This is a genomic window from Persicimonas caeni (genome assembly GCF_006517175.1).
GTDB lineage: Bacteria > Myxococcota_A > Bradymonadia > Bradymonadales > Bradymonadaceae > Persicimonas > Persicimonas caeni.
Window position 1 is genome coordinate 6912584 of the sequence record NZ_CP041186.1, and the last position, 57671, is coordinate 6970254.

Below are 57671 nucleotides of genomic sequence, written 5' to 3' on the forward strand. Positions count from 1 at the left end.
TCGAGATTGTCTCGGCCTCGGGGTGCCCAGTGACTCCCGCAGACTGCTGGAGGTCAAGCTCGACGCGCTGTCGCGTGCTCCCGAAAGCGGGCGCGAGCAGGCTTTCGAATACCTGCTCGGCGAGGCGTCGAACGGGGTGTCGCTGTACTATCCCATGCACTGGCACCACCAACACGATGACGACGCTCTGGCCGCGTACTTGGTGGGGCGGCGTCTGTGGGCCGAGCAATTGTGGGAGCGCGCCATTCCGTACTTGGAGCAGGCCAACGCGGGGCTTACGGACGGGATACTCTCCCAAGAGGCGCTTCGTATGCTCGGGGCGACGGCCTATTTTCTGGACCGACTCGATCAAGCCGAGCAGACCTTCGAGAAACTCCGCGCCAGCGAGCGCCCCGCCTATCGCGCCTCGGCGCGAGAGTGGCTTGCTCGGATTGCATGGAAGCGGGGGAATAGGATAGGAACGCAGTAGTGTTATCAGCCCACGCGTCCAACAGTGGGAACTTCAAGGATTACCCGATGCGAGATGCTTTGCGAATGGAGAGTGGCTCAATGGCTTTGATGCGACGATTTGTGGTGGTGTTCCTGGTCAGCCTGACCGCGCTGTCGAGCGTGGCCTGCGGCAGCGACTATATCCGCTCCGAGGAACTGTACGCCGACAATCCCGGCTTCAATATCGACGAAGAAGCCGAGATCGCCGACACGACCACCAATCGGCAGGTCATCGACGTGCTGGTTCACTACCGCCAGGCGGTCGTCAACAAAGACTTCGGAGCGCTCAAGCGTCTCATCTCCGAGGACTACTACGACAACGCGGGCACCACCGACACGACCACCGACGACTATAGCGCCGAGCATCTCGGCGAGGTCTTCGAGATGATGGCCCAGCATGCCCAGGACATTAAGTACAACGTGCTGGTCCAAGGGGTCGAAGTGTCCAAAGATCGAGCCTTTATCGATTACAAGTACGACTACGCCTACCAGTACAAGGTGGGCGAAGACGTCGCCTGGGACGCCGGCGTCGATGTCAACCGCCTCGAGTTGATCCAAGAGGGCGGCAAGTGGAGAATCGTCTCCGGCCTGTGAGGCCCAGGGTAGTGTAGTTCCTGAGTCCAGGCAGCCGCTCGAATCCGCACCCCGGCCCGTAGCGACAAATGCCAAATTCGACACGCCTGTCTCTCTCGCTGACCCCTGTCTCACTGACGGCTTCGGCGGCGCTATTGCTGACCCTTCTGGTGGCGCCGTCGGCCGGGGCGCAGACTCCCTCCGACAACGCAAAAGCTGACGCCGCCGGGCCAAGCCCGGTGGAAGCAGCCTTCGCCAAAGGGGACTACGAGCGCGCCGAGGAACTCTCCCTTCGCCACGACGATACCGCCTCGCTGCTGGTGCGTGCGCGCCTGGCCGAGTACGACGACAACCTCGATCTGGCGGCGCGGTTTGCCAAGTCGGCGTTCGAGCGAGGCGTCGAGCTCGAGGACAAGGCTCGCGCCAAGGCCGCCGTTGGGCGACTCCTCAAGGCGTCCGGCGAGTGGGACAAGGCGGAAACGGAGCTTCGCACCTACCTCAAAGAGCATCCCAAGGCGCATCCGGTGCGCCTCGAGCTCGGTCGACTTCTGCTCGATCGCGGCAAGAAGGCCGAGGGCAAAGCCGTCCTCGACCAGTTCTCACGATTTTTCAACAACGGTCTCTTGGACACGCCCTTCGAGCTTCGGCTGCTCGGCGAGGCGATGTGGGAGCTCGACAGCTTCGACGACGCGCATTACGCCTTCGAGAAGATGTACGAGAAGGACGCCAAGTACGTCGACGGACTGGTCGCTTGGAGCGAGCTGCTGCTGTCGAAGTACAATATGGCCGACGCTCATCGCACCCTCAAGGAGGCGTTGGAGGTCAACGATAAGCATCCCGGCGCGCTCGTGGCGATGGCGCGCTTGGAGATGCAGTCGAAGAATTATTTCGATGACGCGCGCGCCTATCTCGACCGCGCCGAAGAGGTCGCTCCGGGCGACCCGCGCATGCTGACGACGCGCGCCGAGCTGTCGATCTTCGACTCCGATTGCCCCGAGGCGACTCAGATCGCCGACGGCATTCTCCAGAAACGCCCCAAGTACCTCGACGCCTATGTCATCAAGGCCGCCTGCCGCTATCTCGACGATGACGAGGAAGGCTTCGAGAAGGTGAAAAAGCAGGCGCTGGCCATCAAGCCCGATTTCGCCGAGCTCTACACGTCGACGGCCGATTACGCCAAGCTGGTGCACCGCTACGTCGAGGTTGTCGAGCTCAATCGCCAGGCGCTCTCGTTGGAGACCGGCTACGCCCCGGCGCTCTTGGGCTTGGGGATCGGCTTGACGCGCATCGGCGAGGAGAACGAGGGCGCGCGCTATCTTCAAAGGGCATTCAACGCCGACCCGTACAACTACCGCGCCTACAACATGGTCGAGTTGTACGAAAAGACGATGCCCAAGTACGACTTCACCGCCTACGGGAAGTTCAAGCTGCGCACCCATCGCAAGCAGACCGATCCCCTCAACGTCATGGTCCCGCCGCTGGTCGAAGAGGCGATGGCGACCTTCGAGAAGAAGTACGACTTCAAGGCCAAAGAGGGCTTGGCCGTCGAGATCTATCCCAACCCGGCCACCTTCGGCATCCGAAGCGTCGGTCTGCCGCATATCAGCCCGCATGGCATCTGCTTTGGACGAGTGGTCATCATGCGAAGCCCCAGCGACGGCAACTTCAACTGGCGCCAGGTCATGTGGCACGAGATGGCTCACGTCTACCACATCCAGAAGGCCCAGTACCGCGTGCCGCGTTGGTTCACCGAGGGGTTGGCCGAGTACGAGACCAACATCAAAGATCCTTCGTGGATCCGTCACCACGACCGCGAGATCGTGCTGATGATGGACGAAAAGGACTTGCCCAGCGTGGTCGAGCTCGACAAGCGCTTCACCCAGGCGCGCTCCTACAAAGGGATCTTGCGTGCCTATCACCTGTCGAGCCTGGTCATCCACTTCGTCGTCGAGGAGTACGGTTTCGAGGCGATCAACAAGATGCTCGACGAGTTCCCTCAAAAGCGTGACACCGGCAAGGTGATCAAAGCTGCGCTGGGCGTCGACGTGGCGACCTTCGACAAGAATCTCGAGGCGTGGCTTCGCAAGCGCTATTCGAATTTCAAGAACCAGTTCGTCGTCAGCATCGAGGCGATCCCGGCGGTGCGTAAGCTCGAGAAGAAGTTGTCCGCCGAGCCCAAAAACGCCGCGCTCCGCGCCAAGTTGGCCGTGGCGTTGATGCGCGAGGGGAAGATGGACGATGCCAAGAGCTCCATCGACCACGCGCTGCGTCTCGACAAAGACGACGCTACGGTGCGTTATCTGGCTGCTGTGCTCGCGCTCAACGAGGGCAAGGCCCGAGACGCCTACAAGCACGGCGAGGCGATTCTCGACTCGTTCAAGGACGGCTACGAGCTTCGCGTGGCGTTGGGTCACACGGCGATGATGCTCGAGAAGCCCGAAGACGCTCGGGTTCATCTGGAGGCGGCGACGCAGCTATACGAGGATGGCACCGAGGCGTGGATGAACTTGCTCAAGCTCGCCGAGAGTCAGTCGGACGCCAAACTCGCCGAAAAGGCCGAGCGGCGCCTCTTCGAGCTCGACCAAAACAACCCGCTGGTCGCCCGGCAGCGCATGAAGCGCATGAGCGACCAGGAGAAGTACGTGGCGGCCATGGAGGCTGCGGAGCGCTGGGTGGCGATTCAGCCGCTCGAGGCGCGCGCGCAGCGGGCCGTCGCCGAGTTGAGCCTCGAGCTCGATAATCCTGCGCGCGCGGTCGAAGCTTATGAAGTACTCGTACGCGCGCTCCCCGAGGAGAAGAAGGCAGTGTTGCTCGAAGCCGCCGAGGCGCTCGAGGCTGCTGGATTTGCTGACCAAGCCAAGAAGTTTTCTGAGCGTGCGGCCCAAGACGGGGTCGACAAGGCCGCGGTCGACGATACGCTCGCGAACTAGACTCGAGCACCCCGAAGTTTCCATTGACATCAGACAGGGCGGTGGGGACATTCGGGGTGTTCTGCGGACCCCCGGATACTCAGCCCAAATGAGCACTGACCGAGACCTTTCGACTGACGAGCTCGATGCTGCCACCGACGAAGAGCTCGTCGAGTGGGCGCAACAGGGCGAGTACGCCGCCTACGAGGAGATCGTGCGGCGCTACCAGGACAAGGCCTTTCGTCTGGCCTTCAGCCTGATGAAGAACGAGACCGACGCACAGGACGTGGTTCAAGAGGCCTTCTTGAACATGTACCGCAAGCTCGACACCTTCAAAGGCCAGTCGGCCTTCGGCAGTTGGATGTACCGGGTCGTGGTCAACGCCGCGCTGATGCGACTGCGCAAAAAGAAGCGTCGCAGCGAAGTGCCTGTGAGCGACGAGGAGACCGAGTTTCGCGAAGACGACTACTACGTCGCGTCGGTCCCCGAATGGCGTGTGCGAGCCGATGAGGCTGCCGAGAACCGTGAACTTCGCCAGAAGATCATCGAGGCCGTCGACGAACTCCCACCCAAATATCAGACGGTCTTTTTGCTCAAAGAGGTCGAGGGGCTTCCACTCAAAGAGATCGCGGACGTGCTCGACTTGTCGGTCGGGGGCGTCAAGAGTCGGCTGCACCGTGCCAGGCTGCACTTGCGCGCAACACTCGAGCCCTATTTGGCGTGAGAAAGGTCTGGCGTGAGGGAAAGACGGGCGTGAGAAGCGGTGCGTGGGTCAGCCCGTTTTTTCGGAAACCTCTTCCAGCTCGGCTTTGTCCTCACCGAGCTCAATCCCTGAAAGACGCGCGTACTCCTCGAGGAGGCGTCGCTGCTCGTCGCTCAAATCCGTGGGGGTCGCAAGACGTGCGTGAACCAACAGGTTACCGCGTCTGGACGAGCCGAGTTGTTGAATCCCCTCGTCTCGCAAAACCTTGGTGTCGCCGTACTGGGTACCCGGCTCGAACGTGACGCGCTTGGGCTCGCCCAGGGTGGGGACTTCGACTTCGCAACCGAGGGCGGCTTGAATGAAGGAGAGTTCGGCGGTGTAGTGCAGGTCGGCGCCATCGCGCTCGAAGACCTCGCTGGGCTCGACGTGCAGGAAGACGTACAGGTCGCCGCGTTCACCGCCGGCGCGGCCCGTCTCGCCCTCACCACGCAGCCGCAGACGCGTACCGCTACCGACCCCGGCGGGCACCTTGACGCTGACCTCGCGTTCCTCTTCGACCACTCCCGTGCCCGAGCAGTCCTGGCACTCTTCTTCGATGAGCTCACCGGCGCCGTTGCACTGCGGGCAGGTCGACGACAGGGTGAAGAACCCCTGGGTGTGCTGGACCTGGCCCTGTCCGCCGCATGTCTCACAAGAGAGCGGCTCGGTGCCGGGCTCGGCGCCCGAACCCTCGCAGTGCGCGCACTCGCTGTGGCGAGGGATGACGATCGTCTTGGTGGTGCCGAAGGCGGCTTCCTCGAAGCTCAGTTCGAGGTCGTAGCGCAGGTCGGCGCCGCGACTCTGGCCGCCGCGGCCCGAGGTGCCCGAGCCAAAGCCGAACATGTCACCGAAGATGTCACCAAACTCGGCGAAGATGTCGTTGATATCGTGGAAGCCCGGTCCTCCGGGGCCGCCACCTTGGCCCGACAGGCCTTCGTGTCCGAAGCGGTCATAGATCTGGCGCTGCTCGGCGTCCGCCAACACCTCGTAGGCCTCGGCGGCCTCTTTGAAGTTGGCCTCGGCGTCGGGATCGTCGGGGTTGCGATCCGGGTGGAACTTCATCGCGAGCTTGCGGTACGCTCGCTTGATTTCCGACTCGGATGCGTCTCGGGACACCCCGAGCACCTGATAGTAGTCGCGCTTCGTCATGACAACCTGTCTCTAGAAACTCCTCATGCCGGCTCAACGCCCTGGAAGTCGCGAATCGTGCTGAAAGTCTAGGCACGCCGACATTCAGGTCAATGAGGGCCGCTCGAACAGCAGCAGCGGCCCGTCGAGCCGTACCTGGCGAGATCGCGGCGGTGTTGGCGGTGGCTGACTCTTGCCCCGAAAGGGCAGAGGGCAGACAAGGATAGTGTAGCCACCTGTGTGAGCCCGTAAAGGCCTGTGATGACGCGGTCTTAGGGCTCGAGCTCCATGCCGGGCTTCCAGTTGTCGACCACGACGATCTGGGAACGATCGCCGAGCACCGAGCAGGTGCCTGCGAACAGTTGGCCGGCCAGGTACTGCGTGAAAGGTGGGTCTTGGGCGCGTTTGGCGCGCAGCTGCGCGTTGGCTACCTCGCCATGGCGAGTCTTGGCCGCGTCCGGGCTCTCCAGGTCCATCACAAAGCGCTCGACCTCCTCACCGCGATATCCGAGCAGGGTGATGCGTCCGCCGTCGCCGTGTGCCTCGACGATCGCGGCGTGGGTGTACCAATCGTTGTTGCGCCCGTCGTCGTTGTGGTCGCCGGTATTGTGGAAGAAGACGATGTCCCCGATGGCGGGGCGACTCGAGTGATAGATCTTGCCGCGGTCCTTGCACTCGCGAAACAGCTTCGGAAGCGAGCGGCGCGCCGCGCTGGAGAAGGTGACCCCATTGAGCTTGTAGACGCTCCAGACGTAGTCGGCCGCCAGGGCAGGGCCGCTGTCGTCCACCGGAGCCTCCGTCGTCTCCACGTCGCTGGACGCGCCCGAGTCGGTCTCGTCGCTCGCGGGCGCTCCCTTGTGCGCCTGGGTCGGGGCCTGCCTGCGCGTCGACAGAGCAGGGGGCTTGGGCGACGCGGTCGACTCGGACGGAGCAGCCTGTGCGATCTCCCTTGACTCTCCGCCCGCAGGCTCCGTCGAGCCTCCTTGGTTGGCCGCGCTCTCCTTGGCCGGACCCTGGGCGGGCCCGCCGCCCTGCGAGTCGTTTGCTGCGTAGTACGTCTTCGGTTCCGTGTGATCACCCAGCCCCAGATCGTAGGTCCGCGAGCGCGGGTAGCGCGACTCGACCCGGCCTTCGAGCAGCGGCGAGTCGTACATGTGGTAGGGGGCACCGGAGTTGCTCGAACAGCCTTGTCCAAGCACCGCAGATGCAGCGATTCCAAGGGCGGGGATGAGCAGTCGGAAACAATTCCTGAAATTCATGGCCTACCTCCGGCGCTCGTTGGCGAGCCCCTCGTGGCCCATCCTGGGCGGGTGACTCGACCGGGTGCGTGATTCCTTCCGTGGGCGCGGTTATCTGTGTGCTCGGATGTAGGATAACCGCGTCGCGCAGTTGCTAGTGTACGTAGGATCGCGCCGGTGCCAAATTTTTTTGTGGAAGTGCTTGAGCGAGCGCTCAATCACTCGATGTCTGCAGTACCCAGCCGTTAAAGCAGAAGAAACGGTCGAAGATCGACTCGGCCCACACCTCGACGGTGACGTCGGCCGTCTGGCCGGCCATCTCGGAGGTATCGAAGTCGATGGGCTCCCAACTCGTCTCTCGAGCCGGAATCGTCTTTTGCTGCGACCACTTCTCACCCACGCTGACGCGGTAGTGCAGGTCGGTCGCCCGTTTGCTCCGTGCGCCACGCTGGTTCAGCCCGGCGCGCAGCCGGAAGGTCTCTTGGAGGGGGACGTCGGGGAAGACGACGCGTACCTTTTTTTGGTCCGGGGGAGGGTGGGCCCAAATACACTGGTGCGGGTCCCCGCCCAGGTCGACGAACTCCCGGCCCACGTAGACCCACCTGTCGGGGCGCCCGCAGTACCAGGCTTCGTTGCGCTTGTTCCAGTTGGTGCAACGCTCGACGACCTTGTCACCCTTGGTGCGGGTGACCTTGGCTCCGTCGAGGTTCGGCAGCAGCTCGTAGGTGACCGGCGGATTCTCGGGGACGTCGATGCGCACGACGCTCACGTCGCCGAATGACTTGGTCTCAGCGGCTTCGAAGGGCATGAGTTCGAGCGCTTCGTCGATACGTTCGGTCTCGACGAGCAGCCAGATACGCTCGCGGCTCCAGGTGTCTTCGGCGAGCGGTTTGTCTTGGCGGGCGATCCGGTCGCCAACTTCGGTCAGGTAGGGATAGGGGTCGTCGGTCCAGTTGGGCTGGACGTTGATCACATCGTTGGGGCCGATGTGCTCGAGGACGTACTCGGCGGGGGCCTTCCAGTCGGAGGCCTCGACGTCGCCGGGGAGGATGGCAATCTGGGCGACAAAACTAACAATCCCGGCCACGACAAGAAGCGCAGCCGGGAACAGCCAGAGTTTCGCGTTCCCATTCACGTGCGCTCGCCACCCTGTTTGGCCATCGAAAGACCGCCGAGCTCCATGAGCAGGTCGCGCTCGTAGAACGCTTCTTTACGGTCGGTGAACGGGTGGATGTGCACACCGGAGTCCATGCGGATGGCGTCACAGGGGCACGCCTCGACGCACAGGCCGCACACGATGCAGCGAAGCTCGTCGATGACGAACACCTTGGGATACTTCTCGATGCCCGGATCGTCGTGCTCACCGGCCTCGATGTGGATGCAGTCGGCCGGGCAAATCGTCGAGCAGCACATGCACGCAACGCACCGCACGTTGCCATCGTCGCGCACCATCAGACGGTGCATGCCGCGGTAGCGCTCCGGGTAATAGTCGGCCGGCTCGAACGGGTAGTCGCGGGTGAAGGTGAGCCGCTTTTCTTTGTTCGGGTTCAGGTTCGTGAAGAAGTGCTTCATCGTCACGCCCAGACCGCGCGCGATCTCGGGGATATAGCTCTTCTCCCAGAGCGAGGTCTTGATGCGGTCGACTTTTTTAACTCGAACGTTGTTCGACATGGCTTTGAACTCCGTATGTGCCAGCAGAGGAGCGAAGAGTGAAAAGCAGTTCTGCCTTTTTCTCCTTCGCTCTTTTGCTTTTTATCTTTTTCGCTGCCTTAAAAGATCGCCACGATCAGCGCCGTGATGAGCAAATTGGCGAGGCTGAGCGGCAGCAGAATCTTCCAGCCAAGCACCATGACCTGGTCGTAGCGGAAGCGCGGCAGCGTCCAGCGCATCATGAACTGCAGCCAGACCAGGACGATGACCTTCAGGCACATCGCGAGGATGCGCAGGATGATAACCAACCAGTAGGGCACCGGAATGTGCAGCGACGGGTCGGCGATGCCGCCGAAGTAGAAGCCGTCGGCGTACAAAAACGGTACCTGCCAGCCGCCCAGGAACATGACCGCGATGAGCGCGGCGATGAAGACGGTGGCGGCGTACTCAGCCAGCTGCATGGCGCCGAACTTCATCGAGCTGTACTCGGTGATATATCCGGCGACGATTTCCGACTCGCCCTCGGGCAAGTCGAAGGGGGCGCGCTTGGTCTCGGCCATACCCGCCAAAAAGAACAGGAAGAAGGCGACCGGCTGGACCACGATACCCCAAAGCGGCAACCATCCACCGAGCATCTGGCCCTGCTGGATGACCATCTGGTTGAGGTCGAGGGTGCCGTAAATCATCAAGATGCCGGCCAGGCTCAGGCCCATGGAGACCTCGTACGAGATCATCTGCGCCGAGGAGCGAAGGCCGCCCAGAAGGCTGAACTTGTTGTTCGACGCCCAACCGGCAATCGCCGCGCCGTATACCGAGATACCGGCGATGGCGAAGGCGTAGAGCAGCCCGGCGTTGAAGTCCATGATCTGGAAGTAGTTCTTCCACTCGCCGTGACAGACCTCCTGGTAGTTGGCGAGCACTTCGATCTCGCCGGCGCAATAGTGGTCCATGAACGGCACCGCCGCCCAGCCGAGCAGGGCGGGCACGAACACCAACGAGGGGGCCAACGTGTGCAAAAACTTGTTGGCACCATCGGGGATGGTGTTCTCCTTGAGGATCATCTTGATCCCGTCGGCCAAAAAGTGGGGCAGGCCGAACAAGCTTTGGCCAAAGAACTGCGCCTGCATCGGGCCGACGCGGTTCTGGATTTTGGCCGACTGCTTACGGTCACCCAGCAGCGTCATCAGGCTCGCCAGTCCCATCACGAAGACGAAGACGATGGCGACGATCTTGATGATTGTGATCAGTACTTCCGGCATGAGCCTTCCTCACTATCGAGCAGACAAAAATGGGTCTGCCATCGAAACGTTCATCAAATCAATCAGCACTCGGAGCCGAGTCCTTGGGCGTCGTCGGCGCTTCTTCCTCTTTGGCCGCCGGCGCCGGCTCGACATTGTCGGCATCTTGGGCTGCGTTGGCCTCGGCGGCCTGCTTGCCCTCTTCGGTGTCCTCGGGCACGCCGGCAGGCACGCCTTCCTGGGCGCCCGGGGCTGCTTCTTGCTTGGCCTCTTCGGCTGCCTTCTCGGACGCCTGGAACATCTCCTCGCGGATCTGGTCGAGGAAGGTGTAGCCGAAGGGGCTTCCCATGGCTCGAGCCAGTCGCATGAAGATCTGCCAATCGGGCATCGAGTCGCCGTGCGGGGCGAACGCCTTGTAGGCCGGCTGAGCGATGCCGTCGTAGTTGACGTAGGTGCCTTCCTTTTCGGCGTGGCTACACGCCGGCAGCGCGATGTGGGCCTTGTCGTAAAGACCGGCGCGGTGCATCGCCTGCAGGACGAACAAGTCGAGCTTGTCGACCAGCTTGTGGAAGCGTTTTTGGGTCGCCTCGTCGGTCGGGATGTGCGTGCCCATCATGTAGAGGGCTTTGACCTTGCCGGTCTCCATGTCCTCGACGAGCTGGTCGAACGAGTCGATGTTGCCCAGGCCGCCCCATACGGCTTCGACGCCGCGGGTGTTCGGGTTCTTGTCGGCCTTGATGAGCAGGTCGTCGGCAAAGCCGTCGGGCTTGCCGCCGATGTAGAGCTTGTCGGTGCCCAGGTGCTCTTCGGCAAAACGCTTGGCCAGGTACAGGTCCTCGCAGGACGCCTGCGGCGAGACCACCAAGCCGATATTGTCCGTGCCTTTGACCTTGTCGGCCAGGGCTTCGCCCACCGCGTGCCACGACACCTCGGCGCCGTTGGTCATCGGGTGGAGCAGACGATCGGTGTGGACCTCCTTGTAGGAGAGCCGGCCGGCGTCACACATCCAGTAGTCGTTGACCTCTGGGTTGTATCGCGGGCGGTAGCGCTGGATCTCGTTGCGGAAGTGCTCGAGGTGGATGTTGCAGCCGTTGGAGCAGCCGGTGCAGACACTGTCCGTGGAGGTCAGCAGCCAGACGCGACACTTGAATCGGAAGTCACGGCTGGTCAGCGCGCCCACCGGACAGATGTCGACGGTGCACATCGAGTAGTTGTTGTCGAGCTCGCGGCCCGGGAAGGTGCGAATCTCGGAGGTGTCACCACGCGAGGTCGTCGTCAGCTCGCCGGTGCCCGTGATCTCTTGGCAGAAGCGCACGCAGCGGGTGCACAGGATGCAACGCTCGCCGTCGTAGACCACCTCGGGCCCGATCGGATAGACCTTGACCTTTTGGACCTTTTCGGTGCGCAGGCGAGACTCCTGCGCGTCGTAGTCCATGTAGTAGTCTTGAAGTTTGCACTCGCCGGCCTGGTCGCAGATCGGGCAGTCGACCGGGTGGTTGACGAGGATGAATTCCAGAACCGCTTTGCGTGCGCGGATGACCCGCTCACTCTCGGTGTGCACGACCATGCCGTCGCTGACCTGGGTGTAGCAACCCGGCTGCAGCTTGGGCATATCCTCGACCTCCACCAGGCACATCCGGCAGTTGGCCGGGATGGACAATGCCGGGTGGTAGCAGAAGTGCGGGACCTCGTAGCCGGCCTGCGCGGCCGCCTGGAGGATGGTCGTACCCTTGTCGACCTCGATTTCGGTTCCGTTGATGGTGACTTTAGCCATGTTCGCAATACTCCGGAGCGAATCCGTCTCGGATTACTTGTCGCACTCGCCGCCAATCATGTTAATCGTGTCGAAGGTCGGGATGATGTCGGCCAGAAGCCCGCCCTCGAAGAGGCGGTGGATACCACCCATCATGACCAGGCTGGGCGAGCGCACCCCCATCTTCCACGGCTTTCCGGTGCCGTTGGAGACGATGAAGAAGCCGAGCTCACCGTTGCCGGCCTCGCTGTACGAGTAGACCTCGCCTGCAGGGACTTGGATGCCCTCGAAGACGAGCTTGAAGTGGTTAATCATGCCCTCGATGCTGTTGTAGACCTTGTCCTTTTCAGGAAGGACTACGCGCGGGTCGTCGGCATTGACGGGCCCGGGCTGCATCTTTTCGAGGCACTGGTCGATGATACGCACCGACTGCAGAATCTCTTCCATGCGCACGAGGTAGCGGTCGTAGTTGTCGCCGTTCTCGCCGATGGGCACGTCGAAGTCGACTTCGTCGTACTTGAAGTAGGGGTGATCCTTACGCACATCGTACTCGAAGCCGGCCGAGCGGCCGACCGGGCCGGTGTAGCCGTAGTTGATCGCCTCTTCGCGCGTCAGGATGCCAGTGCCCTGCATGCGGTCGAGGAAGACGCGGTTACGGGTCAGCAGCTTGTGGGTGGTCTTGTGCGTCTCCATGATGCGCTCGCGCACATACTGCCAACGCTCGGCGAAGTCGGCCGGCAGGTCTTCTTTGACCCCGCCGATCCGACCGTAGCTGACGGTCAGGCGAGCGCCGGTCACCTCTTCGATAAGGTCCCAGATAAGCTCGCGTGCCTCGATGGCGTACAAAAAGGCACTCATGGCGCCCAATTCGAGCGCGCCTGCGCCCGTGGCCGTCCAGTGGTCGCTCAGGCGGCTGACCTCACCCATGAGGGTGCGGATCCACAGCGCGCGCTCGGGCACCTCGCAGTCGAGGAGCTTCTCGACGGCCTGGGCGTAGCCGAAGTTGTTGAGCAGCGGGCTGACGTAGTTGAGACGGTCGGTGTACGGAAAGACCTGAGTCCAGGTCGAGTGCTCCGACTCTTTCTCGAAACCGCGGTGCAGGTAGCCCACTTCGGTGTCGCACTTGACGACCGTCTCGCCGTCGAGCGTCAGGGTGAAGCGCACCGTGCCGTGTGTGGCCGGGTGGCTCGGACCCATCTGCAGGATCATCGGCTCGGTATGGATATCCTGGTCGATCGTTTCGACTTGTTCGCCAGGCGTCTGGTAGATGTCTTCAGCCATGTCTATTCCTTAAGGGCGACTAAAGGGAACTAAGTCGCTCGCTCGTTACTAAGGGCGACTAAAGGGAACTAAGTCGCTCGCTACGCTCGCTCGTTACTAAGGGCGACTAAAGGGACCACTTTCGACCGCAGTTCTCAGCGACTCTGAGTAGCCCTTAGTTACTCTAAGTAACCCTTAGTAACCCTTAGTTGCTCTAAGTAACCCTTAGTTACCCTAAGTAACCCTTAGTAACCCTTCTCTAAATGTCTCGCGAGCCCGCCGAGGGCTTCTTCTTGACAAACTGCTCGAACTCCTCGACCGAGTCGCGCTCGCGATCGAGCAACTCGATGCGGGGCTGACCTTTCTGCTTGGGGTAGTCCTTGCGCAGCGGGTGGCCCTCGAACTCTTCGTAATTGAGCACGCGACGAAGGTCGGGGTGGCCGTCGAACTGGATGCCGTAAAAGTCCCAGACCTCGCGCTCGAACCAGCCGGCGCAGCCGTACAATTCGTGGATGCTCGGCACGCTGCAATCGTCCTCGTCGACAGGCACGCGCACCGTCAGCATGTGCTTCTTGCTGGTGCTGTACATCACGTACACCACCTCGAAGCGCGGCTGGCGGCGCAGGTAGTCGACGCAGGTAACCAGGCGCAGAAAGTCCATCTGCGTGCTGTCGTCATCGCGCAGGTACTTCACAATCTCGGGCAGCCGCTCACGCTTGACGGTGACGGTGTCCTGGCCGCGCTCGGAGTGCGAGTCGAGCACCTCATCAGCAAATTCGCGCTCGACGATGTCAATTAACTTCTTAGCCATGGGGGCTCACTTCGTTCGCTTGAAAGAGCGAAAAAGCAAAAGAGCGACATGAGACGTCGTCGTGGCTCTTTGGCTCTTTTGCTTGCTCGCTACTTTGCTTGGCGTATCTACTCTGCGGGTTCGAAAACCGGACGCGGCTCGCCGATGCCTTCATCTTCGCGCTCGCGCACCTTTTCTTCGTACGCGTACTTCTTCCAGGGCTCGTCCTGGATCTTCTCCTGCAGTTTCATCAAACCGTCGATGACCTGCTCGGGGCGCGGCGGACAACCCGGAATATACACGTCGACCGGGATGATTTTGTCGATGCCCTGGACGGTGGCGTAGTTGTCGTAGAAGCCACCGGTCGAAGCGCACACGCCGAAGGCCATGACCCACTTGGGCTCGGCCATCTGCTCGTAGATGCGTCGCAGGTGCGGGGCGAGCTTGTGGTTGACCGTGCCGACGACCCACAACAGGTCGGCCTGGCGCGGGGAGAACCGCGGAATCTCGGCACCGAAGCGTGCGATATCGTAGCGCGCGGCGGCCGTGGCCATGTACTCCATGCCGCAGCAGGCCGTGACGAAGGGATACTGGAAGAGCGAATACTTTCGGGCCCAGTTGACCGCGCTTTCAAGGCGGGTGGTCAGGACCTCAGGCAGTTGGTGTTCTAGTCCCATTCGAGACCTCCTTGCTTCCATTCGTAGACCAAGCCGATGGTCAGGATGGCTACGAAAATGAACATGACTCCGAACGAGTAGAGTCCGTACCCGAGCGCTTCGCTCTGGCGCCACGAGATGGCCCAGGGAACCACGAAGACCGTCTCGAGGTCGAAAAGAATGAAGCTGATGGCGACCATGTAGAACTTGACGCTGAAGCGCGTTTCGCGCGGGCTTCCGATCGGATCGGAGCCCGACTCGTACGGCATGCGCTTTTCGCGCGTCGGGTTCTTGGGACCGAAAAATTGTCCCAGGGCGGTGACGGCCGCGCCGGCACCACCTGCCAGCAGCAACAAAATCAGAATTCCAAGGTAATCTGCGACTTCCATGACACCATGTCCTGCGTCGTGTGGGTACCCTCCTACGGAGGCGCGCATTCACCTATCACGGCGCTTCGACGAGTGTCAAACTGGCCCGCGTGATTTCTGCGGGTGCGCCAGCGCTCGCGCTGCCCGGGCGTCGATCTTCAAGCCAATCGGGTACGGATCCTCGAGGCCCGGGTACATCTTAGATACATCTACTCGCAAGAAAGAACGAAAGGCCCGCCGCGAGATTCCCGGCGAGCCCTCGATTTTCGACGTGCAGAAGCGGATTAAAGCTTGCGGAACACGCCTACGACTTTGCCCAAGATGCCCGTGTCGCGGCCTTCGTCGGCGCGCACATAAATCGGCTCCATCGTGGAGTTGGCCGGCTGCAAGCGAATGCGACTGCCTTCTTTATAGAAGCGCTTGACGGTCGCCTCGCCGTCGACCATCGCCGCGACGATTTCTCCGTTGCGCGCGGTCTGCTTGCGCTCCACGAAGATGTAGTCGCCGTCGTGGATGCCGTCCTCGATCATCGACTCGCCGGTAACCCGCAGCCCGAAGATGTCGCCGCCGCGACCCAGGAGGCTCTCGCCGACGGCCAGAAACTCCTCGGTGTTCTCGATCGCTTGGGCTGGCATGCCCGCGGCGATGCGCCCGACGACGGGCACGTTGCGCACCTGCTGGTCGTACACGGACGTATCGTCGGTGCTCGAGACCGCCTCGCGCCCGTAGGCCGAGCCATCCGGGTTGAACAGGGGCTTGAGCGCGCGCGATTTGCCGTCTTCCCGCTCCAGATACCCCTTGCGCTCGATAGCTTTGAGGTGGTCGTTGACCCCATTGGTCGATTTGATCCCGAGGTGATCGCCGATCTCGCGAATCGTGGGCGGATACCCCTCGGTGTCGATGCAGTCGATGATGAAATCGAGCACCGCGGTCTGCCGCTTGGTCAGTTTGTCGAGTTCTTCTGCCATAAAATCTTGTCCGTTCAGTGAGATGTTCGGTGTCTGAACATTCGTCACGTTACTGAACGGGTGTTTGGGTGTCAATGGCGGAGCTGGTCAGCGGTCGATCTGGCGTTCGAGGGCGCGAGCCCTCTAGAAAAGCTCGAGCTTTCCTTGGGCGAGCAGGCTGAACACGTCCATCGACACCGCCACGCTCACGTGGATGGCTACGCCGAGCCAGATGCTGCGGGTGAACAGAGACAGTACGCCCAGCGCGATGCCGGCAAAGATGGCCCCGAGGGTCTCGGGCATCGGCTTGCCGAAGTGGATCATGCAGTAGGGGACCGTCGACAGGAGCACCGAGTAGACGCCGAAGCGATGCTTGAGGCCGTGGACCAGAAAGCCGCGAAAGAAAAACTCGAGGCTCAAAAACTGCAGGGTGTAGGTGAGCTCCCACAGCAGAAAGTCGAGCCAGCTGCGGTCGGCTTGCTCGTAGAAGGGATAGGTATTCTGAAAGCTCTCGGTGAACGAGACGGCGAAGACCGCCGGGATCACCGCCACGAACAACGCCACATAGATCCAGCTATGCTCGAGCGCACCGCGAAGCCCGAGTCCGAAGTCGCGCAGGCGCTCGCGCATCACGAACTTCACGTACAACAGCGGGATGAGCATGTAGCCCACGAAGGTGCAGCTCGACCAGTACATCAGCCGGGCCAGGCGGGCGTACTCACTCTGGCGGAACGTGTAGGTGAGGCGCTCCTTGGCGTCGTCGAAAAAGAGGGACAGCGGGCCTTCGAGCAGCCAGAAGTCCGACGAGCCGCCAAAATACTCCAGAAAGCTGAGCACGAAGCAGCCGACGATCACCAGCCCCACCAGTCGCCAGTCGATCCGGCGGCGGTTGGCCTCGGTCCATCGGTTGCTCTCGGTCTCGACGCGTTCGAAGGCGTCGAGAAACTGGGTGCTCCACCTATTGATTACTTCGCGCATACGACGGCGGGGACAGCTTGGACGTGGTCGGGAGGCCAAAAAGGGTCAAAGTCGGCACACGATCTACGCTCCCGACCGCTTTGTAAACCCCGAGGCCGCAGATTTGTTTCCGCGGCGTTTGCTGCAGGGGCGGCCTTCCGGGCTTTTGCCCCCCATAGCTCAATCTCAAACTATCTGCATGTAGGATTGAGCAGCTTCTGTCGCCGGCCCTACCCGCTTTAAGTGACACTTTAGGTTGCGCCCGCAAGGTGTGTTTTGTGTGGGGAAAAGAGGTTGTTTAACAGGGGGTTGCGGGTTTGTGTGGGGTGCCGAAGATCGGCTTTGTACCTGTTCAGAGCGGTAAAAATGATTCGCGTGTAAGAAGTCGGGCCGAGGCTCGGCGGCGAAGAGAGCGGCAAAATCAGCCGGCGATGCCGACGGGAGACTTTTTACACACGAATCAAAAGGGGCGGGCAATGAAAACGTAATCGCGCCGGAGTGCGTGGCGTGCCCGGTCGTTTCGATGTGGGGCGCTACGCGGCAACGCAGCAGCTGTAGGTGGTTCCTGCGGGCTGCGCTACACGGAACCTAGACTACTGGGGGGAGTTATGTGTCACCCACCGCGGCTAGGAAGTGTCCAAGATGTTCGAGGGTTCGGGATTCGGTGTCTCTTGCTGGGCCTACTTGTCGCCTTCGGGGTCGGCGGTTGTGGTTTGTCGGACTCCGATGATCCGCGGCCTTACCGTTCGGCGGCCGAGCGAGGCCCGGGCGCAGACAAAGGCGAAGAAGAAGAGAGTGAAACCGAAGACGACGAGTGTCCGTCTCCGAGAGCCTGCCCTCACGGCGACCAGATCGACTGGGAGCGCTCGCTGATCATCCGTGACTCCGAACTGCTCGAGGGGTTTTCCTTCAAGCGCGTCATGGATCAGATCGTCGCGACCAGCGGTGAGCCGAACATGACGTCGCTCGAGTTGTACCAGCGTTGGTGGGATACGATGAACGCCGAGAACGAGCGCCAGCCGCTGGTCAGCTCGCCCGACGACGGCGAGCTCGCGCGCTTCGACCAGCCCTGCGATGCCGACGTGCTCGACGGGCAGACCTTCTTTAACGACTATCCCATCGAGTGTCCCCGTATCGAGGGCATCCTCGCCTACACCAACCCATTCGAAGAGACGATCGAGGTCGACGGCCAAGAGGTCGACAACCTCGATGCCTACATCCCTCTCGGGTTGTTCAACCGCATGGACCTGGCGCCCTCGGACGGCTCACACTGCGGCGAGATGCGCATCGTCTTCGCCAAAAACTCGGGGACGCTTCCCCGCAACCAGTTTTCGCCTCCCCCGGGCGGCAACCGAAACCTGCTCATCTTCGAGGCGGTCATCCCCAACCCCAACCCCGAGTGCGGCATCAACGGCTGTCTGCCGCTGGCCCAGGAGTGGTACAAGCTGTCGAAGATCCGCAACCAGAGAGCCCTGCGCGCCCAACTGGAGAAGCTGTACTTCGAGGGCTTCGATAATTTCCCCGCGGCGATCCGCGCCGATCACCTGGGACCCAAAGGCGGCCACGTGCGCACCAACCAGTTTATGTCGGCGGTCTCGGTCGACCGCTCCACGCCTCCGCAAAGCGGCCCGCGCGGCTTCGCATTGTGGCAGTTGCGCGACTTCAAGCTCACCAAGAATTGCAGTGGCGGCTCGTGCGAGCTCGGGATCAAGCAGCTGCCGATCGATGACAACCCGTTCGGAAACCTCTTTTCTTCGGAGTCGAATTATCCGCAGGCCGATGGCTTCAAGAAGCAATTCCTCGAAGAGATCCCTAACTTGGCCATCCCAGGGCTGAAGACGATCTCGATGGACCTGGACGCCAAGTATCTCGCCGGCGAGAGTAACGCGCCGCCTGCTTGCCTGCCGCCCGGCACGCCCGGGGCTCCCCCGGGCGCGCAGATCCCCGACGACGCTTGCTACGACAAGCACTTCGACCCCGACTCGCAGTTCGCCCAGGACATCCAGCGCGAGCTCGACCAGCTGGGATCGAGCGTCACGCCCACCCAGATCGTCCAACGTGCCGACACCTTGTCGTGCGGCGGCTGCCACCAGAACGTCGAGAACGCCGACGTAGGTAACGGCGAATTCCAGTCCGAAAAGCCGATGGACTTCGTCCACATCAGTGAGGAAAACCCGATCGATGGCCGCTACCACAGGCTGTCGACGATGATGCACGAGATGGATATCCCCCACCGACTCGAGGTGATGCGCGAGTTTATGTGCAAGGGCGAGCACCTGCACGAAGATGAGAAGAAGAAGCTCGAAGGGCGACCCGGCGTCGACCAAGAGTTTTTGGAGCGCCGCTTCGAGACCCTCGGCGGACCCGACCGCGTTCACTGACCGAGGGCGTGGGTCGGGGGGCCTGTGGCCCGGTCTCAGGTCGCAAGCCCTTATCCACGTTTGACACGGCCCCCCCAGTGCGCTTGACTGACGCGTGTCGAAATGAGTGATGGATGGGCCGATGTGGTGTGGGACGATGCGCGCGAAAAAAGAGAACGTTCGGGGGGCCCGATTCCAGTCTTATCTGCTGAGCTTGTTGGTCGGCTTCGCGGCGACGGTCGCGTTGTCGGCCTGCAGCTTCGAGACGCGCAGCTCGCAAGTGACGAGTTGCTCGGAGGACTACGGGTGTCCCATCGGTGAGGTGTGCGTGGACGGCTATTGCACGTCCACCGAGGGGGCCGACGTAGTCGACGATGCACAACTCGCCGATGTGTCGGTGGATGCTAGCGACGGCGATGCCGCCGTCGACGCCGAGGTGACGGACGTGGTCGAGGATGCGGGCGACGCCGACGTGGCGCGCGACGCGACGGATGCTGCCGACGTATCTGATGCCGCAGATGTCAGCGATACGGGCGATACGGGCGATACGACGGACGCCGACACCGGAGACGATGCGGGCGTCGACGCCGACACCGGAAACGACGCGGACACGGGAGCAGACGCCTCCGCCTGTCCCGACGGTGGGACGCCGCAGCCCGAAATCTGCGACGGAATCGACAACGACTGCGACGGCCAGATCGACAACGACCCGGAGAGCGTCGGCGAGACGTGCGATACGGGCGATGTGGGCGTCTGCGGCGTGGGTGAGCGAGTCTGCAATAACGGTCAGCTCGAGTGCCAGGCCACGACGACCGGCTCGGCGGAGGTGTGTAACGGCCTCGATGACGACTGCGACGGTCAGGTCGACGAAGAGGCCGCCGAGGTCGGTGACGCCTGCCAGACCGGCCGGCCGGGCATCTGCGCCGACGGCGAGAAGCGATGCCAGTTCGGCCAGCTCGTCTGCAAGCCCATTATCGGGCCCCTCACCGAAGTGTGCGACGGCGAAGACGACGACTGCGACGGCGAGGTCGACGAGACGTTCGCCGAGCAGGGCGATGCGTGTCAGACCGGCCAGATCGGCCAGTGCGCCGACGGCGGCAAGCAGTGCGTCGGCGGCCAGGTCGTGTGCGAGCCGGTCAACCCCGCCTCCCCGGAGGCGTGCGACGGGATCGACAACGATTGCGACGGCTTGGCCGACGAGGACGACAGCGGCATGGTGCTCACTGCAGCCTGCGGTGCGGCGACTTGTCCCGGAAGCGGCGTGAAGTTGTGCATCGGTGCGCAGTGGACCGCCTGCCGCGAAGACGTCCAAGAGATCTGCGACGGCGCCGACAACAACTGCGACTCACAGGTCGACAATCAGACGCCGTGCTACCAGGTCTGCCCGGGCGGCGACATCGCCGTGGGCACGCTCGACTGCTCGACCTCCACGGGTACCTGCGAGCTCCCCCAGGAGATCTGCAACGACGGCACCGACAACGACTGCGACGGCCAGGTCGACGAGAACTGCTCGGGTGGCAACGTGCGCGACGGCATGGTCTTCGTGCCCGGCGGCCCGTTTTGGATGGGCTCGCAGACCACCGATTGGGGCTACCAGCAAGACGAGACGCCCCAACACCTCGTCGAGCTCGACCCCTTCTACATCGACCAGGCCGAGATCACGCGTCGGCTGTATCGCGCCTGCTGGAGCGATGGGAGCTGCTCGCTGCCCGATTGGGGCTGCCCGTACCAGGGCGCTGGAAGCACCAGCGACCACCTCGACAAGCCCATCGGTTGTGTGAGCTACGCCCAGGCCGCCGATTATTGCCAGTGGGCCGGAAAGCGCCTGCCGACGGCCGCCGAGTGGGAGAAAGCCGCTCGCGGGCCGTATCCGCGCCAAAACCTGTTCCCGTGGGGCGACACCCAGGACACATCGCTCGCAGTCGTCGATTGCTCGAACGGGCTCAACGGCTGCGTGGCCAAGTCGGTGTCGTATCCTGCAGGCGCGAGCTACTACGGCGCGCTGCACATGGCCGGCAACGTCGCCGAGTGGGTCACCGACTACTACGACCCGAACTTCTACACCTCGACCTACACGGTCGCGCCCGAGCAGACGACCGACGGGGGCGACGGCCACGAGGTGCGCGGCGGCAGCTACGACCAGACGCTGCGCTATGCGCGGGTGTCGAACCGCGCCGCGCTTACGTTCCCGACCGTCGAGGACGATGCGGTGGGCTTCCGGTGTGTGTTGGACGCGCCCTGAGAAGTGCGGGCGCCTCGATTTCTGAAGGCCTTCTACATAAGCAATTAAGGACATAAGGGTTGCGAACTGGCGCATGAGGGCGATACGCAACCCCTATGTCCTTAATTGCCTATGTAGAGGGCGTCTCAATCACTGAAGGCTGGCCTCTTAGGTAATCCTCAGCTATGACTAAGCCCGGAACACCCAACGCCGAGAAGTCCACGTGTCTTCTCGGCTTTTTCACTCGCCGCGATGAACGATCGAGCGAACCATGCGCGACAAAGACACCATGCGCGACCTGAGCAAACTCATCCGCAATCCAGCCCGGGACCACGCCGCCGACAGCCCGCGCACCGTCGCGGTGCTGCCGCCCGAGCTCGCCAACCAGATCGCCGCCGGCGAGGTGGTCGAGCGGCCGGCGTCGGTGGTCAAAGAGCTCGTCGAGAATAGCCTCGACGCCGGGGCGCGGCGCGTCGAGGTGACCATCCGCGAGGGTGGGCGCGAGCTGATTCGCATCGAGGACGACGGCTGCGGCATGCACCGCGAGGACGTGCTTCGCGCCGTCGAGCGCCACGCCACGAGCAAAATCTCGCGCATCGATGACCTGCACACCATCGGCACGCTCGGGTTTCGCGGCGAGGCGCTGCCGTCGATCGGCTCGGTGTCGCGCACGGAGATTCGCACCAAGCCCCACGGCGAGGTCGAGGGCACCCGCGTACTCATCGAGGGCGGCCAGATCAAAGAGGTCGACGCCACCGGCATGGCCGCTGGCACGCTCATCACCGTCGAGGACCTCTTCTTCAACACCCCGGCGCGCCTCAAGTTTTTGAAGACCCCGGCCACCGAGAGCCGCCACATCACCGAGATGCTCGTGCGCATGGGCCTGAGCCGGCCGGACGTGCGCATCCTGCTCAAAAAGGACGGCAAAGTACGCCTCGACTTGCCCGCGGTCGAAGACCTCAAAGACCGCGTGCTCGAGATCATGGGCCGCGAGGTCTACGACGACCTCTACCCGACCTACGAGTACCCCGCCATCAACGGCGTGGTCGCCCGCGGCTACTTCTCGAAGCCGGGCCACTCGCAGCGCACCTCCAAGAATATCTACACCTTCGTCAACGGGCGCTACGTCAGCGACAGCACCATCCGCGCGGCGATCAAGGGCGCCTACGGCACGATGCTCGACAAGCGGCGCTACCCGTCGGTGGTGCTCTTCGTCGAGGTGCCCTTCGAGTTGGTCGACGTCAACGTGCACCCCGCCAAGACCGAGGTGCGCTTCCACGACACCCAGCCCATCTACCGCGCGGTCTACCACGCGATCGCCGACGAGCTCGCCGAGGCGCCCTGGCTCGACCGCGAGGGGAAGAAGGTCTACTCGCTGGGCGACGGCGACAAACGCACTTGGAAGGGCAGGGGCGGCTCGGAGGGCGAGCAGAACGCAGCCGACGGCGGCGAGCGTATGGTCAAGCCGGGCATGGCGAGCTTCGAGCCGCTCAACGCGCGGCACCGACGCATGTCGCAATTGCAGGGCCGCGGCTTTACGCCCACCGGACGCGGCGAGGTCGCCTCGCCGTTCTTCTCGAGCGACGACGACGAGAACCGCGCCCAGCAGGGCTTCTCGGCGCGCGGCGCGTCGCCGCTTCGCGAGCCGCCGCGCGTGGGCATCGGCGACACCGGCCTCGCGCCGCCCGATCAAGCGGGTGGCGACGCCGGCGCCGACAACTACTTCTCGTCGCTCAAGGTGCTCGGCCAGTTCAAGCGCGCTTATATCTTGTGCGAGGACGCCTCCGGCCTGGTCATCATCGACCAGCACGCCGCCCACGAGCGCATCGGCTTCGAGCGGCTGCGCCACCTGTACAGCCGCGAGCACAAGGAGACCCAGCCGCTGCTGTTCCCGCTGCGCCTCGAGTTCGACACGCTGCGCGCCGATACCCTCGAAGACAGCCTCGACTTCTTCGAGCAGGCCGGCTTCGAGATCGAGCACTTCGGCGGCCAGTCCTACGCCCTCAAAGCCGTGCCCGCCGTGTTACAGAAGGCCAACCACGAGCGTCTCATCAAAGACGCCATCGACGACATGGCCGAGCTGGGCCGCTCCGACCGCGTCGAAGAAGAGATGGAGGCGATCCTGAGCCGCATGGCCTGCCACTCGGTCGTCCGCGGCCCAACCCCGCTGACCACCGAGGAGTGCGAATCGCTCCTGGAGCAGATGGACGAGATCGACTTCAAGGCCAACTGCCCCCACGGACGCCCCGTCTACTACCGCATCCCGCTGCTCGAACTCGAAGAGTGTTTCGACCGGCGATAGAGAGAGATTCACCACGGGGAGCACGGGGACACGGGGGAGAGGCACTTTTGTTTTTCCCCGTGTCCCCGTGTCCCCCGTGGTGAACCCAAATTACGTATGGACATTGCAGACATTTCGACATCCGGACTTCCCAAGATCCTCGTCATCGCCGGGCCCACGGCCGTCGGCAAGACGAGCCTCGCGCTCGAGGTGGCCGAGAGGTTGGACGGGGAGATCGTCAACTACGACAGCGTGCAGCTGTATCGGATGCTCGACATCGGTACGGCCAAGCCCAGCGAGGCCGAGCGTGCGCGGGTGCCGCATCACCTGTTCGACGTGCTCGACCCCGACGAGGAGAGCAACGTCGCCGACTATATCGCGATGGCCGAGGAGGCGATCGCCGATATTGTGCGTCGTGGGAAGATTCCGATTCTGGTCGGCGGGACAGGGATGTACGTGCGTATCTTGGTGCACGGCATCTTCGAGGCGCCGCCGCCCGACGAGGAGATTCGCGCGCGACACCGCGCGCTCGCCGAGGAGAAGGGGCGCCCGTTCCTGCACGCCAAGCTCGCCGAGGTCGACCCCGACCTGGCCGAGCGCATCCATCCGAACGACCTGGTGCGGGTGAGCCGGGGCCTGGAGATCTACGAGCAGACGGGCAAGCCGCTGAGCGTGCACCAGCGCGAGCATCGCTTCCAGAAGCCCAACTACGACGCGCTCAAGATCGCGCTGTTGCGCCCGCGCGACGAGCTCTACGAGCGCATCAACCGCCGCGCCGAGCTGATGCTGGAGCGCGGGCTCGTCGAGGAGTACGAGGCGGTGATCGCGGCCGGCTATGATCGGCAGTTGAAACCCCTGCAGTCTCTGGGGTATCGGCAGATGGGTGAGCACATCTTCGACGATGTTCCGCTCGACGAAGCCGTCGAGGATATCAAGGGCCAGACTCGCCGGTATGCCAAGCAGCAGATCAGCTGGTTTCGCAACGAACCCCATATTCACTGGGCGCTGGCCCCGCTGGAGCGTGACGGCGAGCTGCCGGCGCAGGTGCTCGGCGATATCGAGACGTTCTTCGAGGGCGGCGAGCCCGACCTGGAGTGGGCGCAACTCGACCCGTACGACGTGTCGCGGCCAGACTAAGACGCGAGTTCAGAAATCGGTACGCCCGCTATTGGGGGCGAGGGCAAAAGACGCCCTCGCAAAACGTCGATTAGAGTGTTCTTTCAATGCAGCTATTGTGGTTGTCAGGGCTACACTCAAATTGTAGTTCGCGCGCAGTTCAGCGCCCCTAATAAATAGCAGGCGCAACAATTATCGAGGCCTACAAAAATGAAACCGTTAGTCCAACCCTTCGTAAACGACGTCAAACCCTACGTGCCCGGCAAGCCCGTCGAGGAGCTGCAGCGCGAGTTGGGCATCACCGACATCATCAAGCTGGCCAGCAACGAGAACCCGCTGGGCACCAGCGAGAAGGTGCGCCAGGTCGTGCGCGAGGCCGCCGAGCGGCTGCACATCTACCCCGATGGCGCGGCGTATAACCTCAAGCAGGCCATCTGCGAGTTTCACGACGTCGACATGCAGGAGGTCGCCACCGGCGCCGGCTCCGACGAGCTGTTGATGCTCTCCATCGACACGTTCATCACCCCCGGCGAAAACGGCGTCGTCAGCCAATACGGCTTCGGCTCCTACCCGATCTCGCTGGTCGGCCACGGCGCCGAGGTGCGCACGGTGCCGGTGCTCGACGGCTTCACGCCCGACGTACAGGGCATGATCGACGCGTGCGACGACGACACCAAGATGTTGTTCCTGGCCAACCCGAACAACCCGACCGGCACCTACGTGCCCGAAGGCGAGCTCCGCAAGCTTCTGACCGAGGTGCCCGAGCACGTCGTGGTCGTCATCGACGAGGCCTACAACGAGTATATCCAGGCCGACGACTACGCCTCGGCGCTCGACCTGCGCGACTTGCGCGACCGGTTGATGATCACGCGCACCTTCAGCAAGTGCTACGGCCTGGCCGGCCTGCGCGTGGGCTACGCCATCAGCACGCCCGAGATCATCGGGCTGATCAACCGCATCCGAAAGCCCTTCAACGTCAACCTCGTCGCCCAAGAGGCCGCCATCGCCGCGCTCGCCGACCGCGAGTTCGTCGCGCGCTCGGTCGAGGTCAACGAGGCGGGCAGGGCGCAGCTCGAAGCTGGCTTCGAGACGTTTGCCGCGTTCGGGGTTGACTGGGTGCCGAGCCAGACAAACTTCTTGTTGGTAGAGATGCCCGTCGACGGGCGCACGATCTACGACGTGATGCTTCGCCGCGGCGTCATCCTGCGCCCGATGGCCGGCTACGGATTGCCCAACTACTTGCGTATCTCCATCGGCACCGAGGCGGAGAACGCCCGTTGCCTCACCGAACTCGCCGACGTCCTCGAAGAAGTCACCAGCCAGGAGGCCCCCGCATGATTGTCGCCATTGACGGACCCGCAGGCGCAGGAAAGTCGACGATTGCCCACCGCGTGGCCGAAGAACTCGACTTCCAGCTCATCGACACCGGCGCGATCTACCGCACGGTCGCCTACCGTGCGCTCGAAGACGGCAAAGACCTCGACTCCCCCGAGGAGGTCGCCACCCTGGCCGCCTCGTTGCACCTCGACTTCGAGCGCAACGACGACGGCGAGAACGTCTTGTATTGCGACGGCGAGCCGATGGGCAACGAGATTCGCACCCCGCACGTCACCCGCGCCTCGAGCCAGATCTCGAGCATCCCCGCGGTACGCCAAGCCCTGCTCGGCATCCAACGCGAGCTGGGCAAGCGCGAGTCGAGCGTACTCGAGGGCCGTGACATCGGCACGGTCGTCTTCCCCGACGCCGAGGCCAAGATCTTTCTGACCGCCTCCCGCGAAGTGCGCGCCCACCGCCGCCTCGACCAGATGAAAGAGCGCGGCATGGACGGCGACCTCGACGAGGTCCTGGCCGAGATCGTCGACCGCGACCGCCGCGACATGGAGCGCGACATCGCTCCGTTGAAGAAGGCCGACGATGCGGTCGAGATCGACACGTCGGAGCTTGAGATCGAGGATGTCGTGCAGCGGATTTTGGAGGTGGTCGAGGAGAAGAAGTAGCTGTACTTACTGGTGGCATTGCAGGAGTGTAGCGATGCCCCCGGCCGGCCTACGCCGGCCGCCCCCCGCGCGGAGCGGCGGGGGGCTCTATGGTCGACCTGGCGGAGGTGGTTCAGAAGCGAACCTTCGAGAATCGACCACTCCTAATAGGCCGACCATAAAGGCCCCCGTTGCTTCGCACGGGGGCCGGGGTGCGGAGGCACCCGGGAGCATTGCTGCGCATCGGCAATGCCTCCAAATCGCAACGTCCCAACAATCGACCAGTCCGAATAGGCCGACCATAAAGGCCCCGTAGCTTCGCACGGGGACCGGGGTGCGGAGGCGCCCCGGGGGCATCGCCGCGAACCGGCAATGCCTCCATCTCACTCCTCCTCGACCTCCTCCGCCTCCTCCGCCTCCTCACAAGCCTCACGTATCTGCTCCAATACCGCGTCGATCTCCGAGTAGATTTCAACGACGTCAAAGCGAAGCACACGCACGCCGTGCTTTTCTGCGAGTAGTTCGTCGCGACGCTCGTCACGCCGCGCCTGCTCCTCATTGTGGTGCCCGGGGCCGTCGACCTCGACTGCGATCCGGCACGAGGTGCAGTAAAAGTCGACGATGAACGGTTCGAGAATGTATTGGCGCCTGAATTTCCTGCCATCGAGCTGCTTCTTGCGCAGCTTCGACCATAAGCGGCGTTCAGGTTTCGTTTGGTTCTTTCGCAATGTCTTTGCGCGCTCTGCGAGTGCTTTTCGGTGGGTGTATTGGTGTCGCATGAATCGCTCCGTTTTGCCTGTGTGATGTGAAACCTCATATAGGTTTTCGGCAAAATGGGTGGGATCGTTGCGTGCAGTTCGGCGAGATCGGGGCGTGGTGGCGGTTCGGGTGGGTTTTTTCTAGGGGGTCTCTGTTTGGGGCGGTCGACGGGTGGAGGCATTGCGGATTCGCAACGATGCCCCCGGCCGGCCTTACGCCGGCCGCCCCCCGCGCGGAGCGGCGGGGGGCTATATGGTCGACTTGGCGGAGGTGGTTCAGAGGCGAACCTGCGAGAATCGACCACTCCTAATAGGCCGACCATAAAGGCCCCCGTTGCTTCGCCCACTCGATCCGAATCAGCGAGGAGGCGTGGGGGGCGACCGATCGGGAGGATCGTCAAGAAAACAAAAAGGATGTAATGATTTTGTTCGACCAAAAACAAACCGGGCACAAAGCCTGGAAATCATTACATCCGGAGACGATCATGCCAGACACTCGCCTCAATGTCAGCCTCCAAAATCACGAGCGTTCCGAGCCGCAGCGAGCAGTGCCCGCTCACTTCAACGAGTATATCGTAGCCTGCGAGCATCTGCGCGGTGAGGGCATTTTCGACGAGATCGAGCAGCAGTTTCGGCTCGACCGAAGCGGCTACCAGTTTATCGACGCGGTGCTGGCGGGGCTGGCCTTTTTTAGCGCCCAGCCCACGTACTCGGGGCTTCGTGGGATGCTCGACGAAGTCAATGGCCGAGGGTGGTCGCAGGCCCTGGCAGCGGCAGGGGGGCGAGACAGGCTTTGCAGCCAGGCATCGATGTCGCGCGTTTTGGGCGACATTCCCGAGGAGATGGCGTGTCGATTCAAAGAGCAGTTGCTCGGAGCATGGACCCCGGCGGCGCCTTTTTCGGCCTACGAGGCTGTGCTGTGGCGCGATTGCACCGGGCAGTCCTGGCACGGCTTCGCCATCGATGGGCGCGTGCAGCCTTTTCGACGCCGGGCGCTGTGCGAGGGCGAGGAGTACCCGCCCGCCCGCCGTCGGGTCGACAGCTTGGGCGCCAAACCGGGCTATTCGGGCCGAAAGCGCGCCGACGTCCAGATGGAGACGTCGATCTTGGAGCATCTGGGAAGCGGGCTTTATCTGGCGATGAATTATGCGGCCGGAAACGGCCAGCTCAGCGATGACTTTGCGCAGGGCCTGGCACTGATAGAGCGATGGGCCAACGCCCGCGGGCTCGAGCCCGGCCGGTGTTTTCTGGCCATCGACGGCCACCAGGGAGGGTTTGCCCAGCTGCGCGCGGCGCTTCGCTCGCCGGTGCACTTTTTGACCCGGCTTCGTTACTACGAGCCGCTCAAAGATCCTGCGGTGCGCGCTCAGCTGGCCCAGCAGACATGGCAGAAGGTCGACGATTCCCGAAGCGGCCCCCAGCGCTGGGCGACCGAAATGGGCGACTACTGGCTTGGTGACGCTCGGGCCAGGCTGGTGGTCAGCTGCTTTGAGCCGACCGACGGCAAGAAGCGCGGCGCCGGATGCTTTGTCGACGGGCTTCAGTACGAGGTCTACGCCTGCGATCTCGACCCGACGGCCTATCCGGCCGCAGAAGTCGTCACCACCTACTACGCCCGGGCCGGCCGCCAGGAAAACGGCTTTGCCCGACTCGATCGGCACATGGATCTGGAGAAGATGTACTCGGATTGCGCGCCCGGCCAGCAGGTCATGATGGCGCTGGGGGTTTGGCTACACAATTTCAGGGCCATTAGGGGCGCCGAGCTCTTCGGCGAGCTCGAGCCTATCGACGTCGAGGCTGCGCCGCGCAAGCTCGAATCGGCCGACACGCTGCCGCTCGCGCCGACCGGTGCCCCCGCACCCCACGCAGCCCCAGCGGCAGGCCGTCCGGAGCCGGCCTCGCTCGCCGTCGGCTTCGAGGCATCGCACGCCTGGTGGCAGGGTGTCACCCGAAAGGTCGAGCAGCGCATCGGTGGGCTCGATGGATTCAGCTATGACGCTCAAACCCGCCAGATCGGCTGTGCGAAAGGCGCCTATCTGGGCCTGTCCGGAATGCGCCAGCGCGGCGGCCGTGTGATCGTCAGATTCCGCATCGGCTCCCCACAAGCCTGCCAGGGCTGCCCCTTCCGCCGCGAATGCACCTCGTCGACGTCGCCGACCTACAGAAAAGAGATCGAGATTCACATGCCGCCGCCAGCCACGCTGGGTGCGCACGACGAGCCAGCTGCGATCCAAGGCCAAGATAAGGCCGCTGACGCGCCGACGCATGGCAGTGATCCCGCTGATAAGGCGTCGCCCTCAACGGCCCTGCTAGGGCTTAGACTGTCGATTCCTGACGACTTGCCCGAACCCGGCGACCTCCACATGCGTCAGCCGGTACTGGTCGCAAGCACCTTTCGCAACGCCTTTCGAAAAGCTGCTCGAAGCCTCAAGGTCGAGGTGACAAAATCTCCACCGGATTCCTCAACTCGCCACGTAGACTATCTGGCGATGACCGCCGCACGTCGCCAGCGACGCCGGAAAACCTGGGACGAGCGGCTACAGTGGAACAGCCTGCCCCAGCAGGCCAACATAACAATCGCCATCAGAGCCCCCTTAACTGCCGCACGTCTTTTACCGGAGGCAAATACCCCCGCATCGGATCCCCCCTTTCAAAACAAGGCGAATAGGTGATCCGAATCGAGTGGGCTTCGCACGGGGGCCGGGGTGCGGAGGCACCCCGGGGGCATCGCCGCGAACCAGCAATGCCTCCACATCGCAACCTCCCCAAGAAAATCCACCAATCCCGCCCTCCCACACGTACTACCTCCCACGACTCACCGAACCACCGTGATGGGAGGGAACGAAGTGCTCGACAAGACGAACTGGCTGACCGCATTGGCGATGATTCTGACGACCGTCGCCTGCAGCGACCCACCCTCACCCCCAGCCCGAGACGTGGGCACGGCGGACACCGCCGACGGCGGCCTCGCCGACGCCCTGACGACGCGGGACGAGCCCGACATCGCCACCGACGACGAGGTCGTCTTCGGGCGCGTGCCGCCCAACACCGACGATTCCAACTGGGAGGGTGAGTGGAAGCGCATGACCGTGCAGAACGTGGGCGAGGCGCCGCTTGTCATCGAGGACATCTACGTGACCGGCAGCGACAACTTTCGAGTGACGTATCCGGCACAAGGAGCCGAGGTGGGGGACGTGTCCCGTGACACCGAGAGTTGGCCCGAGACGCTCGCACCCGACGCCTCCTTCGATGTGCGCGTCTGGTTCAGGCCGGACGACAACCTGCCCGAGCAAGCTACGCTCGTCTTCGAGACGAACGACCCCGACGAGTCGGTGCGGGAAGTTCTGCTGTGGGGCGGCTCCGGGCCGCCATGTCTGGAGGTTCGGCCTGGCGACCAGATCAACCTGGCGCAGGGCGAGCCGGGGCAGGAGGTGCGCGAGCGGGTTTACCTGCAGAACTGCAGCCGCAGCCGCCCGTTGCAGGTCTCGCGCGTCCAGATGAGCGACGATGACGAAGGGCGCTTTGGTCTCGAGAGTGCGTCGACGCCGGTCGAGGTGCCGCCCGGCGAGCGCATTTGGTTCGACGTCGTCTTTCAGTCGGTCGACGAGCAGACGCACACGGGAGAGGTGCTCATCACGAGCGACGACCCGTCCCACGGGCAGATTCGGTTGCCCGTGTTCGCCCGCGGCGCCTCGGATACCGACTGCCCGTTTGCCAGAGCCGACGCCTGGGTAGCGGGCTCCGACGAGCGAACGCGACCGATCGTGACGAGCCCGCTGGAGGGGATCATGCTCGACGCGTCGCGAAGCTTCGATTTCGACGGCTCGGTGGAGCGCTACGAGTGGACGATCTTGGAGCGCCCCGAGGGTTCCTCGGCGCGCATTCTGCCGTCGAGCGATTCTGTCGAGGCGCGCTTCTTCGTCGACCTGGCGGGCTTCTACATGGTCGGGCTCGAGGTGTACGACGACGAGGGCAACGCGAGTTGCAATGGGCGGCAACTCGTCATCGTCGAGGCGGTAGTCGCCGATGACATCTATATCGAGCTTCTCTGGGAGACGCCCGGCGACTCCGATCCAACCGACTACGACGGGACGGACCTCGACCTGCACTACCTGCATCCGCAGGGAGAGTGGGACCAAGCGCCGTGGGATGTCTGGGGCTACAACGCCATGCCTGACTGGGGCATGCAGGGAGACCAGGAGGACGATCCGCGCCTTCTGAGCGACGACACCTACGGAGGCGGGCCCGAGGTCATCGCCCACAGTCAGCTCGAGAGTGTCGAGTATCGTCTGGGCGTCTTCTATCGCGGCGACAATGACCTCGGCCCGAGCTATGCGACCGTGCGGGTGTACGTGGGCGGGGAGCTCGAGTGGGCGTATCCCGCCAAGGAGTTAAGCCAGACCGGGGCGTTCTGGGAGGTTGCCACCATCGAAGGGCCCGATGGGAGCATCACGCCCGTCGATGAGGTGTATGAGGGGTTTCCGGAGGAGTGAGGTCGAGGGTGGGGAGGCATTGCAGGCGAGGGCAAGAGGCCCCCGCACCGAACAGTTCGCGCACATTCGGTGCGAGTGCTTCCAGCTCTCGCAGGCGAGGGCAAGATGCCGCCGCACCGAACAGTTCGCGCGAAAGTCTTCCGCAAATGTGCTTGGATTGGCAGAAACGGTCGATTCTGACCCGCGACCGCGCCCCGTAGTTGAACTGCAAAGAGCTCGCCTCTCTCACCTGCTTCAAACCCACCCAATTCGCTCGTCCGAGACCGCATTGCATTCTTGAACGCCATGCAGCTCTAAACGGCGGGGCGCGGTCGCGGTCGCGGTCGCGGGCGCGGGGCTGCCAAGTTGAGCTCCCAAAAAAGCCACCAATCCCGCCCTCCCACACGTACTACCTCCCACGACTCACCGAACCACCCTGATGGGAGGGAACGAAGTGCTCGACAAGACGAACTGGCTGACCGCATTGGCGATGATTCTGACGACCGTCGCCTGCAGCGACCCACCCTCACCCCCAGCCCGAGACGTGGGCACGGCGGACACCGCCGACGGCGGCCTCGCCGACGCCCTGACGACGCGGGACGAGCCCGACATCGCCACCGACGACGAGGTCGTCTTCGGGCGCGTGCCGCCCAACACCGACGATTCCAACTGGGAGGGTGAGTGGAAGCGCACGACCGTGCAGAACGTGGGCGAGGCGCCGCTTGTCATCGAGGACATCTACGTGACCGGCAGCGACAACTTTCGAGTGACGTATCCGGCACAAGGAGCCGAGGTGCGCGACGTGTCCCGCGATACCGAGAGTTGGCCCGGGACGCTCGCGCCCGACGCCTCCTTCGATGTGCGCGTGTGGTTCAGGCCGGACGACAACCTGCCCGAGAGTGGGCAACTCGTCTTCGAGACAAACGACCCCGACGAGTCGATTTCCGCCGTCGAGTTGTCGGCGAATGCAGGGTTCCCGTGTCTCGAACTGCTTCCAAGTGACGAGGTTCATCTGGGTGAAGGGGCGCCGGGTCAGGTCTTGCGCGAAACAGTTGCTCTGCGCAACTGCAGTCGATCGAAGCCGCTCGAGTTGGAGGACATCGGCATTCGGAACGACGATAGTGGGGTCTTTCATGTCGAAGAGGCTGAGACGCCGTTTGTGTTGGCGCCGGGAGAGCGCGCTCGGTTCGACGTGGTCGCTAGCATCGTCGACGACGGTGGGCCCTACCGAGCCGAGTTGCTCATCCAGAGCAGCGACCCGGCGAATGCGCGTGTGCGCCTTCCGGTGCTAGCGTTTGGGGTTTCCCATACCGATTGTCCCTTTGCTCACGCGGTGGCGTGGACCGAGGACAACCGCGCTCCACGCACCGTGCTCGAAACGGCACCCCTGACCGTTGTCGAGTTCGACGGCTCGCGCAGCTTCGACTCCAACGGTAGCGTCGAACGCTACGAGTGGACGGTGCTGTCGCGTCCCCACGGCTCGACGCAGCGGCTGGTGCCAGCCAACGACGCCGTGAGTCCGCGGCTCTTCATCGACGTGGTTGGTACTTACGAAGTCGCACTCGAGGCGTACGACGGTGACGGCAACGCGAGTTGCAACGAGCGTCAGGTCATCGAGGTTCGCGCCGTGCCGGAAGACGACGTCTATATCGAACTCGTGTGGGACACGCCTGCAGATCCCGACCCCACTGACAACTTTGGGAGCGACGTAGATCTGCACTACTTGCATCCGCACGGACGCTGGGACGATCCCCCTTATGATGTGTTCTGGCGAAACCCATCGCCTGACTGGGGGGACTTTGGCGATGCGTCGGACGATCCGTCGTTCGATCGTGACGACACGGAAGGCGCCGGTCCCGAGGTGGTCACCCACAACGGGCTCGAAAGTCTGAGCTACCGCATAGGCGTCTACTACTACAGCGACACGACTCTCGGCCCGAGTTATGCGACCGTGCGGGTGTACGTGGGCGGGGAGCTCGAGTGGGCGTATCCCGCCAAGGAGTTGGGCCAGACCGGGGCGTTCTGGGAGGTTGCCACCATCGAAGGGTCCGATGGGATCATCACGCCGGTTGATGAGATGTATGAGGGGTTTCCGGAGGAGTGAGGTCGAGGGTGGGGAGGTATTGCAGACGAGGGCAAGATGCCCCCGCACCGAACAGTTCGCGCGCATTCGGTGCGAGTGCTTCCAGCTCTCGCAGACGAGGGCAAGATGCCCCCGCACGTGCGCTGGAGAGTTTAGACAGCGCGATGGTGAGAGTCCATCCGGGGCAAGTTCCGCCCCGAAGTTGAAGGTAACTGCGTCGCCGCGAGGCGGGGTGGGAAGCAACCGAGGTAACGAAGAACCAGTCCGTAGCGAAAGCGAACTCGATTCAGCCAAAGGCACTCGGCGAGCCTATGTGCGGCCGGCGAAGCCCGGATGCCGACGAGCGGTAAAACAGATACGGGAGAAGGGCAAAACCCGTACCCCAAAGCCCACGGCCCCGAACAGACACGGCTCGGTTCGAGGGAACGAAACAGGAGCGTACGCTCGAAGGAAGCCACGCGCACCAAGGAACACACGGTGACGCGATGGGAGTGCATGGTGGTTGGAGACAGAATGGTTCTTAGTGGCTGTCTAGATGAATCCAGGAGATCTGTCACAGACCGGGGTAAGTGATCGTAGCTGGTTCGCCCAAAGTGACCACGGCTGGTTCGGCCAAAGTGATCGGCCCTGGTTCGGCCAAAGTGATCGCAAAATCGGGCGGATGTCGATGACCTGAAACGCTCAGACTGGGAGAATGCAGAGCAGATGGCTTTAGCCCCTGCTCTGGAGGACCCGATGAGCAATGAGAGGATCGACATGCATCGATTACAAGACCTGGTGCGGATGCACCGTGAGGGCGTTGGCTGCCGCGAGATTGCCCGCCTTCTAAAGATGAGTCCCAATACCGAGCGCAAATACCGCCACGCGCTCGATGAGGCTGGATTGCTCAAAGGCGAGCCTTCCGAGATCATCCCACTGGACGAGCTCAAGCAGGCGGTCGCAGAGCTCCTTCCGACGAGCACGCCGCCCCAGGAGACCTCCACGGTCGAGCCGTGGCGCGCACAGATTGAAGAGATGTACGAGCGCACGCGCTCACCCCGAGCCATCTGGGACAGGCTTCGGCTCGAGCACGCCGATTTCGACGGCAGCCTGTCCGCCGTCAAGCGCATGTGCGCCCGCATCAAAGCCGACAGAGGCCCACGTCCGCAAGATGTGGTCATTCGCGTCGAGACCGCGCCAGGAGAGATTGCCCAGGTCGACTTTGGCTATGTCGGCCGACTCTTCGACCCGATGAGCGGCAAAGTCAGAAAGGCTTATGCCTTCGTGATGGTCCTGGGCTTCAGCCGTCTGATGTACGTCGACCTGGTTTTCGACCAAAAGGTCGACACCTGGCTTCGCCTGCACGTCGACGCCTTCGAGTACTTCGGCGGCGTGCCCGAGACGGTGGTGCCGGACAATCTCAAAGCGGCGGTTGTGCGCTGCTATTTCGGGCTCAAGGACAAACCGGAGCTCAACCGAAGCTACCGTGAGCTTGCTCGCCACTACGGCTTTATGATTGACCCGACCCCGCCGTATGCCCCTGAAAAGAAGGGCAAAGTCGAGTCGGCGGTCAAGTACGTCAAATCAAACTTCTTTGCGCCGCGCGCCCTCGAGAAGCTCGACGAGGCCAAGGAGCAATTGAGCCTGTGGCTCGACCAGATTGCCAATCGGCGAGTCCACGGCACCACTCACAGGGTGCCCCGCGAGCACTTCGACGCTGAGGAGGCAGAAGCACTTAAAGCACTGCCGCCGACGCCCTTTGTGCCGGTGGTCTGGAAGAAGGCCAAGGTCCACCGCGACAGCCACGTCGAATTCGAGCGCCGGCTCTACTCGGTGCCGTTTCGGCTCATCGGCCAGACCGTCTGGATCCGAGCTCGAGGCGCAAGCGTCGATATCTTCTATGACGACGAGCTGTGCACCTCGCACAAGCGAAGCGGTCCCAGAAAGAGCACCCATGAGGCACACCTTCCTGAGGGGCGGCGCGATCTGCGCCACCGAAGCCGTCAGTGGTGGCAGGACAAGGCTGACCGGATGAGCCCGATCGTCGGCGAATATGTCGAGGAGGTCTTCGGGGCCGACGATGTCTTCAATCAGCTGCGCGCAGTCCAGGCGATCGTGTCGTACCTCGAGCAGTTCCCCGTCGAGCGTGCCGAGGGCGCCTGCCGAAGGGCTCGCGCTTTCGGAAACTACACCTATCAAGGCATCAAGCGGATTCTGGTGGAGGGCATCGACTTAGAGCCTGCCATCCCGCAGGCCGTCTACGTGCACGGCAAGCTCGCCCACCCGCGTTTTGCCCGAAATTTCGAGGAGCTGGCCCTGGCCGAGGAGGTCTACCATGAGCGCTCGTGATGATCTGGTCCCCATCCTCAAGCGCCTGCGGCTGTCGGGGCTTCTCAATACGCTGGAGCTTCGCGCCGAGCAGGCCGTCGACGACAAGCTTGGCTACGTCGACTTTGTCTATCGACTGCTCCACGACGAGGTGGAGCGCCGCGATGCCAATAAGCTGACGCGCTTGATTCGCCAGGCTGATTTCGAGGCCCACAAAACGCTTCAGGATTTCGATTTCAGCTTCAATCCCAAGATCCCACGCGAGCGGATCATCGAGCTCGGCACCACAAGCTTTGTCGAGCGCCAAGAAAACGTGCTCCTGGTCGGCCCGGCCGGCACGGGCAAGTCGCACATCGCCCAGGCGCTGGGTCACCGGGCCTGTCGAGCCGGCTACAAGACCAGGTATGTCGCCGCACATCAGCTTTTGAGCGAGCTTCGAGCAGCCCGCGCCGACCGCAGCTGGGACAAGCTGATGTACAAGCTGTGCGCGGTCGACCTCCTGATCATCGACGATCTTGGGCTGCGTCCGCTGGCCCAGGACGAGCCGGTCGACCTGTACGAGCTGATACGCCGCCGCTACGAGCAGGGCTCGCTCGTGATCACATCCAACCGCGCCATCGACGAGTGGTACGCCATGTTTGGTGACGCGCTGCTCGCCAGCTCGGCGATGGACCGACTGCTACACCACTGCCACGTCGTCACGCTCGACGGGCACTCGTATCGAAACCCGCCGTCGAAAGCCCGAGCCAAGACGGCCTAAACCCGATCACTTTGGCCGAACCAGCACCTTGAGGAGAACGACGAGAAATCGCCCATGACATCCGCCCGAAAATCGCGATCACTTTGGCCGAACTGAGCGCGATCAGTTTGCCCGTCCGTTGACAGAGATCTGCCGACGGGTCAAAAGACGCCGGCAGAAGTCAGAGCATTCGTAGTAGCGAGGAAACCTGGGAAAGCAGGTGGAGCGAAGGGATGCAGGAAAGTGGAATCAGGAAGGAAAAGAGCGATGGAAGACCAATCGACCCCAGGTGTCAGGATAGTTGTCGCCTCTTCGATTGTTAGTTTCATGGAACGAAGGGGCAACAAGGAGATCCGAGATGAGTCCATATCCTAAAGAGCTAAAAGAGCGTCTTGTTCGACGGATGCTCGACGAAAAGATCAGCCCGGAGAGCCTGGCCGAGCTGAGCGGCGTGGGCAAGACGACGCTTTGGCGGTGGAGAAAGGCGGCGCTCGATGGTGCCTTGCGTGCTGAGGCAAAGCCAGAGTCGGCACCCGAGAGACGCTCTTCGGCCGAAAAGCTGCGTCTTGTGATGGCCGCCGAGGCGCTCGAGGGCAAGGAGTTTGGCGCTTTCCTGCGCGAGGAAGGAGTGCATACAAGCGACCTTCGACGCTGGAGAGCGCAGATGTACGAGGGGCTTGATGGACGCACCAGGGCCAAGAAGGAGGCCACCCAGAAGCTGCGCCAGGCCCAACGGGACAAGCGCGAACTCGAAAGCGAGCTTCGCCGAAAGGAGGCCGCGCTGGCCGAGACGGCCGCCTTGTTGGTGCTCTCAAAAAAGGCGCGCCGGTTGTGGGGGGACGAGGACGCTCCCATGATCGGCAAGAGCGACAAGTCATCCTCGACATGATCGCAGAGGCGGTCTCCCACGGCGCGCGTCAGGCCCAGGCCTGTCGGACCCTGGGCATCAGCGAGCGCACCATACAGCGGTGGCGAAAAGACCCGCAGGCCGAGGACGCTCGCCAGGGACCCCACAGTCGGTGTGCGCACGCGCTCACCGACGAGGAGCGAGCACAGGTGGTCGCCATCGCCACAGGTCGTGAATTCTGTGATGTGAGCCCCCGGCAGATCGTATGCAGCCTGGCCGACCGGGGCGAGTATGTCGCCAGCGAGTCGACATTTTACCGCGTGTTGCGCGAAGAGAAGATGATGACCCACCGCCAGCCAAGCCGGCCGCCGAAGCCCAGGCCGAAGCCCGAATTAGTGGCCGCCAGCCCCGGCCAGGTCTGGGTGTGGGATATCACATACTTGCCCACCCAGGTACGCGGCCGGTTTGTCTACCTTTACTGGATCATGGACTTGTTCAGCCGCAAGATCGTCGGCTTTAGCGTCGAAGACCAAGAATCGATGGAGCTGTCGAGCCGCCTCATTGAAAAGACGATCCTCGCCGAACAGGTCGAGGCGAGCGGACTTTGCATCCACGCCGACAACGGGGCTGCGATGAAGGGCTCGACGCTTCTGGCGACGCTGGAGCGCCTGGAGGTGGCCGCTTCGTTTAGCCGCCCGGGCGTCTCCAACGACAACCCTCACTGCGAATCGAGCTTTCGCACGCTCAAATACCGGCCTGGCTACCCCAAAAAGCCGCTCGACGGCGTGCATGAATGGTCTGAGTGGGTCGAGGCGTTTGTCCGCTGGTACAACACCGAGCACTATCACAGCGGGATCGGCTGGGTGACCCCCGAGCAGCGCCACGCGGGCGAAGACGTCGAGCTGCTACAAAGACGCCAAAAGCTCTATGAACAGGCGCGCCAAAAGAATCCCGCACGCTGGAGTCGAAGGCCGCGAGGATGGACGCGCCCCGAAGAGGTGCGGCTTGCGCCGCTCAATTTACAAGAGACGTAGATAATTCAGACGCGACAACTATCTTGACACATACCGACCCAAGCCGGGTCGAGCCGAGAAGCGACCGCTGGGGATTCCGACCGTAGAGGATCGGATCGTCCAGACGGCGCTCAAGATGGTGCTGGAGCCGATTTACGAGCGAGATTTTGTTCGTCATTCCTACGGCTTTCGACCTCAACGGGGAGCCAAAGATGCGCTGCGACGCGTCGACGGGCTTCTCAAGCAAGGTTATCGGTGGGTGGTGGATGCCGACCTGAAGGGGTACTTCGACACGATCGACCATGATTTGCTCATGGCGCGCGTGGAGGAGAAGGTCTCAGACGGACGCATTCTCGAGCTCATCAATGCCTTTCTTACCTGCGAGGTCGTCGACCAAGGGGAAAGCCAAAAGCCCCACAGAGGCACGCCACAGGGCGGTGTGATTAGCCCGCTCCTGGCAAATATCTTTCTCGATCCGCTCGACCACCTGATGGAAGAGCAAGGGTGTGAGATGGTGCGTTACGCCGACGATTTTGTGATTCTATGCCGGGACAAAGAGCAAGCCGACAAGGCGCTCGACGTGGTCAGAAAGTGGGTGCAAGCCAACGAACTGACGCTACATCCGGAGAAGACCCAACTCGTCGACGAGTCCGAGGGAAGTTTCGACTTTCTGGGCTACGCCTTCAAGCGCGGGAACAAGTACCCGAGCAAGAAGGCCAAACGGAGGTTTCTTTGACCGGATTCGGCAATTGACCCCGCGCACCAGTGGCCACAGCTTGGCTACCATCATCGAGGCGATCAATCGCACCGTCCGCGGATGGTACGAATATTTCAAGCACAGTTATTTCAACGTGTTTGACAGCCTCGACGGCAAGATCCGTAGGCGACTGCGCGCCATTCTGCGCAAGCGCTTCAAGATCTCGGGCCACACCAATCACACCGATAATGTGCGATGGCCCAACGCCTATTTTGCCAACCACGGGCTTTTCTTTATGGCCGAAGCCCGACGGCTGGAACTCGAGTCCTTACGAAAAGGAACCCGCTGACTGGAAAGCCGTATGCGGGAAATCCGCACGTACGGTTTGGAGGGAGGGGCGCCCGGCGAACCGGGGGTCCCTACCCCTATCGAACAGTTCGCGCGAAAGTCTTCCGTAAATGTGTTTGGATTGGCGGAAACGGTCGATTCTGACCCGCGACCGTGCCCGCGCCCGCGCCCCGCAGTTGAACTGCAAAGAGATCGCCTCTCTCACCTGCTTCAAACCCACCCAATTCGCTCGTCCGAGACCGCATTGCATTCTTGAAGGCCCTGCAGCTCTAAACGGCGGGGCGCGGTCGCGGGCGCGGGCTGCCAAGTTGAGCTCCCAATAAAACCCACCAATCCCGCCAAGACAGAACCTCACTCCTCCAACACCCGAAACTCCACACGTCGGTTCTTCGCCCGCGCCTCGTCGGTGTACTCGTCGATGAGCGGGCGGCTCTCGCCGTAGCCGACGTAGGGCACGCGGTCCTTGGCGATGCCGGCGGCCCACAGGTAGCGCACCACCGTGCGGGTGCGCTTGCGGCTCAGCTCGAGGTTGTCGGCCTTGTGGCCGATATAGTCGGCGTGGCCCTCGATGCGGATGCGCATCGTGGGGTTTTCCTTCAGCACGCCGATGAGCTCGTCGAGCACCTTTTCGGAGCCGGGGATGAGCAGGTCGGAGCCCTCGCGGAAGCGTAGGGAGTAGACGGTGAGCACCGCGCCCTTTTTGAAGGTGTCGGGGCAGCCGTCTTCGTCTTGGAAGCGGTTGATCGTCTCGGCTTCGTCGGGGCATTTGTCGTCGTAGTCGACGATGCTGTCGCCGTCGTTGTCGGGGTCGGGGCAGCCGTCCTCGTCGGCGAAGCCGTCGCGGTCTTCGGCTTCGCGCGGGCACTCGTCGTCGGCGTCGACGATCTCGTCGGCGTCGTCGTCGGTGTCGGGGCAGCCGTCGTCGTCGGCGAAACCGTCGAAGTCTTCGGGCTGGTCGACGCAGCGGTCGTCGCGGTCGACCAGGCCGTCGCCGTCGGTGTCCAGGATGGGGCAGCCGTCGGCGTCGAGGGGGCCGTCGTAGTTGGCCGGGACGTCGCACAGCTTCGACGGCTCGACGATTCTATCGGGGCGGTCGACGCGGCTGGCCGTTCCCACGTAGGCGATGTCGACCAGGGCGCGCCAGTCGGGCGTGCCCGTCTCCAGGCCGATGCCCGGGCCACCGCCGATGCTCGCCTGAACCGATCCAATCCGCGTCGCCAGACCGGCGCTCACCTGCTGGCCCGTGCGGGCGTTCGCCAACGAGTAGTGACCCGCCCACTCGACGATGGCCTGAAGGTGGTCGTCGAAGATGTCCGTGCGCGTGCCCAGCCCGAAGGTCACCGCGTCGCGCTGCACGCTCCCTTTGAAGCGCTGCTCGGGGGTGTACCCGTAGCCGACGTTGACGATGGCGGCCAGGGGGCCGAATTGACGGTCGACGATGAGGTTCACGCCGCCGGAGAGTCCGTTAGCCGAGGCGAGCGCCTGTGAGTCACCGGTGGGGAAGCGCACGATGACCAGGGCGGCCAGGCCGACGGCGTCGTCGTAGCGATCGAGCAGGCTGTATTTGGCCAACAGCGCCACGTCGCCAAGCCCGCTGGTGCCCACGGGCGTCAGAGTTGCGTCGACGTCCTGGGCGGCGAGCATGGGGGCGACGAGTGTCGCCGCGAGGTCGTCGGCCAGGCCGACGGTGGCGCGAAGGTGTAAGACCTGGCTGCTGCGTACGAGCGGGATGAGCTCGTCGTCCGGCGAGGCGCGGTCGAGCAGCTGCACCGGCAGGTTGGCGTAGCTGTAGGTCAGGCCGACGCGGTACTCGAAGGCCTCGATGGGGTCGGAGCCCTCGACGGCGATGCCGCCCGAGTCGAGGCCGGTGGGCCGGAAGGTCAGAATATTATAGCCCTCCTGGGCCCGTGCGCTGCTCGGCAGCCACAAGACGGGCGCAGCGAAGAGCAGGGCGGCGCCGAGCGTGACTGCGCGCGCGCCGGTCGACCGGCGACGCCAGAAGAGGGCGGCTGCAAGAAGGACGAGCAGCCACAGGCTCGCGCCGGGGGCCGAGCCGCCGGTCGAGTCGCAGGACCAGCCGGAGCCTCTCGATTCGAGATCGCGCACGTTGGCCGCGTCGGTCGAGCCATCCGGGGTCCAACCGGCGTCGCCGCCCGCGTCGGGGCCGGGGCCACCTGCGTCCGGTCCGGCGTCGGCGCCTGCGTCAGGTCCTGCATCAGTCCCGGCATCGTTTCCGGCGTCCGGTCCTGCGTCGGGTCCTACATCGGGCCAGCCGCCGGCATCTCCCGTATCGCCAGCGTCTCCAGTGTCTCCGGCGTCGCCTCCCGAGTCTCGATCGCACGCGTCACCCAGGCCGTCTCCGTCGATGTCCCCTTGACCGGGGTTGTAGACGCGTCGGCAGTTGTCCGCGCCGTCGGGGACCGAGTCGTCGTCGGAGTCGACGTCCTTGTAATCGGGCACGCCGTCCTCGTTCGAGTCGACCGGCGCGGTCGCAGGGTCGTCGTCGCCGGCTTCTTCGCTGTCGGGCACCCCGTCGTCGTCGGAGTCCTCGTCGACCGCGTCGATGATGCCGTCGGAGTCGGTGTCGTCGGGGCTGTCGAGGTCGTCGCCGATCTCGTCGCCGTCGGCGATGCCGTCGCCGTCGGAGTCGATGGTGCCGGGGTCGAGGCCGTTGTCGGTCTCCCAGGTGTCGGGCACGCCGTCGCCGTCGGCGTCGATGAAGTCGACTTCGACGACCACGCCGCGCGTGTCGCCTGCGCCGACGTCGTCGGTGACCTGCAGGGCCAGCGCGTGGGTGCCGGCGTCGCGCCAGGTGAGCGTCCAGCCAAAGGCGCCGGTGCTGGGATCGAACGCCGCGCCGGCGGGCAGGGGCGTGACCGCGTAGGACAACGTGTCGCCGGAGTCGATGTCTCGGGCGGTGAGCTGCATGGCGAGCACGTCGCCTTCGACGAGGCGATATACCTGTCCGTCGGTGGGCGTGGGGGCGACGAAGGTGGGGGCGTGGTTGACCTCGGTCACCGTGATCGTCACCGTCGCCACGTTCGAGTCCGCGTCGCCGTCGGTTGCCCGGTAGGTGAACGTATCGACGCCGTAGAAGCCGGGATTGGGCGCGTACGTGAACGAGCCGTCGGCGGCGAGGGTCAGGGTGCCGAAGGAGACGTCGGCCTGCAGCGTGGCGCTGAGCGCGTCGCCGTTGGCGTCGGTGTCGTTTGCGAGGACGCCCGGCGCGGAGACAGACAGGGCCACGTCTTCATCGGTAGTGTACGCGTCATCGGCGGCGACGGGGGCGCGCTCGCCGGCATCGCAGACGCCGTCGGCGTCTGAGTCGGGGCCGTCATTAGCGGGCTGATTGTCGGGGCGAGGGCCAAAGCCGTCGACGCCCTGCGAGCAGTCGTCGCAGGTGTCGCCGTCGCGATCTGTGCAACGTGTGGGGTCGCGTGGGGCCGAGTCGCCGGCGTCGGCGACGCCGTCGTTGTCGTCATCGGCGTCGCACGCATCGCCTGCGCCGTCCGAATCGGTGTCGACTTGGGCGGGGTTGGCGACGAGCGGGCAGTTGTCTGCGCCGTCGGCGACGCCGTCGTTGTCATCGTCACCCTCGCAGGCATTGCCGATACCGTCGGCATCGGCGTCGGCTTGCGTGGGGTTGGGCGTGCTCGGGCAGTTGTCGACACAGTCGCCGACCGAGTCGGCGTCGGTGTCGACGTCCGAGACGCCCACCTGGAAGTTCTGGTCCGTGCTCCCGCCTTCGTCATCGGCGACGGTCACCGCGACGTTCTGGGGGCCGACGTGGTCGCAGGCCGGCGTCCATTGCAGCGTGGTTCCGGTGAGGGTGAGCCCGGTGGGCGCGCTCGACACGGCAAAGGTCAGCGGGTCGGCAGCGCCGGCGCGGTCGGTCGCGCTCATGGTGTAGGTATAGGCTTGTCCCACCGTCGCCGAGGTCGGCGGCGTCGAGGTGAAGCTCGGGGCCACATTGCGCACGTCGACTGTGTGGGAGTCGCTCAGGCAAAAGCCGTTGCTCCAGCAGGTGCGCACGCCGATGACGCAGCTCGCCGCGCCGTCGATGGCCGAGGCGTCGAAGACGGCGGTGTTGCCGGTCGCCTCGTCATAGGTGAATCCCGCGGCGCAGTCGAGATCCCAGCTGATCTGGCCGCAGCCGCTCGTGCAGCTTGCAGAATAGGTCTGGCTGCCGGCTTCGGGGACGCTCGAGGGCCCCGTGAGGACGACTTCGAGTTGAGCGACGTCCCACAGGTTCTCGAAGAAGGTGTCGTTGTCGGCCGTGCCGTCGTGGCAGCTCCCGTCCGACAAGAAGTTCGTGTCGGCGATGGCCACGTAGCGCTCGGAGACGCCCACGAAGGCGTCGCCGCCCGACGGGATGCGCATGAGCGGGGTGATGTTGGAGAGCGCGCTGGCCCATCCGGTTCGGTAGGAGCTGACGCCTGCGGTCAGCGGGTGGGGCTCGACGTGGGTCGCGCTCTGGCAACCCGGCGCGAAGGTGCCGCCGGCGTAGACGATGCCCAGGCCGAGGTCTTGGGTCAGCGCGTTGTAGGCGGTGATGGCGCTCGGCGAGAAATTCTCGGCGTCGACGGCTCCGATGACCCAGCCGCCGGCTTCGTAGAACGCGGTGATCTTGGCGCGGCTCGTCGCCGAGAGGTTCTGGTTGAGCAGCAAGACCAGGATTCGATAGCTCGACAGGTCGCCCAGGGTGGTGGAGCGGTCCACGCCGGCTGCTCCCGCCGCCGTCATCGTGTTCGAAAACCGGGTCAGCGGAGTCTGCAGCCCACCTTCACCGTCATAGATCAATACACGGTCACCTTGCTGCGCACTCGCACTGAGCGGCCCAAGGAGCAATACGCTGACGAACAACACGCCAGCCAGTGCCAACCGTCCGTATAGTGATCTCATCCCAAACTGCCTCGAGGTGAAGGCATACCATCAGGATGAGACTATTTTGCCCCGGCTGTCCCGACAAACGTCTTTTCTGTGCAAACGTTTGTGCAAAGATTGTGCAAGTGAATTCTGTGGATTTTTTGGCGAGCCGGCAGGAGGTGCCGGCTCGCCAAGTAGGGAGGATGGCGAAGGGTCATCAGTCCTCGAGCACGCGGAACTCGACGCGGCGGTTTTTGGCGCGCGCCTCGTCGGAGGTGCCTTCGACCATCGGCTTGGACTCACCGAAGCCTTTGTACTCGAGGCGCTTCTTGGCGATGTTGCCGTTTCGCACCAAGTAACGCACCACCGAGCGGGCGCGCTTGCGGCTCAGCTCGAGGTTGTCCTCGTCGTCGCCGCGGTCGTCGGCGTGGCCTTCGACCATCAGGCTCAAGTTCGGGTTCTCCTGCAGGACGCCGATGATCTCGTCGAGCACCTTGTCCGAGGCCGGCAAGAGCTTGTCGGAGCCGGTCTCGAAGCGAATGGTGTGCACGATGACGATGGAGTCCTTCTTGAACTCGTCGGGGCAGCCGTCGTCGTCCTGGAAGCTGTTCATCGTCTCGGGCTTGTCGGGGCAGTTGTCGTTGAGGTCGGCGATCTTGTCGCCGTCGTTGTCCTCGTCGGGGCAACCGTCGTCGTCCTCGAAGCCATCTTTGTCCTCGGCTTTAGCCGGGCACTGGTCGTCGTTGTCGGCGAGGCCGTCACCGTCGTTGTCGTCGGGGCAGCCGTCGCTGTCTTCGAAGCCGTCTTTGTCCTCGGCGTCATCGACGCATTTGTCGTCGCGGTCGGCGATGCCGTCGGCGTCTGTGTCGGGCAGCGGGCAGCCGTCGGCGTCGACCGGGCCGGCGTAATCCTCGGGGGCGTCGGGGCAGGGGTGGGGCGGCTCGGTCTCTTCGACGGGCTCGGTCTTCTCGACCGTCTCGACCGGCTCTTCGGCGGGGGCGTAGGCCACGTCGAGGAACGCGCGCCAGGCGGGCGTTCCCGCCTCACGACCGAGGCCGGGGCCGCCACCGACGGTCGCGACCATTGGGCCGAAGCGGCTAGCCAGGCCCAGGTTGAATTGCTGGCTCGACTGCGAGCTCGCCAGGCCGTAGTGGCCGGCGTACTCGACGAGTCCTTGCAGGGTGTCGCCCATGATTTCGGTGCGCGTGCCGAGGCCAAAGCTGATCAGGTTCTCCTGCTCGCTGCCCTCGAAGGTCTGCGCCGGTCCGTGCTGGTAACCCACGTTGAAGAGGGCGAGGACAGGGCCGAAGCTGCGGTCGGCGATGAGGTTGAGGCCTCCGGCGAGTCCGCTGCGGCTCGCGAGGGCTTCGTCGCTACCGGTCGGAAAATAAGCCAGCGCTTGCGCAGCCAGGCCCAACGGGTCCTCGCCGCGGCGCATGAAACTGTATTTGACCTGCAGGCCGACGTCTCCCAGTCCGCTGGTGCCGATGGAGCTGAAGTTGGCGTCGACGTCCTGGGTGAGCAACATCGGAGCGACCAACGTGGCGGACAGGCTGTCGATAAGCCCGACGGTCGCACGCAGCTGCATGATTTGGCTGCTGTTGATGACCGGCGCGAGTTCCTTGGTGGGGTCGTCGCGGTCGACGAGTTGCACCGGAGAGTCGGCGTAGCTGTAGGTCAGGCCGAACCGATACTCGTACTGGCCGATGGGGTCGGAGCCCTCGACGGTGATCGAACCGGTGTCGAGGCCGGTGGGCTGGAACTTGAGCAGGTTGTAGCTGTCCTGCGCCTGCGCAGCGCTCGGAATGCAGACGAGCAGGGCGACCGCCACGAGACCGGCCGACGCCTTGGCCTGCGGGCGGCGTCGGCGCCACAGGGCGCCTGCGGCCAGGAGCATCAGCAGAATGATACTCGCGTCGGGGGTCGAGCCGCCGGTCGAGTCACACGCGCAGCCGGCGCCTGCCGACATCGCGTTGCCGGGGCGGCGGTGGCCCGGGTAGTCGTCGGGGTTGAGCGGATCGGTCTCCTCGTCGACCTCGACGCCGTCGTCGTAGCCGTCACCGTCGGTGTCGGGCAGCAGCGGGTCGGTGCCCAGCTCGCCTTCTTCGTCGTCGGTCAGGCCGTCGTTGTCGTCGTCGGCGTCGCACGCGTCGCCTTCGCCGTCACCGTCGGTGTCCGTCTGCTCGGGGTTGGCGACTACCGGGCAGTTGTCGTCGTCGTCGAGCACGGTGTCGCCGTCGTTGTCGTCGACGCAGGCGTCGCCGGTGCCGTCACCGTCGGAGTCGATCTGCTCGGGGTTGTTCACCAGACGGCAGTTGTCTTGGCCGTCTTCAATGGTGTCGTCGTCCGAGTCGGGGTCTTGATAGTCGGGTACGCCGTCGCCGTTGGTGTCGATGGCGTCGGTGTCGAGGTCGTCGTCGCCGGCTTCGTCGGCGTCGGTCACGCCGTCGTCGTCGGAGTCGTCGTCGAGGGCGTCGATGGTGCCGTCCGAATCGGTGTCGACCGGGTTTTCGACGTCGTCACCGTACTCTTCGGCGTCGCCGATATTGTCGCCGTCACTGTCGACGAGCGTCGGGTCGGTGCCGTTGGCGTTCTCGATGTCGTCGCTCAGGCCGTCGCCGTCGGTGTCGTCGTCGCACACGTCGCCGGTGCCGTCGCCGTCGGTGTCGTCCTGGCTTGCGTTGGCGTCGACGCGGCAGTTGTCATCGGCGTCGACCACGCCGTCGCCGTCGGAATCGGTGTCCTGGAAGTCGGGCGTGCCGTCGCCATCGGTGTCGACGGGCTCGGTCGCCAGGTCGGCGTCACCGGCCTCGTCGGCATCGGTCGTCCCGTCGCCGTCGGAGTCGGTGTCGAGGGCGTCGAGGGTGCCGTCTTGGTCTGTGTCGTACGGGTTGTCGAGGTCGTCGCCCACTTCGTCGCCGTCAGCGATCGAGTCGCCGTCGCTGTCCGCGGTGGTCGGGTCGAGTCCGTTGTCGGTCTCCCAGGTGTCGGGCAGGCCATCGGAGTCCTCGTCGATATAGGTCACCTCGACGGTGATATCGCGCAGATCTTGGCCACCGGCCACGTCGACGACCTTGAGGTTCAGCGTGTGCGTGCCTGCCTCGTCCCACGTCGGCGTCCAGCTATAGGCGCCGCTGGCCGAGTCGAGCGTGGCGTTGGTCGACATCGGCGAGACCGAGTAGGTCAGCACGTCGCCGGCGTCGGGGTCCTGGGCGTCGAGTTGGATGTCGAGCGTGTCGCCTTCGACGACCGTGAAGGTCTCGCCGTCGGCGGGCGTGGGCGCGATGAACTCGGGCGCGTCGTTGATCGCCGTCACGGTGATCGTCACCGTCACCACGTTCGAGTCGGAGGTGACGTCGTTTGCCACGTAGGTGAAGCTGTCGGTGCCGTTGAAGTCGGCGTCGGGCGTGTAGTCGAAGGACCCGTCGCCGTTCAGCGTGAGAATGCCGTTGGAGACATCGGTCTGCAGCACGGCGGTCAGGTTGTCGCCGTCGGCGTCGGTGTCGTTGTCGAGCACGCCGGGCGCCGCCACGCTAAGCGCGGCGTCCTCGTCGGTGGTGTAGGCGTCTGCGGCCGCCACCGGCACAGGGTCGCCCGCGTCGCACAGGCCGTCGCCGTCGGCATCGGGGCCGTCGTTGGCCGGGTCGATATTCGAGCCCGCCGCAAAGTCGGTGCTCGCAGTCGCCGAGCAGTCGTCGCAGCTATCGCCGTCGCCGTCGGTGCACGAGGACGGGTCGAGCGGGGCGATGTCGGCGCGGTCCAGGGCGCCATCGTTGTCATCGTCGGCGTCGCAGGCGTCACCTTCGGCGTCCGAGTCGGTGTTGGTCTGGTCGGCGTTGGCCAGCAGCGGGCAGTTGTCGGTCGCGTCGTCGACGCCGTCGCCGTCATCGTCGGTGTCGCAGGCGTCGCCGGTGCCATCGGAGTCGGTGTCGTCCTGGCTGGCGTTGGCGTCGGCAGGGCAGTTGTCCGAGCAATTGAGAACGCCGTCGCCGTCGTCGTCAGTGTCGGAGACCATCACCGTGTAGCTCTGAACGTCGGCGCCTCCGTCTCCGTCGGAGACCTCGACGGTGATGCCGTAGCTGGTGAGCTGCCGACAGGTCGGCGTCCAGGTGAGCGTGTCGCCGGAGACGCTAGCGCCCACGGGCGCAACATTGATCGAGTAGGTCAGCGGGTCCGCCGCGCCGGCCGGGTCGGTGGCGCTCATAACGTAGCTGTAGGGCTGGCCGGCGGTGGCCGACATGGTCGGCGTGGAGGTGAACGTCGGGCCGACGTTGTCGACGGTGACCGTCATCGAGTCGGTCACGCAGTAGCCGCTGCTCCCGCAGGCGCGCACGCCCAGCTCACAGGTGGACGGGCCGTCGAGCGTGGCTGCGTCGAAGGTGGCCGAGCCGCCGGTGGCGTCGTCGTAGGTGAACCCGGAGGTGCAATCGAGGTCCCAGTCGATGCTCGAGCAGCTGCCGGTGCAGTTGGCCGAGTAGCTCGCGCTGCTGCCTTCATCGACGTTCGACGGGCCGGTAATGGTCGCGTCGATGGTCGCCGCGCTCCAGATATTGCCGAAAAAAGTGGCGTTGTCGGCCGACCCGTCGAAGCAACTCGGGCTTCCCACGAAGTTCGTGTCGCCAATCGCGATAAACCGGCCGTTGATGCCCACGAGCGTATCATTACTGCTCGGCATGCGGAGCAGGGGAGTGGCGTTGCTGATGCGACTGCCCCACCCCATGCGATAGGTACTCACGCCTGCGGTGAGCGGATGGAGGACGACGCGGCTGCCGGTTCCGCATCCGGAATCGTAATCGCCGCCGGCGAACAGATTACCCATGCCCAGTTGGCTGGTCAGCGCGTTAAATACGGGGATTGCGCTGGGCGAGTAGCTGCCGGCCTCGACCACGCCGATGATCCAGCCGCCGGCGTTGTAAAAGTTAGCCAGCGTGTTGCGGCTCGACGCCGAAAGCGACGTGTTCGCGTACAGGACGATGATCCGATAGTTGGCCAAGTTGCTCAGGGTCGTCGAACGATCGACGCCGGCCGCGCCGGCCGCCGTCATCGCGTTCTGCAGTCGAGTTACGGAGCTGCCGATGCCGCCTTCGCCGTCGTAGACGAGCACGCGGTTGCCCTGCTGGGCGTGAGCCGTCGACGCAGTAAGAGTGATAAAAAGTGCTAAGAATACGCCAATTAGGGATTGCTGAATGCGTAACGCGTTCATCGCGAGCTACCTCACATCGAAAATTTTTCGGGTCGATGCTGAGGAGCCTAGTGCAAGCTCAGGCGTACTACAATCGTTTTTTGTAAAAAATTTACGCGCGTGGGGCTAGGAAGGCTCACTTCAAGCCGTTACAGGCCGCGACGGCGTGAGCCAATTGCTCAGCTTGAGCAGTGCTCCCAGCGTGTGGACGTCTTCGCCGAGCAGGGGGATGGACTGGAGCACGTGCCGGCCGACCTTCTCTCCCAAAGTCTCGATGGAGGTGCGGTCTTTGACGGCGAGCTTGGCCAACGAGCGGTAGTGGGCTTCGAGCTCGTCGCGCATGCGGGCGACCTCGTCGGCGTCCTCGAGGCCATGCTCGCGCAAGAGTTGGTCGATCTCGGCGTCTTGGACGCGCTCGACGTCGACCTGCTGGAACTCGGGGGTGACGCGGTTGATGATGAAGGCCTGCGCCTTCTGGTCGAGCTTGGCCAGCTTCTCGTGGAAGTAGAGCGCCTCTTTGATGCGCCGAGGGTCGGCGCTGGTGATGATGAGAAAGTAGGTGGCCGGGTCGCGCAAGATGAACTCGATCATGTCGCCGCGTTCTTTGAGCACGTCGATCAAGTACTGGAAGGTGTCGAAGAACTCGACCAGGTCGGTGATGAAGTTCTCGCCGAAGATCTTGGACAGGAGCCCCTGAACAACCGAACCGGCGTTGAACACGCGGCTGAAGAAGCCGCCCGACTTCGACTTGTCGGGCAGGAACCACTTGATGATGCGCTCGTCGAAGAAGCGCGAGGCGCGCTTGGGCGTCTCGAGGAAATCGAGCGCGTTCTTCGTCGGCGGAGTGTCGAGCACGACGAGGTCGAAATAGCCGCCGGTATAAAGGTCGTGCAGCTTTTCGAGCGCCATGTACTCCTGCATGCCTGCCAAGGCGGTCGACAGCAGCTTGTAGATGTTGTTTTCCTTGGCACGCTCGAGCGCCCCGGTGTCGGGGGCGTGGCGAGCGACGAGCTCGGCCAGCGTCTGCTCTTGGTCGAGCATCATCGCCCACAACTCGCCTTCACCCGGGTCTGGCAGCTCGTCGAGGTGCTCCTCGAGCGGAATATGCTGCGGGGTATTGGTCAGCTCGGCGAGTCCGAGGCTGTTGGCCAGACGCTTGGCCGGATCGATGGTCAGCACGATGACCTTGCGGCCCATCAGCGCCCCGCGCAAACCCAGGGCGGCCGCGGTGGTGGTCTTGCCCACGCCTCCAGGGCCGCTGCAAACTATCAACCGGGCGGTCTCGAGGCAGCTGGAGACCGGGTCGTGGTCCGTTTGTCGTGTGGCGGGCGTCTCAGACACGTCTTACCCTTCGAAATCGGATGCTAGGAAGCGGCGGCGTTTTCGGCGCCGTCTGGCTGCGTCAACTGCTCGGCCAGCGCGTCGACGATACGCACGCTGCTGTCATCGTAAATCACGGGCACCGGCGTCACGGGCGCGTCGACGCGCTCTTTGAGCAGGCCCAGGTAGTGCTGGTCGCGGTCGTACCATCCCAACGCCAGTGCGTTGCCGGCGACGAGCTTGCTCAGCGCAGGGCCGTCGGCGTTGTGGATGGAGTCCTCGTCGACCTGGCCTTCGTCGCGAAGCTGGCTGAGCACGTTCTCGAAGACCTCGCGGCGTGACGGGTCGACCGGCAGGCTGTGGACCATGTTGATGATCACACCGGTCAGCTCGCGATCGAGCGACTCACGCAGGTTCTCGCTCAACTCGATGGTCTCGTTGACCGGCATCTCTTCGGGCAGACACACTGCCACGATGGCCGTGCGCCGCTCGTCGCGGATTTCATCGGCCAACTGTCGGGCGCGCTTGGCGATGGGGCCCACTTTCATCATGCCGTACAGTGTCTGCGGCACGCTCAAGAATGTGACCGCGTGGCCGCTGGCCGGCAGATCGACGATGACGTGGTCGTAGACAAACTCGCCGCCTTCCTTTCGTTCGGCCTCCTCGAAGATCTGGTCGAGGATGACGAACTCGTTGACCGAGGGGGCGGCGTTGAAGAAGACGCGGGCGACTTTGTTTTGCACGACCGCTCGCGAGATGCGCTCACTGGGTACAAAACGTGTCAGCGTGCGCACGAAGCACTCGCTGGCCTCCAAGTTCTCGGCCCACAGGTTCTCGCCGGCCGGGTCGGGACCGGTGACCTCCTTGCCAATGCCGAGCAGGTCGGGCATCGCCGAGAACGCATCCGTCTCGATGATCAACGTGCGTTTGCCCTGGTTGGCCAACGCCCGGCCCAGCGCGGCAGTGATGGTGCTCTTTCCCACGCCCCCTTTGCCGGTGACGTAGATTAAGCGCTTTTGTCCGAGTGCTTCGATCATCGGTGACCTGATAGCTCCCAATCTCCTTATGTTGCCCACTCCGTCGGGGCCAGCGCGGGATGTACTGAACGCTCGGTGAATGTAGATTTGCATCGTGACTGCCGAGGCGCAAGCTCGAATCCGGCAATCCAAAGATGCACTCGACAGCCGTTCAGTCACACTCGATCTTGTCACTGGTCGGCTCGAGGCAAAAAAGAAGCCCCGGGCACAAGACCCGGGGCTTCTCTTTCAGTCAGAAGACTGCAAGCGGGTTACTCCTCTTCGGAGCTCGCCTCTTCTTCAGCCTCTTCAGCCTCTTCAGCTTCTTCAGCCTCTTCAGCCTCTTCAGCCTCTTCGGCTTCGGCAGCTTCTTCGGCCTCTTCAGCCGCAGCAGCTTCCTCGGCCTCTTCGGCTTCGGCGGCTTCCGCTTCGACTTCTTCGGCCTCTTCAGCTTCTTCGGAGCTGATCGCCTCGGAACCCTCGGCGATTTCGCCGAGCTTGCCCTTGAGGAGGTCGCCGAGCTGGGCGGTTGCGCCCGCATCCTCGGTGTACTCCTGCAGGCTTCCGCGCTCGGAGCGACGCACGAAGTTCTTGATCGACAGCGCAATTTTGCGCTCTTTGGGGTCGACACTGATGACTTCGACTTTGTGCTCTTCGCCAACTTTGACCACCTCACGCACATCTTCGATGCGGCGCTCGGCCAGCTCGGAGATGTGGATCAGGCCTTCGATACCCTCTTCGATTTCGGCAAAAGCGCCGAAGTCGGTGATCTTGGTGATCTTGGCCGTGATGATCTTTCCCGGCGGATAGCGCTGCGGGATGGTCTCCCACGGGTCCGGCTCCAGCTGCTTGATACCGAGCGAGAAGCGCTCGTTCTCGACGTCGATGTTGAGCACGACCGCCTCGACCTCTTGGCCGGCGTCGTAGATCTCGGAGGGGTGACGGATCTTCTGGGTCCAGCTGATGTCGCTGATGTGGACCAGGCCGTCGATGCCTTCCTCGATGCCGATGAAGATACCGAAGTCGGTGATGTTGCGGATCTTGCCAAGGATGCGAGTACCGACGGGGTACTTGTCCTCGAGAAGCTCCCAGGGGTTCGGGTCGATCTGCTTGATACCCAGCGAGACCTTCTTCTCGTCGGTGTCCAGGTTGAGGACCTGAACCTCGATGATCTCGCCTTCGCTGACCACGCGGTTGGGGTGCTTGATGCGACGGGTCCAGCTCATCTCGGAGATGTGGATGAGACCCTCGATGCCTTCCTCGAGCTCGACGAATGCACCGTAGTCGATCAGGCTGACCACCTTGCCGAGCACGTTGGCTCCGTCCGGGTAGCGATCCTCGGCGCCTTCCCACGGGTCCGGGGTCAGCTGCTTGTAACCAAGGCTGACGCGCTCGTTGTCGGGGTTGAACTTGAGGACTTTGACCTGAATCTCATCACCCACGGTGAACATCTCGGTCGGGTGCGACACCCGGCCCCAGCTCATGTCGGTGATGTGCAGCAGGCCGTCGATACCACCCAGGTCGACGAACGCACCGTAGTCGGTGATGTTCTTGACGATACCGTCGATGACGGCGCCCTGCTTGAGCTTGGTGAGGGTCTTCTTCTTGAGCTCGGCGCGCTCGTCCTCGAGCAGCGCGCGGCGGCTCAGAACGATGTTGTGACGGCTCTGGTTGAACTTGATGATCCGGAACGCGAACTCTTGGCCAATATACTTGTCCAAGTTGCGCGTCGGGCGAAGTTCGACCTGGCTGCCGGGCAGGAATGCCTTGACGCCGATGTCGACCTGAAGACCACCTTTGACGCGGTTGGTGATGACACCGCGCACCAGCTGGTCGTCGTCGGCTTTGTCGGCAATCGCGTCCCAGACCTTCATCCGGTCAGCGCGCTCTTTGGACAGCACGCACTGGCCAGACTCGTCCTCGCGCGACTCGACGAGCACGTCGACTTCGTCGCCTTCTTCGAAAAGAAGCTTGCCGGACTCGTCTTTGAACTCGTCGACCGGGATGCGTCCCTCGGACTTGAAGCCGATGTCGATGAGCGCGTAGTCCTCGCCAATCTCGAGAATGCGGCCTTGAGTGATCTCGTTCTCGTAGACGACCTCGATCTCTTGGTCGAACTCTTCGAGAAGAGCCGCAAAGTCTTCCGTTGTGGGTTGTGTGGTTTCCTGGGTTGTCATGAACGACCTTGGGTGAACCGTAAAAAGTTTGAGTTTCTGTGAATGGGCAGAGCCACCTGTTGGCGCCTGCCCGACCAAAAGTTAAACCAACCATCAAAACTACAAGGGATCTGGTTCGCGGTTCTCCCTTCCGAACCAGACACTTATGCAGTCTCAGCGGTGCGTCGCACGGGATAAATGGTGCGCACCTATGCACACACTTCCGCCCTGTACGAAGCGCCGGCGAACTATAGAGACGGGGCAGGGGGCTGTCAATAGCAACGGCAGGACGCCGTTTTTCGCTCTTGGTCCATCGTTTTCAACGATGTTATAGGACTCTCGAAATGACGCCCCCAAGACCCCAAACCCTAGCCCCCCATCAACCATGCACAAACCAGACCACGACTACCGTGAATTCGGCTTCGGCACCCGTGCCATCCACGCCGGCCAGGAACCCGACCCCACGACCGGCGCCATCATGACGCCGATCTTCCAGACCTCGACCTACGTCCAGTCGAGCCCCGGCGAGCATACCGGCTACGAGTACAGCCGCTCGCAGAACCCGACGCGTCATGCGCTCGAAGACTGCGTGGCCAGCCTCGAAGGCGGCAAGCACGGCATCGCCTTTGGCTCGGGATGCGCGGCGACCACGACGATTTTGCACATGCTCGAAAGTGGCGACCACGTGGTCTCGGGTGACGACGTCTATGGTGGAACCTACCGCCTGTTCACCCGGGTGTTCGACCAGATGGACGTCGACTTTTCCTTCGTCGACATGACCGACGTGGACGCCTTCGAGGCGTCGCTGACCGACAAGACCAAGCTGGTGTGGCTCGAGTCGCCGACCAACCCGCTGCTCAAGATTTGCGACATCGAAAAGATCTGCGAGATCGCCCACGCGCGAGACATCCCGGTGGTGGTCGACAACACGTTCATGAGCCCGTACTTCCAGCAGCCGTTGGCGCTGGGCGCGGACATGGTCGTCCACTCGATGACCAAATTCATCAACGGTCACTCCGACGTGGTCGCCGGGATGGTGGTGACCAATGACGACGACATCGCCGAGAAGTTGCACTTCTTGCAGAACTCGATGGGCGCCGTTCCCGGCCCGATGGACTGCTGGCTGGTGCTTCGCGGCCTGAAAACGCTCCACGTGCGCATGCGTCAGCACCAGGAGAATGCTCAGCGGATCGCTGCCTTTCTCGACTCTCATGACGCCGTCGAGCGGGTGATTTATCCGGGACTCGAGTCCCACCCGCAGTACGAGATCGCCCAACGTCAGATGTCGGGCCCCGGCGGCATGATCACCTTCTTCCTCAAAGGCGGCCTCGATAAGGCGCGTCGCATGCTCGAGGCGGTCGAGGTTTTCGCGCTCGCCGAGAGTCTGGGCGGCGTCGAGAGTCTCATCGAGCACCCGGCGATCATGACGCACGCGTCAGTTCCCAAGGAAGTCCGCGAGGAGCTCGGCATCACGGACGGTCTGGTGCGCCTGTCGGTCGGAATCGAGGACGGCGACGATTTGCTGGCCGATCTCGAGCAGGCTTTGGAGGCGTAATCATGTACGTCGGTGCCCACGAGTCAGCTTCAGGCGGGCCTTATACCGCGGTCGAACGCGCCCTCGACGACGAGTGCGAGGCGCTGCAGCTGTTCACCAAGAACAACAATCGGTGGACCCAGCGCATGTGGACTGAGGAGGAGGCTGCGCAATTTCGCCAGCACTACGCCAAGAGCGGCCTGAAGGGGGTGATGAGCCACAGTGCCTATCTTATCAATCTCTGCTCGAAGACGGCCAAGACCGTCGAGAAGAGCAAGGTCGCGCTCGCCGACGAGCTGACTCGCTGCGCCATGCTGGGCATCCCATACCTCGTCCTGCACCCGGGCAGTCACACGGGGCAGGGCGAGGAGGCGGGGCTTCGGCTCATCGCCGAGAATCTCGAGCGGGTCTATGAGACCGAAGAGGATGGCCAGTGGCAGGATGTCACTCTCTTGTTCGAAAACACAGCCGGGCAGGGCACCTGTCTGGGCTGGCGTTTCGAGCATTTGGCCGACCTATTCGAGCGCGTCTTCGATCCGACGCGCTTCGGCGTCTGCTTCGACACCTGTCACGCTCACGCCGCGGGCTACGACCTTACCGAGCGCGAGTCCTACGAGGCGGTCTGGCAAGAGTTCGACGCCATCGTCGGACTCGACCACCTCAAAGCCTTCCATCTCAACGACTCCAAGAAGCCGCTCGGCAGCCGCGTCGACCGCCACGAACTCCTCGGCGAAGGCGAAGTCGGCCTCGACGCGTTCCGCTTCCTGGTCAATGACGACCGGTTTGCCGATATCCCCGCGGTCGTCGAGACCCCGCCGCTCGAGAGCGGTGAGGACAGCTTCGCGGAGATGGTCGCGCTGCTCAAAGGGTTGCGGGCATAGCCCATCAATACACATCCCAAAAGATGTTGAACTGCCCGGTCAGCTGCTCGCTCGACTGCAGCTCGAGCTTCCAGCGCGGCGCGAAGCGGTAGTCGATCTTGAAGACGTTGAATCCCTCCCCCTCTTCGGCGCCCAGACGTAGCGAATACGACACGAAAATCTCCTCAGTGAGATAAGTGCCGACTTGGACGCGGGCGTCGCGGAAGCCCTCTTGGCCCGGCTGGACACGGACGACGTCGAGCGGAAGGGTGCCGGCGAGCTGCTGCTGGAGCAGGCTGGCGAAGATACCGCTCGCGGCCCCCAGGGCGAGGCCGGAGACGCGCGATTCCTCACCTGCGCCCGCCTGGCCGGGGGGGCGCCCGGTCATCAGCACGAAGATAATCTCGGTTTCACTCAACAGCGGGTCACTCTCGAAGACGAGCTTGGGTTCCTGCGCGCGGCCGGTGACGCGCACGATGACGCGCGGCTCGCCTTCGCTGGGCTCGCCAATCTCCTCGGTGATCTCGCGCGGGAGGTAGTTTAGCGCGCGAATGTCGAGCACTGGATTGGGCGGCGAGGCGCCGGTGAAGCGCACCGCGTTCTCCTGCTCCGGCACCTCGAACTCTTTGCCGAGGAGCTCGGCGTTGCCGCGAACCGTGTCGACGGTGCCCAGCATGCTCACGCGCGGGCCGGCAAGGTTGACGGTGACGTCGGCGGTAAACTCGACGTTGGCGATGGGGTGGCGCAGCCAGCTTCCGCGGTCGGCGACAAACCGAATCTGCAGGGGCGTCTTGTCCTCTTCTTCTGCTTCAGGCTGCTCG

The 57671-nt window shown here is 63.5% G+C and carries 39 protein-coding genes and 1 pseudogene (2 of these 40 running past the window's edge); 21 read left to right on the forward strand and 19 right to left on the reverse strand.

Going from position 1 to position 57671, the window contains the following annotated elements; genetic code table 11:
- The 4 genes from FIV42_RS25730 to FIV42_RS25745 all read left to right on the forward strand — a co-directional run.
- Positions 1-469: the end of a tetratricopeptide repeat protein gene (locus FIV42_RS25730; RefSeq protein WP_141200466.1), read on the forward strand. It extends 1844 nt beyond the left edge of the window; the window shows 469 of its 2313 coding nt (coding positions 1845-2313); its start codon lies off the left edge, out of view; it ends in the stop codon at positions 467-469.
- Between the two features lie 80 nt (positions 470-549).
- A complete protein-coding gene (locus tag FIV42_RS25735; protein WP_141200467.1) occupies positions 550-1083 on the forward strand; it encodes a hypothetical protein in 534 nt (177 codons plus the stop codon).
- Positions 1084-1151: 68 nt separating this feature from the next.
- The gene (locus FIV42_RS25740) at positions 1152-3992 is read left to right on the forward strand and encodes a tetratricopeptide repeat protein (RefSeq protein ID WP_141200468.1); all 2841 of its coding nucleotides are present in this window, start codon (positions 1152-1154) and stop codon (positions 3990-3992) included.
- A gap of 88 nt (positions 3993-4080) precedes the next feature.
- The gene (locus tag FIV42_RS25745; RefSeq protein WP_168210952.1) at positions 4081-4695 is read left to right on the forward strand and encodes an RNA polymerase sigma factor; all 615 of its coding nucleotides are present in this window, start codon (positions 4081-4083) and stop codon (positions 4693-4695) included.
- A 48-nt stretch (positions 4696-4743) separates the two neighbouring features.
- Here FIV42_RS25745 and dnaJ read toward each other — a convergent pair whose 3' ends face one another.
- From dnaJ to FIV42_RS25805, 12 genes are all read right to left on the reverse strand, one after another.
- Positions 4744-5862: a molecular chaperone DnaJ gene (gene dnaJ / locus FIV42_RS25750; RefSeq protein WP_141200470.1), complete on the reverse strand. Its 1119-nt coding sequence runs from the start codon at positions 5860-5862 to the stop codon at positions 4744-4746.
- 251 nt (positions 5863-6113) lie between these two features.
- Complete coding sequence (locus FIV42_RS25755) at positions 6114-7100, reverse strand: hypothetical protein (RefSeq protein ID WP_141200471.1); 987 nt, start codon at positions 7098-7100, stop codon at positions 6114-6116.
- Positions 7101-7293: 193 nt separating this feature from the next.
- Positions 7294-8214: a hypothetical protein gene (locus tag FIV42_RS25760; protein ID WP_141200472.1), complete on the reverse strand. Its 921-nt coding sequence runs from the start codon at positions 8212-8214 to the stop codon at positions 7294-7296.
- Positions 8211-8750 (reverse strand): NuoI/complex I 23 kDa subunit family protein, encoded by a 540-nt coding sequence (locus FIV42_RS25765; RefSeq protein ID WP_141200473.1) that lies wholly within the window; start codon positions 8748-8750, stop codon positions 8211-8213. The genes FIV42_RS25760 and FIV42_RS25765 overlap by 4 nt, the downstream gene beginning before the upstream one ends.
- Positions 8751-8848: 98 nt before the next feature.
- Positions 8849-9988, reverse strand: a complete 1140-nt coding sequence (locus FIV42_RS25770; RefSeq protein WP_141200474.1) for a complex I subunit 1/NuoH family protein — start codon at positions 9986-9988, stop codon at positions 8849-8851.
- Positions 9989-10046: 58 nt separating this feature from the next.
- Positions 10047-11741 (reverse strand): 2Fe-2S iron-sulfur cluster-binding protein, encoded by a 1695-nt coding sequence (locus FIV42_RS25775; protein ID WP_141200475.1) that lies wholly within the window; start codon positions 11739-11741, stop codon positions 10047-10049.
- 33 nt (positions 11742-11774) lie between these two features.
- Complete coding sequence (gene nuoD / locus FIV42_RS25780) at positions 11775-13001, reverse strand: NADH dehydrogenase (quinone) subunit D (protein WP_141200476.1); 1227 nt, start codon at positions 12999-13001, stop codon at positions 11775-11777.
- A gap of 238 nt (positions 13002-13239) precedes the next feature.
- Positions 13240-13791 carry an NADH-quinone oxidoreductase subunit C gene (locus FIV42_RS25785; protein ID WP_141200477.1) on the reverse strand — a complete coding sequence of 184 codons (552 nt, stop codon included), beginning with the start codon at positions 13789-13791 and terminating at the stop codon, positions 13240-13242.
- A 107-nt stretch (positions 13792-13898) separates the two neighbouring features.
- Positions 13899-14447 carry an NADH-quinone oxidoreductase subunit B gene (locus tag FIV42_RS25790; RefSeq protein ID WP_141200478.1) on the reverse strand — a complete coding sequence of 183 codons (549 nt, stop codon included), beginning with the start codon at positions 14445-14447 and terminating at the stop codon, positions 13899-13901.
- Positions 14438-14815, reverse strand: a complete 378-nt coding sequence (locus FIV42_RS25795; RefSeq protein WP_141200479.1) for an NADH-quinone oxidoreductase subunit A — start codon at positions 14813-14815, stop codon at positions 14438-14440. Before FIV42_RS25795 ends, FIV42_RS25790 begins: the two co-directional genes overlap by 10 nt.
- Positions 14816-15078: 263 nt before the next feature.
- Positions 15079-15762: a transcriptional repressor LexA gene (gene lexA / locus FIV42_RS25800; RefSeq protein WP_141200480.1), complete on the reverse strand. Its 684-nt coding sequence runs from the start codon at positions 15760-15762 to the stop codon at positions 15079-15081.
- A 123-nt stretch (positions 15763-15885) separates the two neighbouring features.
- Entirely contained in the window at positions 15886-16719 is an 834-nt protein-coding gene (locus FIV42_RS25805) for a CPBP family intramembrane glutamic endopeptidase (protein ID WP_141200481.1), read from the reverse strand.
- A gap of 650 nt (positions 16720-17369) precedes the next feature.
- Here FIV42_RS25805 and FIV42_RS25810 point away from each other — a divergent pair.
- The 6 genes from FIV42_RS25810 (at position 17370) to cmk (ending at position 26673) form a co-directional block, all read left to right on the forward strand.
- On the forward strand, positions 17370-19079 hold the full coding sequence (locus FIV42_RS25810; RefSeq protein ID WP_141200482.1) for a hypothetical protein: 1710 nt from the start codon (positions 17370-17372) through the stop codon (positions 19077-19079).
- Positions 19080-19215: 136 nt separating this feature from the next.
- On the forward strand, positions 19216-21300 hold the full coding sequence (locus FIV42_RS25815) for a formylglycine-generating enzyme family protein (protein WP_168210953.1): 2085 nt from the start codon (positions 19216-19218) through the stop codon (positions 21298-21300).
- A gap of 250 nt (positions 21301-21550) precedes the next feature.
- Positions 21551-23581 (forward strand): DNA mismatch repair endonuclease MutL, encoded by a 2031-nt coding sequence (gene mutL / locus FIV42_RS25820; RefSeq protein ID WP_141200484.1) that lies wholly within the window; start codon positions 21551-21553, stop codon positions 23579-23581.
- 96 nt (positions 23582-23677) lie between these two features.
- Positions 23678-24697, forward strand: coding sequence for a tRNA (adenosine(37)-N6)-dimethylallyltransferase MiaA (gene miaA, locus FIV42_RS25825; protein ID WP_141200485.1), 1020 nt, complete (start codon positions 23678-23680; stop codon positions 24695-24697).
- Positions 24698-24886: 189 nt separating this feature from the next.
- Positions 24887-26014, forward strand: coding sequence for a histidinol-phosphate transaminase (gene hisC / locus FIV42_RS25830; protein ID WP_141200486.1), 1128 nt, complete (start codon positions 24887-24889; stop codon positions 26012-26014).
- Positions 26011-26673: a (d)CMP kinase gene (gene cmk / locus FIV42_RS25835; RefSeq protein ID WP_141200487.1), complete on the forward strand. Its 663-nt coding sequence runs from the start codon at positions 26011-26013 to the stop codon at positions 26671-26673. The genes hisC and cmk overlap by 4 nt, the downstream gene beginning before the upstream one ends.
- Before the next feature lie 362 nt (positions 26674-27035).
- On the opposite strand, the gene FIV42_RS25840 is transcribed toward cmk, so the two are convergent.
- On the reverse strand, positions 27036-27431 hold the full coding sequence (locus FIV42_RS25840) for an endonuclease domain-containing protein (protein WP_141200488.1): 396 nt from the start codon (positions 27429-27431) through the stop codon (positions 27036-27038).
- Between the two features lie 464 nt (positions 27432-27895).
- Between FIV42_RS25840 and FIV42_RS25845 the strand changes: the two genes are divergently transcribed.
- The 9 genes and pseudogenes from FIV42_RS25845 to FIV42_RS25885 all read left to right on the forward strand — a co-directional run bounded on the left by FIV42_RS25845 (position 27896) and on the right by FIV42_RS25885 (position 39917).
- Complete coding sequence (locus tag FIV42_RS25845) at positions 27896-30082, forward strand: hypothetical protein (protein ID WP_141197440.1); 2187 nt, start codon at positions 27896-27898, stop codon at positions 30080-30082.
- A 174-nt stretch (positions 30083-30256) separates the two neighbouring features.
- The gene (locus FIV42_RS25850; protein ID WP_168210954.1) at positions 30257-31903 is read left to right on the forward strand and encodes a hypothetical protein; all 1647 of its coding nucleotides are present in this window, start codon (positions 30257-30259) and stop codon (positions 31901-31903) included.
- 418 nt (positions 31904-32321) lie between these two features.
- On the forward strand, positions 32322-33986 hold the full coding sequence (locus tag FIV42_RS25855; protein WP_141200490.1) for a hypothetical protein: 1665 nt from the start codon (positions 32322-32324) through the stop codon (positions 33984-33986).
- A gap of 735 nt (positions 33987-34721) precedes the next feature.
- Positions 34722-36293, forward strand: coding sequence for an IS21 family transposase (gene istA / locus FIV42_RS25860; RefSeq protein WP_168210300.1), 1572 nt, complete (start codon positions 34722-34724; stop codon positions 36291-36293).
- Positions 36280-37032, forward strand: coding sequence for an IS21-like element helper ATPase IstB (gene istB, locus FIV42_RS25865; protein WP_141195814.1), 753 nt, complete (start codon positions 36280-36282; stop codon positions 37030-37032). Before istA ends, istB begins: the two co-directional genes overlap by 14 nt.
- Positions 37033-37369: 337 nt before the next feature.
- Entirely contained in the window at positions 37370-37900 is a 531-nt protein-coding gene (locus FIV42_RS25870; protein WP_141196618.1) for a transposase, read from the forward strand.
- The gene (locus FIV42_RS25875) at positions 37897-38892 is read left to right on the forward strand and encodes an IS3 family transposase (protein WP_141196617.1); all 996 of its coding nucleotides are present in this window, start codon (positions 37897-37899) and stop codon (positions 38890-38892) included. Before FIV42_RS25870 ends, FIV42_RS25875 begins: the two co-directional genes overlap by 4 nt.
- A gap of 49 nt (positions 38893-38941) precedes the next feature.
- A pseudogene (locus tag FIV42_RS25880) lies at positions 38942-39607 on the forward strand (reverse transcriptase domain-containing protein); the annotation flags it as partial.
- 13 nt (positions 39608-39620) lie between these two features.
- Positions 39621-39917 carry a group II intron maturase-specific domain-containing protein gene (locus FIV42_RS25885; RefSeq protein WP_168210955.1) on the forward strand — a complete coding sequence of 99 codons (297 nt, stop codon included), beginning with the start codon at positions 39621-39623 and terminating at the stop codon, positions 39915-39917.
- Positions 39918-40267: 350 nt separating this feature from the next.
- On the opposite strand, the gene FIV42_RS31500 is transcribed toward FIV42_RS25885, so the two are convergent.
- The 5 genes from FIV42_RS31500 to FIV42_RS25910 all read right to left on the reverse strand — a co-directional run bounded on the left by FIV42_RS31500 (position 40268) and on the right by FIV42_RS25910 (position 54477).
- Positions 40268-44716, reverse strand: coding sequence for an Ig-like domain-containing protein (locus tag FIV42_RS31500; protein ID WP_141200493.1), 4449 nt, complete (start codon positions 44714-44716; stop codon positions 40268-40270).
- A gap of 283 nt (positions 44717-44999) precedes the next feature.
- Complete coding sequence (locus FIV42_RS31505; RefSeq protein WP_141200494.1) at positions 45000-49985, reverse strand: Ig-like domain-containing protein; 4986 nt, start codon at positions 49983-49985, stop codon at positions 45000-45002.
- A 120-nt stretch (positions 49986-50105) separates the two neighbouring features.
- Positions 50106-51305 (reverse strand): ArsA family ATPase, encoded by a 1200-nt coding sequence (locus FIV42_RS25900; RefSeq protein ID WP_141200495.1) that lies wholly within the window; start codon positions 51303-51305, stop codon positions 50106-50108.
- A 23-nt stretch (positions 51306-51328) separates the two neighbouring features.
- Positions 51329-52321 (reverse strand): ArsA family ATPase, encoded by a 993-nt coding sequence (locus FIV42_RS25905; protein ID WP_168210957.1) that lies wholly within the window; start codon positions 52319-52321, stop codon positions 51329-51331.
- A gap of 251 nt (positions 52322-52572) precedes the next feature.
- Positions 52573-54477 carry a 30S ribosomal protein S1 gene (locus FIV42_RS25910; protein WP_141200497.1) on the reverse strand — a complete coding sequence of 635 codons (1905 nt, stop codon included), beginning with the start codon at positions 54475-54477 and terminating at the stop codon, positions 52573-52575.
- Positions 54478-54841: 364 nt separating this feature from the next.
- On the opposite strand from FIV42_RS25910, the gene FIV42_RS25915 reads away from it, so the two are divergent.
- Both FIV42_RS25915 and FIV42_RS25920 read left to right on the forward strand, forming a co-directional pair.
- A complete protein-coding gene (locus FIV42_RS25915) occupies positions 54842-56011 on the forward strand; it encodes a cystathionine gamma-synthase (protein WP_141200498.1) in 1170 nt (389 codons plus the stop codon).
- A 2-nt stretch (positions 56012-56013) separates the two neighbouring features.
- The gene (locus FIV42_RS25920) at positions 56014-56871 is read left to right on the forward strand and encodes a deoxyribonuclease IV (RefSeq protein WP_141200499.1); all 858 of its coding nucleotides are present in this window, start codon (positions 56014-56016) and stop codon (positions 56869-56871) included.
- Positions 56872-56875: 4 nt separating this feature from the next.
- Here the strand turns inward: FIV42_RS25920 and FIV42_RS25925 are convergent, their stop codons facing one another.
- Positions 56876-57671, reverse strand: the 3' end of a protein-coding gene (locus FIV42_RS25925) for a translocation/assembly module TamB domain-containing protein (RefSeq protein ID WP_141200500.1). Its footprint extends 4574 nt past the window's final position; 796 of the gene's 5370 nt are visible here — the last part of the coding sequence; its start codon lies off the right edge, out of view; the stop codon is at positions 56876-56878.

Bases quoted from the DNA above. Each gene is read 5' to 3' on its own strand.
- FIV42_RS25735 (WP_141200467.1), top strand. From the start codon at position 550: ATGGCTTTGATGCGACGATTTGTGGTGGTGTTCCTGGTCAGCCTGACC.
- FIV42_RS25740 (WP_141200468.1), top strand. From the start codon at position 1,152: ATGCCAAATTCGACACGCCTGTCTCTCTCGCTGACCCCTGTCTCACTG.
- FIV42_RS25745 (WP_168210952.1), top strand. From the start codon at position 4,081: ATGAGCACTGACCGAGACCTTTCGACTGACGAGCTCGATGCTGCCACC.
- dnaJ (WP_141200470.1), bottom strand. From the start codon at position 5,862: ATGACGAAGCGCGACTACTATCAGGTGCTCGGGGTGTCCCGAGACGCA.
- FIV42_RS25755 (WP_141200471.1), bottom strand. From the start codon at position 7,100: ATGAATTTCAGGAATTGTTTCCGACTGCTCATCCCCGCCCTTGGAATC.
- FIV42_RS25765 (WP_141200473.1), bottom strand. From the start codon at position 8,750: ATGTCGAACAACGTTCGAGTTAAAAAAGTCGACCGCATCAAGACCTCG.
- FIV42_RS25770 (WP_141200474.1), bottom strand. From the start codon at position 9,988: ATGCCGGAAGTACTGATCACAATCATCAAGATCGTCGCCATCGTCTTC.
- FIV42_RS25775 (WP_141200475.1), bottom strand. From the start codon at position 11,741: ATGGCTAAAGTCACCATCAACGGAACCGAAATCGAGGTCGACAAGGGT.
- nuoD (WP_141200476.1), bottom strand. From the start codon at position 13,001: ATGGCTGAAGACATCTACCAGACGCCTGGCGAACAAGTCGAAACGATC.
- FIV42_RS25785 (WP_141200477.1), bottom strand. From the start codon at position 13,791: ATGGCTAAGAAGTTAATTGACATCGTCGAGCGCGAATTTGCTGATGAG.
- FIV42_RS25790 (WP_141200478.1), bottom strand. From the start codon at position 14,447: ATGGGACTAGAACACCAACTGCCTGAGGTCCTGACCACCCGCCTTGAA.
- FIV42_RS25795 (WP_141200479.1), bottom strand. From the start codon at position 14,815: ATGGAAGTCGCAGATTACCTTGGAATTCTGATTTTGTTGCTGCTGGCA.
- lexA (WP_141200480.1), bottom strand. From the start codon at position 15,762: ATGGCAGAAGAACTCGACAAACTGACCAAGCGGCAGACCGCGGTGCTC.
- FIV42_RS25805 (WP_141200481.1), bottom strand. From the start codon at position 16,719: ATGCGCGAAGTAATCAATAGGTGGAGCACCCAGTTTCTCGACGCCTTC.
- FIV42_RS25815 (WP_168210953.1), top strand. From the start codon at position 19,216: ATGCGCGCGAAAAAAGAGAACGTTCGGGGGGCCCGATTCCAGTCTTAT.
- mutL (WP_141200484.1), top strand. From the start codon at position 21,551: ATGCGCGACAAAGACACCATGCGCGACCTGAGCAAACTCATCCGCAAT.
- miaA (WP_141200485.1), top strand. From the start codon at position 23,678: ATGGACATTGCAGACATTTCGACATCCGGACTTCCCAAGATCCTCGTC.
- hisC (WP_141200486.1), top strand. From the start codon at position 24,887: ATGAAACCGTTAGTCCAACCCTTCGTAAACGACGTCAAACCCTACGTG.
- cmk (WP_141200487.1), top strand. From the start codon at position 26,011: ATGATTGTCGCCATTGACGGACCCGCAGGCGCAGGAAAGTCGACGATT.
- FIV42_RS25840 (WP_141200488.1), bottom strand. From the start codon at position 27,431: ATGCGACACCAATACACCCACCGAAAAGCACTCGCAGAGCGCGCAAAG.
- FIV42_RS25845 (WP_141197440.1), top strand. From the start codon at position 27,896: ATGCCAGACACTCGCCTCAATGTCAGCCTCCAAAATCACGAGCGTTCC.
- FIV42_RS25855 (WP_141200490.1), top strand. From the start codon at position 32,322: ATGGGAGGGAACGAAGTGCTCGACAAGACGAACTGGCTGACCGCATTG.
- istA (WP_168210300.1), top strand. From the start codon at position 34,722: ATGCATCGATTACAAGACCTGGTGCGGATGCACCGTGAGGGCGTTGGC.
- istB (WP_141195814.1), top strand. From the start codon at position 36,280: ATGAGCGCTCGTGATGATCTGGTCCCCATCCTCAAGCGCCTGCGGCTG.
- FIV42_RS25870 (WP_141196618.1), top strand. From the start codon at position 37,370: ATGAGTCCATATCCTAAAGAGCTAAAAGAGCGTCTTGTTCGACGGATG.
- FIV42_RS25875 (WP_141196617.1), top strand. From the start codon at position 37,897: ATGATCGCAGAGGCGGTCTCCCACGGCGCGCGTCAGGCCCAGGCCTGT.
- FIV42_RS31505 (WP_141200494.1), bottom strand. From the start codon at position 49,985: ATGAACGCGTTACGCATTCAGCAATCCCTAATTGGCGTATTCTTAGCA.
- FIV42_RS25905 (WP_168210957.1), bottom strand. From the start codon at position 52,321: ATGATCGAAGCACTCGGACAAAAGCGCTTAATCTACGTCACCGGCAAA.
- FIV42_RS25910 (WP_141200497.1), bottom strand. From the start codon at position 54,477: ATGACAACCCAGGAAACCACACAACCCACAACGGAAGACTTTGCGGCT.
- FIV42_RS25915 (WP_141200498.1), top strand. From the start codon at position 54,842: ATGCACAAACCAGACCACGACTACCGTGAATTCGGCTTCGGCACCCGT.
- FIV42_RS25920 (WP_141200499.1), top strand. From the start codon at position 56,014: ATGTACGTCGGTGCCCACGAGTCAGCTTCAGGCGGGCCTTATACCGCG.